Source organism: Dechloromonas denitrificans (assembly GCF_020510685.1).
GTDB classification, from domain to species: Bacteria; Pseudomonadota; Gammaproteobacteria; order Burkholderiales; family Rhodocyclaceae; genus Azonexus; species Azonexus denitrificans_A.
Genome location: NZ_CP075185.1, coordinates 2,673,726 through 2,729,918, shown reverse-complemented (window position 1 = coordinate 2,729,918; position 56,193 = coordinate 2,673,726). Strand labels below are relative to the sequence as shown.

Below are 56,193 nucleotides of genomic sequence, written 5' to 3'. Positions count from 1 at the left end.
AGCATTTCGGCGCTTGTCCTGAGCCTCTCGCTGGCCGCGTGCGCCGTTAGTCCTCCGGCACCGCGTCCGCTCCGTTTCGACGAGCCGGGAGCACTTCCCGTCCTTGCCTATTACCAATTGCTTTCCCGCATGACGCCAGCCGAACTGGCGCGGGAGCGCATGGTGCTGGCGGCGCTGCCGCCGAATCCCAATACCCAGCTCCGGATGGCCATGCTGTTTGGTCACCCCCGGGCCCCGCAGGATCTTGGCAAATCGCTCGGCTTGCTCGATCACTTGCTGAAATCCAGCGATCCGGCGGCCATCGGTCTGCAGCCGCTGGCCCGCATGCTGGCCGACAATTACAGCGAGCGCCAGAAACTGGAAGGGCAGGTCGACCGTCAGACTCAGCAGTTCAAGGAAAGCCAGCGCAAGGCGGTCGAGTTGCAGGAAAAGCTCGATGGTCTGGCCGATATCGAACGCACCTTGCCGGCGCGTTCGCGCTCCGGCCGGTCGGCAGGAGCTGTCCGGTGAAGGCGGAATCGGAAATGGCCGGCGCCCATATTCTGGTCGTCGATGATGACGAGGATATTCTCCGCCTGCTCTCGATGCGTCTGCGGGCCCGTGGCTTTCGGGTGTCGGGGGCGGGTTCGGCCGAGGAGGCCTTGGCTCGCCTGGCGGTCGATCCGCCGCGTATCGTGATCAGCGATGTTCGTTTGCCGGGCCGTGACGGTCTGGCGCTGTACGAGGAAATCCGGGCGACGCGTCCCAGCTTGCCGGTCATCCTGCTGACGGCCCACGGCTCGATTCCGGACGCGGTCGATGCCACTTCGCGAGGGGTATTCGGCTATCTGACCAAGCCTTTCGACAGTCAGATACTGCTCGGAAAAATCGACCAGGCGCTGCAGCTGTCGGCCCCGGCCCTGCCGGTCGACGCGTCCGTCGGCAGCGGGGCCGGTAGTCGTTCCGAAGATTGGCAGGACGGTATCGTTTTTCGTAGCAGCCAGATGGCGGAGCTGATGGCTGAAGCGCGGATGGTTGCTGCTTCCGAAGCCAGTGTGCTGATCCGCGGCGAAAGCGGCACCGGCAAGGAGGTCCTGGCTCGGGCAATCCACCGCGCCAGTCCGCGCGGCAAGGGGCCTTTCATCGCCATCAATTGCGGCGCCATTCCCGAACAATTGCTGGAGTCCGAACTGTTCGGACACGTCAAAGGGGCCTTCACCGGTGCCGGCAACAACCGGGTCGGGCTGATTCAGGCGGCCAATGGCGGGACGCTGTTTCTCGATGAAATCGGTGACATGCCGCTCTCCCTGCAGGTCAAGTTGCTGCGCGTTCTTCAGGAGCGGGTCGTGCGACCGGTCGGGGCGACGCATTCCGAGCCTGTCGATGTCCGTCTGCTTTCAGCGACGCATCGCGATCTTGATGCCGCGATGGCGCAGGGACAGTTCCGGGAAGACCTGTATTACCGGCTCGACGTTGTGTCATTGACGCTGCCACGCCTGGAAGAGCGGCGCGAAGACATCCCGTTGCTGGCCGCCCATTTCGTCCAGCTCATTGCGGCCAAGTATGGCAAGTCGATTACCGGCTTTGCGCCGGATGCGCTCGAGGCACTGGCTACTGCGGCCTGGCCGGGCAACGTTCGGCAGCTCTACAATGTCGTCGAGCAAAGCTGCGCGCTGACATCGACACCGCTCATTCCGCTCTCGCTGGCGCAGCGCGCCCTGCGGGTGCCGGCCATGGAGGCGCTGAGCTATGCCGACGCGAAGCAGCGTTTCGAGCGCAACTATCTGGTTCAACTCCTCAAGCTGACCGATGGCAGTGTCGCCGATGCGGCCCGGATTGCCGACCGCAACCGTACCGAGTTCTACCGGCTGCTGCAAAAACACGATCTGACCCCGGCCATGTTTCGCAGCGATGGCGACGCTGTCGCCGAACGCTGATGGCTGGAAGCCCCATCGAGCCCTTGTGGTTGTCCGGATGGGCGAATCAATGTCGCCAGCCGGCGACGGAATCACCGTTATTGATTTTTGATTTTTCTGTAAGTAATTGATTAATTGTTTATAAGTAATCATGGCATGAACTTCGCGTTACTCCTGTCGTGTTGAATCTTTCTAGGAGTAAGCGATGATCAAACGTAGTCTTGTTCTGGCCGGCCTTGTGCTCGCCATCGTCCTGGGTAGTCTGGGCTTGACTGCCTTTGCCACCGACAATCCGCCAACTATCGCAGCCCTTGGGGCGGCCGGCGATGTGCTCGATTCGACGCTGCACGACAAGGTGGACACCTTGTTGCGCACGGATGTCGGGCTGGCCGGATCGCAGTTTCGCGTGAACGCCCGGACGGGGGTGGTCACCGTCGGCGGCACTGTTCCCGACGAGCATTCGTTGCGCCGGGCGCTCGATCTGGCCAGCGGGGTACGCGGCGTTCGCGAGGTGCGCAATGCGATGGAGATCGAATCCCCAAAATGATGCCGGGGGACGCTTCCCTGCCGTTCTGGATGGCCTTGCTCAGGCTGATTCCAGCGTTACCAGCAGCGCTCCCTCGTCAACTGTATCGCCCGCTGTGACATGCAGTTCAAGAACCCGGCCAGCGTAGGGGCTCGGAATGTCGAGCGCCACCTTGCCGGTTTCCAGAGTCAGGATATTGTCGTCACGTTCGATCAAGTCGCCGACATTGACCAGTGTCTCGAGAATAAATACGTTGCCACTGGCGCATGAGCCGCAGCTTTGCCAGCACTCGGGATACTTGGGCATGCGAATGGAGAGGGCGCTCATCAAATTTTTTCCGGGGAAACTGTTGCATTCTACGCTCGCATCCGTATAATGCGGCGCTCTTGCAGTGCGCCCGTAGCTCAGCTGGATAGAGTACTTGGCTACGAACCAAGGGGTCGGGCGTTCGAATCGCTCCGGGCGCACCAAAAGAAAAGCATTTAGGCCAATCTCTGATTGGCCTTTTTGCTTTTCTGGGGGCGGAATTGGGAAGCGTTTTCCCCCAAACTGTGCTTTCGCTTCTATTAGTCCGCCTCCATTCGTTGAGGCGGGGAGGGCGTTCGAGCGAATGTCTCTCTGCAGGCTGCAGTCGCCGCGCTCGGCGAGTGCGTCGCCTTATTTCACAATGGCCGTAATGATATCGATATCCCGCTCGGCAGGCTTCTTTTCGGCTTTGGCAGTGCGTGTGCCATCGGCAGTTGAGCGCTTTGCCGTGTTTCTTGACGATTTGGCTGAGCTGTTCGTTGTCTTCGGGTGTTGATCGGTAGCGACCGTTTTTTGTTTGCTGACCGGTGCGGGCGTATTTCCGGTTGGCTGTTCTCCCCGTGTTTTTTCCAGTTCCATCTGCATTGCCAGCAAGGCGCTCTGCTCGCTGGCCTTGTTTAATTTTCGCTCGCCTTGGTTTTCGCGGATTTCCGCAGTTCCTGGCGCGGCGGGGGGCGGTGCCAGATTGCTGGGCGCCGATGCGGCTGAGGCTGAGGATTCGGCTGTGCTGACTGCGGTCGCCACGGTGTCATTGGTCGCAGGGAGGTGCTGGCCCGATTGATTGGTCAGAAATAGCCCGATCGCACCGCCTGAGAGCAGGAGCAGGACAAGCATCCAGACAGTTTTATTGCCCTTGCTCGCGACGCGAGCGTTGTGGTGAATCGTTGCGTTCTGGGGGTCGAGGTCGCGCAGGATACTCATCGATTTGCTTTCATTCTGTTCCAGGCCGGAATTGTGCCGTGAGTTGGTCATGAAGATGCATCTGGAATTAAATTTTACTATAATATGCCGTTAGCAATACCATTCGGGTATTCATTTGTACTAAAATTGCTGGCCTTTTGATTTGTTCTGCTGTTTTTTATGTTCGCAAACAGGGTTCCATGTCAATTCTCATAAAGGTTTGCGCGTGATCTTGGCCACCAGTTTTGCCTATTTTTTACTTGTTTCGATTGGCGTCGTGCTGTTCGTTTTTCCAGGCTACCGGTCGCGTGTCGTGACTACGTTGTGGCTCGTCATCAGTAACGGATGGGCCCCCTTAGCCAACCTGGCACAAAGGTTTGGGCGATTCCTTCAGTTGATGTATTCGGGCGGGGAGCACCGCCTCGGCGGGTATGGGAGATTCATCGCGGCGCATCCGCTCCTGGTGGGGAGTGCCTTGCTGATGATCGTGGCCCCTTCATTGCTCGCCGTGCTGCTTCGCGGGCCGGCGGTTTTCGATTTTGCTGACGATGCAGGAATAACTGACCGGCAGATTGCCGTCCTGCTCGAGGGGGAACAACTGGTGCCGCCACCGCCGCTCCCCCCGGACGTCTTTACGACACGCGAGGTGGAGCAGGTGCGTCCGGATGTCGTCCATGCCAGTCGCAACTGGAATTTGATGGATCAGGAGTTCACCCAGCGTCTGCTGGTGGTGTTCAAGCTGATGAAGGAGCGCCACGGCTACGAGATGGTGCTGATCGAGGGCTATCGCAGTCCCGAACGGCAGGCCAAGTTGCTGGAGCAAGGAGGTCATGTGACGCAGGTCGGGGCCAACATGAGCTATCACCAGCACGGTTTGGCTGCCGATTCTGCTTTTTTCAGGGACGGCAAAGTGGTCATTTCCGAGCGCGATCCATGGGCGATGCGTGGCTATGAACTCTATGGCCAGGTTGCCGAGCAGGTCGGGCTGACCTGGGGGGGGCGGTGGAAGATGCAGGATTACGGGCATGTTGAGCTGCGCCGCAAGGGCGTTCTCGGGCGGCCTGCCCAATAGCTGTCCGTTGGCCGGACATTCGCGACCTAGTCGGAGTAATAAATGACCAGACCTTTTATTCTTTTGGGCGACAAGACCGATCACGGCGGTGTTGTTATCTCGGCCTCCGAGTCGAGCGACTGCGATGGCAAGGGGATTGCCCGCATCGGCGATCGGGTTACCTGCCCGAAAAAAGGCCACGGTAGTGTTACGACAATTGTCACGGGTGATGCCACTGCGCTCATCGATGGCCGCCCGGCGGCCCGCCATGGCGACAAAACCGCCTGCGGGGCGACCTTGATCGCCAGCCAGTCGCTGACGACCGACTGACGAATAGCAACTCACCACTATGCGCTCTTCGCTATTCAGAATACTTGGCGGCAGCCTGCTGACTTTTGCCATTGTTTGGGCGCTCGTCCTGGCCTGGTGGCAGTCGAACGACTACGAGCCGAGCAAGGTCGATCTGGCGCTATACCTCGGCGCCTTGCCGCTCGCGCTGGTCGGTGGCTACTTGTTGCTGCGCGGTTTCATCGAGCATATCAAGGCACCTCCGCCGGTTGTTAGTCCTGCAGCCCCATCGTCCGTCAGCGATGATGATCCGTTGGCCGGCACTCGGGCCAAGACTGCAGCGGCCGAGCGCACTTTCTCGCTGTGTCTGGTCGAGACCTGCATGACGTTGCCGGCTGGGGCTTCGGATGATGAAATTCTGTCTGCCATTGAGGCCGGCAAGCGTCCAGGGCCTAGTTCGCGGCTGAGCGACGATGCCGGTTTTCCCGTGTTTCTTGCCGAGGTGCAGGATATCGATGTCGATGCGATGACGGAAAAGTTGTCCGAAGATGCCGGGCCGATTCGTCAGTTGGTTGACCAGCCAAGCATGGTGCGGGCGTTGGCGCTGCTCGATGGCACGATGGTAAGAGCGCGGGAGTCGGTCGAAGCGATTTTTGCGCAAAGTGCGGAAAAGCTCCGCCTCCATCTCCTCTGGCTAGTGCCGGCCGACTGCAATCCAGCGCATTTTCCCGGCATGCGTATTTGGCTGCAGCTGAATTACTGGTCAAAGCTGGATAAAACCGATCTGGATATCACGCTGGTCCCGGCGGCCAACGAGGCCGACGCCATGCGCCAGGTGGATGAGATTATCCTGCGGGCCAACCGCGACCCGTCGCCTAATGAACTGGTCCTGATCGTCGGCGCAGTTTCGGCGGTGGACGAGCTGACCGTCGAATCCTGGGCGGCCGGTAACCGGTTGTTCTCTGCCCAGCACCAGGACCGGCGGATTCCAGGCGAGGGGGCTATTGCCCTGCTATTCGCCACGCGGCATCTGGTCGAGCGTCTTCACCTCGACGGGGCCTCGGTGATCAGCCGGGTCAGTCATGGCGCTCGGGACAAATCGCTGGATGCCGGTGGCCGCATCGGCGGCAAGTTGATCACCCAATTGGTTGCTGGTCTGCTCGATGTCACGACTATCGACAGCACGCAGATCAAGTCGGCGGTATTCGATAGCGACCACCGCGCCAATCATGTGGCCGAAGCGATGGAAGGTTTGGGCGAGGCGTTCGAGCATCTTGATCCGGCCAAGGACTGCCTTGCCATCGGAACAGTCAATGGCGCCCTTTCGCCGATCGGCAGCCTGGTTGCGCTGGCCTGCGCCAGGGCCAAGGTGCTGGCCGATCAGGCGCCGGTGCTCTGTGTCAGCAACCAGCACGAACTCGACCGGGCTGTGCTTCTCGCCATGCCTTTTGTCGCCGCAAATAAAACCGAACCCAGTAGCATTTGAGCAAAGTCCATCCATGATGTCCCGAATCCGTTCCCTCCTGACCGACTCCCGTTTTCTTTCTTTCGTTGGCGTGGCCGCTGTCGCTGCCTTCTTCTTCCTCGGCGCCAAGACGCTGAAGGTGGCGATGATCTGGGCGGCGCTGGCCAGTGCCGTTATCCTGGTCGCCTGGATCGCCGTCTGGCTGATCCGCCGACAACGGGCCCGGAAGGCCGGCGAGGCGATCGGTTCGATGCTCGAACAGCAGGGCGAGGCCGCACAGAAGCGGGCCGGCGCAGCGGCCGGTGCGGAGATCGAAACGCTGAAGCAGCGGATGCAGGAAGCGGTCAAGACGATCAAAACGTCGAAGCTCGGTCAGCTGTCCGGTTCGGAGGCGCTCTACGAGTTGCCCTGGTACATCACCATCGGCAACCCGGCCGCCGGGAAAAGCACCGCCATCGTCAATTCCGGACTGAAGTTTCCCTATGATGACGGTGGCAACGCGATCATCAAGGGCATCGGCGGGACGCGCAATTGCGACTGGTTCTTTACCACCGAAGGCATCTTGCTCGACACGGCGGGGCGCTACTCAGTGCATGAAGAAGACCGCGAAGAGTGGCTGGGTTTTCTCGGCTTGCTGAAAAAGCACCGGCCGCGCGCGCCGATCAACGGAATCATCGTCACCGTCAGCATCGGCGAACTGATGGGCAATTCGCCGACCTTCGCAGTCAATCTGGCCAAGAGCCTGCGCCAGCGCGTCCAGGAGCTGACCGAAAAACTGGAAGTTTTCGCTCCGGTCTATGTCCTGTTCACCAAGGTTGACCTGATCCCCGGCTTCCATGACTTCTTCCTCGATCTCGACTGGAACGAGCGTGACCGGGTGTGGGGGGCGACCATTCCCTACGACAAATCGAACGGCAATGAACTGATCACGCTGTTCGACCGGCATTTCGACGAACTCTACGAGGGGCTGCGGGCGATGAGCGTCGCCCAGTTGTCGCGGGTGCAGGGCGAGAACTCCCTACCCGGGCTGCTCACATTTCCCTCCGAATTCGCGGCCATCAAGCCCGCCCTGCAAGCCTTCCTGGCTACGCTGTTTGAAGACAATCCCTTCCAGTTCAAGCCGGTTTTCCGCGGTTTCTACATTACTTCGGCAATCCAGTCGGCCGACATCAAACCGCTGTCCAACGACCGGATCATGCGGAAGTTCGCGCTGGCCGGGGGTGGAACGCCGCCGGTTCGGGCGGCGCTCAACCACGGTTACTTTCTCAAGGAACTCTTCTCGAGTGTCGTCTTTCCCGACCGCAATCTGGTTCGCCAGCACACCAGCAAAGCCAAGCTTCAGTTGCGCCAGTTCGCCGTGCTCGGCGCCTTGTGTCTGCTCGGACTCGCTATCGGCGGGTGGAGCTGGTCTTATCTCAACAATCGCAGCCTGCTCGAGAATGTCGCGCAGGATGTCGCCAAGGCGGTGCGGGTACAGGAGGGACGGATCGATCTCCAGTCGCGTCTCGAAGCCCTTGAGATTTTGCAGGATCGCCTCGGGCAGCTCGAGCGCTTCAACGAGGATCATCCGATATCGATCGGCTTGGGTCTCTACCAGGGCGAGCAGATGGCCGATCACTTGCGCCGCGAATACATGGCCGGGGTCAGTAATGTGATGCTGGTGCCGGTTCGGGAAAACCTTGAAGCTTTCCTCCATGAAGTGAATGCGCATGGCGACCATCTGAAACCGCAGGCCGAGGCCGTCGGCAACTCGGCCGTTCGGCCATCGGGTCCGAAGCCTTACAAGGATGCCACGCCTTCCGATGTGGAAGATGGCTACAACGCGCTGAAGACCTATCTGATGTTGTCCAGTCGCGAACATATCGATGTCGGTCACCTGTCTGACCAGATCACTCGTTTCTGGCGCGGCTGGCTCGAGGCCAACCGGGGCACGATGAGCCGCGAGCAGATGATCCGTTCGGCCGGCCGGATTCTTTCTTTCCATTTGGAACATGCGAACGATCCGGCCTGGCCGACCATCGAGAACAATCTGGCGCTGGTCGACGAAGTGCGCGACAAGCTGCGCCAGGTGGTGCGCGGCATGCCGGCCGCCGAGCGTGTTTATGCCGAGATCAAGGCGCGGGCGTCGACGCGCTTCGCCCCGGTAACGGTGGCCAATCTCGTGGGGCCCGACAATGCCGCATTGGTCGCCGGTAGCCATGTCGTTTCCGGCGCCTTTACCGTCGAGGCATGGCGGGAGTATGTCCAGCCGGCAATCAAGGACGCGGCGACCAGCGAGCAGAAAAATGCGGACTGGGTGCTGCAGACATCGACCAAGGACGACCTGACGCTAGAAGGCAGCCCCGAGCAGATTCAGAAATCGCTGATCGCCATGTACAAGCGCGACTACGCCGAGGAATGGAAACAATTTGTCCAGGGCATCACGGTGGCTTCCTTCGAAACCTTCCCGGCGGCGGTGGCGGCAATGAACCGCCTGGGCGATGCCCAAACTTCGCCGGTCGGGACGCTGATCAAGGTGATTTTCGATCAAACGGCCTGGGACCATCCGGCGATGGCCAATCTGGGACTGGATAAAGCACAAAAGGGCTTTATCGAATGGTTCAAGCGGTCGGTACTGCAGATGTCGCCGAGCCGTGTCCAGGTCGACCTCAATGTTTCGGCGAAAACCGCAGAGGTGCCGATGGGGCCGATCGGCAAGGAGTTTGCGGGGGTCGGCCGACTGGTCATGCCGCGTGACAAGTCAGACCCCTTGCTCGACACCTATCTGAAGCAGCTTTCCAAGATACGTACCCGATTGAACCAGTTGAAAAACCAGGGCGATGCCGGGACCGGGGCGCTCAAGCTGATGCGCGAGACGATCGACGGCGGCTCCTCGGAGCTTTCGGAAACCCTGCGTTTTGTTGATGAACAGATGCTGACCGGGATGCCGGACAACCAGCGGGCAGTGCTTCGCCCGTTGTTGCTGCGGCCCTTGCTGCAGTCCTACGCAGCGATCATCAAGCCGGCTTCGGAGGAGCTCAACAAGACTTGGGAGGCCCAAGTATACGAGCCATTCAATCGCAAGCTGGCGATCAAGTATCCGTTTGCTGCAGGCTCGAACATCGAGGCCTCGCCGGCCGAAATTGCCCAGGTATTCGGACCGGAAGGCGCTATCGCCAAGTATGTCGAATCGGCCATGGGGTCGCTCGTCGTGCGCCGAGGCAACACTGTCACGCCGCGCACCTGGGGTGATCTTGGCTTGGTCCTGCAGGCCGAGTTCATGAACGACTTCGCCCGCTGGGTCTCGCCGCTCGAAGGGGGCGCCGCCTCCGATGCCGGAGCCGGGGCCGGCGGCGCCAGTCAGGCGCAAACGGTCTTCATGGTGCGTCCGCAACCCTCGCCAGGAACCACCGGCTATGTCATTGAAATCGATGGGCAAAAACTGAATTACCGTAATGGCGTGGCGCAGTGGGCCAATTTTGTCTGGCCGAATGCCAGCGGGACACCCGGTGCGCGCATCACGGCCACAACCTTCGAAGGCAAGATCGTCGAAATCATCAATATTCCGGGGCGTTTCGGCCTGGAGAAAATGCTCAACTCGGCCAAGCGTGCCCGGCAACCGGACGGCACTTTCCGACTGTCCTGGGTGACGGATGGTGTCGAGATCGATGTTGATATGCGTCTGGTCAGCAGTGCCCAGGCTCAGGTCGCATCGGCCAAGAGCGAGGCGGGTGGCGGTATGCGTGGGCTGAGCGGCCTGGTGCTGCCGCGTACCGTAGCGGTTGCCACGGCGCCTTCCAGTGTGGCCAACGCGGCAGAGTCCCCGGTTGCCAATGCCGCCACGCCTCCCGTCGTGCCGCCAGCCGCACCGGCCGGCGTTGCACCACCCGGGCTGGCCGCCGCAAAGTTGCCAGGGAGTGGGCAATGAGCAATGTGATTGCCTCGCCGGCAACCTGTTTCGGCAAGATTCCGTCGCGCGGCGACTTCGTCAAGGGCGCCGGCCAGCACCAGTTGATCACCGTTCTTGATCGCTGGGTCTCGCGGGCCATGGAGCAGCTATCCGAAGACCCGCGCTGGAAGATCGTTTACGACAGTGCCTGCGCGGTCGATTTCGCCTTTATCGGCGCCCATAGCCGACTGTCGGTCGCCGGTCATCTGCGGCCGAGTACCGATTCCTCGGGACGGCACTTCCCGTTCATTACCGCCGCAACCATTGAACGCGACGATTCGCTGATGTTCCGTTGCGCACCGGTTGGTCTGGCCTACTCCTACGCCGCATTGGCCAGAATTTCGGAATCCGGCGTCAAGGGGGGCGAAGTGGCTACCTTGCTGGCGGAGCTCGACACGGTCAATTGTGCGGCTGATTTTGAAACCGCGATCCAGACCGATCCGCTCGGTAATTTCGTGCGCCGGACGTCTCTCGAATCGCTGGCGGCCATGCTGGGCTGGTCGGGTGCCGAGCAACTGCGGCGGATCATTCTGGCCATCGGCTTGCTGATGCGTCCCGTCCTGGGGCAGGGCTCGGTTGCCATCGACAAGGATCTCGTTTTGCCATTGCCGGTCGACGAACGTTATCGGAATCTGGTCGCCGGCCTGTGGCTCTATCTTGTCTCGGCCTTTCTGCGCAAGACGACCGTCGAATTGCAGCTGATCATCGAACGACGCGCCGAATCTCCGCACTTGATCCTGGGCTTCAATGGTGCCGCACCGAGCACACTGCTCGCGGCCATTTCGCCGGAAACCAGCGTCGACAGGATCATCGCGTTGGTCGATCCGGAGTGGATCGACGATCAAGCCGCGCTGAGCAACGACTACGGCGTCGCCAAGCTCTCCACCTATCTCGCGCAACCGGCGATTACGCTGGAACTGGCGATCACTACATTCAGAGAAGTTTTCCTCGGGGAATAGGCATGAAAATCCGCATCTTTTTTAGCTCACTGGCTTTTGCATTCAGTACTGCGATAGTGCAATCGGCCGCAGTGGCAGCCCCCGAAGAGCCCGGCAAAGTCGTCGCTTCCGGTACCGTTCCCGACGAGGCTGCGCGCGCCGCCATTCTCGGAAAATTGCGCGATCTCTACGGCGCGGCAAATATCACTGATCGGCTGGAAGTGGGCGGCGTCGTGCCGCCGCCCAACTGGGCCGAGCACATGACCAAGCTGCTCAGTGCCAATCTTCAGCAGGTACACAAGGGGCAAATGCAGGTCAATGGCACCCAGGTTGCGATTAAGGGGAATGTCGCCAATGAGGCTTTGCGCCAGCAAGTGGTCAGCCAAATGGCGACCTCTCTCAACCCGACCTACACCGTTGATAATGGGCTTGTCGTCGCCGCTGGATCGGCGCAGACCGTGCTCGACAAGACCTTGTCCAACCGCGTTGTCGAGTTCGAGAGCGGCTCGGCGACACTGACGCCGGTCGGTCGCGTGATCCTCGATGAAATGGCTGCGGCGATCAAACAGATCGGCACGCCGAAGGTGCAAGTCATCGGGCATACCGACAGCGTCGGCAATCGCCTCGCCAATGTCGGCCTTAGCCTGGCCAGGGCCAACAGCGTACGGGCCTATCTGATTGAAAAAGGGATTCCGGCCGATTCATTGAGTGCGGTCGGTTCCGGCCCCGATCACCCGGTGATGACGAACGACACGCTGGAGGGCCGGGCCAAGAACCGTCGTATCGAGTTCCGGCTGGCCGGCTGACGACCTGTCAGCCGGGCCGGTAATCATCCATCGGTGAGCGCCGGCTACGCCAAGGCGTCAGCCCTGGCCGTGTTCCAATTGGCCGGCTTCGACGCCGAGCAACTCCTCCATCCGGGACAGCGCGGCATCCTCCTTGAGGACGGTGCGCAGCCATTCGTGCAGTGGCATCGTGCCCCATTTTGCCGCCTTGTCGGCCAGATAGGCGACCGGGCTGTGCGGTTCGGTCCGGCGGAAAAACGCGGCAATGTCCTGCAATTGACGGATGGCCTGCTCGCGGGACTGGATCTGGCCATTGGCCGGAGGGGAATTGCCAAAGGATGGCTCGATGCGCCCCGTTCCATCGAAATGTGGCGGGGTATTGGTCGGAGTTGCAGCTGTTCCGGATACCTCCGGCGTCCTGCTGTCGGAGGCCTCTCCGGCATGGCGCCGGAAAAAGCGGAAAACATCTTCCAGCGCATCGAAGGTTGGGCCAAAGGCCGGTGCCTGTTGGCCCATGCGCTGGTCAAGCACCATTTGCAGAGCCTTCATCGCATCCTTCAGGCGCTCCGCATCCTGCATGCCGTCAACGAAATGACGCGTTGGGGTATCTTTCAGAGCGCTTTCGAACGTGTCGAGGGTGACACGGGCGGTACGCCCCAATTCGTCGGCCATGCCCGGATTGCGTTCGATGTTCTTGGCCATCGCCCGGGCCGATTCCTGATCGATCGCCGAAAAATTTCCCTTGGCGGAATGAGTCAGCGGTGTTTCGCGAATCAGCCGTGCGGTCTGATTGACCAGCCAGTCGAGGACCCCGACCCGCTGCTCGAGATCGCCGTCCTCGGGTTGCGGATGAATGTCATCCCAGAATGCATCGCATAAATATCCGAGCAGCGAATATCCCTCGGCCAGTCCGGCCAGCCCGCCAATTTTGCCGCGGGCTTCGGTGAGCCAGGCAATTACCCGGAGATCCTTGGCTTTGTTGGCCAGTAGCGTTTCGCAGACGCGGATCACGTTTTCCCAGTCCGCCTCCTTGACCTCAGTTACCCATTCTCCCTGGGCGAGCGACGGATCCTCGAAACGCCGGGCCTCCTGAATCGCATCGAATTCAGCAGAAAAAATCAAATCCTCGCCGCATGGACCCGATGCGGATTCCAGTGGGCGGACCAGATGCTCAAAATCCATCGTAGTTGGCCTTTGTCAAAATATGCCCGGTTCAGGGCAGGGTGATGGTCAGCGTCGGGGCACGCGGTGCCAACTGAACGATGCTCTTGAACGGTGACAGGATTTCCTGAACGGTGTGTCTGGCATGCCAGTCCAGGCCGACATAGGCGACCAGGCCGAACAGGGCAAGCACGGAGACGATGACCCAGAAGGGAATGTCACGCTTGAGGGCGTTCGAAATGCTGTCAGGGGCAGCCCAGTGCGGGGCGAAGGGAGCCGCCTTGCCCTTGATGTGGGCGATATGTTCGCCAAGCTGCGAAGTCAAATACTTGAGCTTCTCCGGCCCTTCCAGCAGGTAGCGTCCCTTGAAGCCGACGAGCAGGCACATGTGGAAGACTTCCAGCGCATTGATCCGTCTGGCGCCTCCGTTGCGGGCCACTTCAAGCTTGTCGAAAAAATGTTCGCCGGCCAGTTGGTCGCCAAAGAGAACGAGTTGCAGAGGCCGGCGCGCCCAGACTTCGCGGATATTCATCTGGGAATTCAGGACGGCTTCGTCGGCGGCGGCACAGAAAGCGTATTTCGCATCGAAGATGTCCTCGGCGCTGAAGTCATTCTTCTTGGCGGTTCGCTCGAAGTGATCGAGGAATTTCTGGATGTTGCCGGCAAACTCCTCGGTGTCCTTCGGGGCGCTCCGGTTGTGCAGCAGGATCAACATGTAGAAGCCGTCGTACAACAGGTCGACGAGGCTCTTGGCCGGGCGGTCGGTGGTCGACTCGTCCGGCTGCTGGCCGGGGGCAAGGGAAAACAGGCTGGGTGCGTTGGTCATGGCGTTACGGCGAGCATTTCAATTTTGAGGTCCCGGTAGCTTTCCGGGGCATAGATCATTACGGACTGGGCCTTGAGCATTCGCTCGTACAGCGGGCCGTGGGCATCGAGCGCAAAGTAGCTGGCGCCGGGGCGGACCGGGATCGGCGCCGGGACTTGTGCGGCATGCGTCAGGCGGACACCGGACATCGCCGAGAGCACCAGTTTTTCGACGTCATCCGGTGCGCCGACCTTGATGCGCAGGGGGATGGATTCGATGATTTCCGACTGTGGATGCGACGCCGTGATCGACAGATAGAAGGCGGTTTCGCCGTTGATCTTTTCTGAGTCGAGGTGGCCGGCATAAAAAGCCTGTTTCGGCTGGCTCAGGGCGATGGCGAAATAGCGGGTCGAAATCACCGTATCCAGCAATTCGCGCAGGATCAGATCAAGGCGCGCGAAGCCGGGGCCCGGTTGGGCGTGATCGTAGGCCGGTAGATCGTTCAGCGAATAGCCTTTGGAAAAGGTCATCAGCCCGCCGGCCAGCCGGAGCAGTTCCTGAAACAGGCGTTCGGGCGAGGTTTCCGGATTACGGAACAGATGGGTCAGGGTGGCGCAGGCGCTGCTAGCCGTGTGGAGCAGCCAGAATGAGGCAATGTCGCCGGAGCGGAATTCGATGACGTTCTTCGAAGGCTCGCGATGAAAACCGTACAGTGCATCGACCTTGGCCAGCAGGGCATCGATCTGGCGACGCAATTGCATGTACAGGCTGGGCGCACTGCGCAGGCTGATCGACGGTGGCAGGAAAGTCGGATCGACCTCGAAGCCGTCGCTGGCGGTGCGTCGAATCCGGACGATGGGAAGCGTCAGGAACTGGTCGCGGGGCTCGCTGGCCGATTTGATGTGGGAAATCTTGCTCAGCGTTGCGATGTCGGCCTCGGCGGCATCGGTGAACAGATCGGGATTTTCTCGGGGAACGATCAGATAACGCGCCTGGCCCGAATCAGCGCTGTTTTCAGTGCAATTTCCACCATGCGCATTCAGGTGATGGAGCGCCAGAAAGAAGTCAGTCGTGCCTTCTTCGGTCACCGCGGCATCGAGCGTGATGGGCGGTGGCAACTGATCGACATCGGGGGCAGTGAAGAAATCGCCGTTGGCAAAAATGGCGTCAATCCGGTTGAAACGCAGAATCCCGCTTTTCAGTGAATCGAGATCGATGTCCAGGTCACGAACGCCCCAGGCATAGGGCTGAGCAGAAAGCAGGGTGCGCCGGATCAAGGCCTCGGCATGGGCATCTTGCTGCTGGAAGTGTTGTGGACGGAGAAATAGCCCCTCGCCCCAGAGAATCTTTGGATTGTTCATTGTCGTGGATTTACTATGAATTGCATTGAACGCCGACCAGCGACTGGACTGAATCGGGGCTGATGTCGGTGATCAAGGCGCCTTTGCTGGCGGTCAGCGCACAAGCATGGGCGCCAACGATGATCCCCGTATCGAATGACTGCTTGGTGTCGAACCCTAGTTTCCAGCGCTGGGAATAGGGCGCTCTGAACATGCCGACGATGCCAATCGTCGTTGCATCTCCCGGAACCTTGAGCGTCAGATCGTAGGATTTTCCCGGGATGACGGTGATTTCACGAACCGAAACCAGTTCCTCCCCGAGCGCTTCCTTCTCGCCCTCGGGTGTCGAGATCTGCGGGTAGGTCAGCGTCTTCAGGCGTTCCGGGGAGCGCAGGATATACACCTTCATGACCAGCGACAGCGACTTTCCACTGCTTGTCGTATTGAGCTGTTCGCCCCCAAAAATCTTGACCGACAGGTCTGTCAGCTTCTTGGTCGGGTCGCCCGTATCCTTTTTGATGACACCGGTGGCTTCAAGAACGAGACCAACAGCCGAACTGGCCAACTGGACGCCCGACATCGAACTGCATCCAGATATCAGCACGGCGATGAGCGCGATAAGCAAGCTGAAGAAACGGCTGGTGCGTGCAATGGTCATTGGTGTGTGGGCATTTCGAATGGAATTATTTCAAATAAATGCATGGAGCATTTATGTCATTGAGTTGATAATGACAGATGGGTAATGTACTATGCGGGCCTTCTCAAAGCAAACCCAATAGCATTTTTTGGCATTCGAGTTATGTGTATTGGGTTTTATATGGAGTGCTTATGCTTGCTCTCAGACAGCGTGTTTTTATTCTTTCCCTGGGGATGGTCGCGGTGTTGTCAGGCTGCGCGACGGGCAAGGTGACGATGACCCAGGATCAGTTCCTGGAGGCCATGGGAAAGTCCAATATCAAGATCGAATCCCTGCTGGATAAGGGTAATCAAGAGGAGGCTGTGCGTCTTCTCGATGATTTGGCCAAGAAGAATCCGGATCGCAAGGAACCGTGGGGCCGTCTGGCCAAAGTCTATTTCGATGCCGGTAATTACGCTCAGGCAATCGTTTCGGCAGAAGAGGTTTTGCAGCGTGACACGACCGATCGGGCCGCGAAAAGCATTCGTGCCGTCGCTGGCCTGAGGGTGGCCGCCCAGTCGTTGACCGATCTGCGCAACGACGTTGAACTCAAGGGCAGTGCGCGTTCCGATGCGGCAGGTCTGGCCAAGGTGATGCGCGAAACGCTGGGTGAAGAAGTCCTGGTTCCGCCAGAGGAGTTGGAGGAGCGAAAGAAAAGGGAAGCGGCTGCGGCGGCTCGCGCCAAGGCGCGGCTGGCGGCCCGGAAGAAAGCGAGTGCCGGCGTCGAGAGCGCGCCGCAGGCCACATCGTCCGGTGGTGATCCGTTCAACGTTTTGAAGTAATCCGCTTGGTGCTTGGTGTTGTCCGGGTGGTTGTGGCGACTATTTATTCGGGAGAAAGTTGTGGCGAAAAAAGAGAGTGTTCAGAAGCGGTTGCAGAAGGTTCGTCCGCCCCGCGTTCAATTGACGTACGACGTCGAGATCGGCGATGCCATCGAGGCCAAGGAACTTCCTTTCGTGGTCGGCGTGCTCGGCGATTTCGCCGCCCAGTCGAAAGAGCCGCAGGGCAAGGTTCGCGATCGCAAGTTCGTCAACATCGACATGGATAATTTCGACGATGTCATGGAAGGCATGGCACCGCGCACCGCCTACCGTGTGAAGAATCGTCTGACGCCGGGTGGCGGCGAGATGGGGGTCGATATCGAATTCAGGAAATTTGAGGATTTTCGACCCGAATCCGTGGTTCAGCAGGTGGAACCGCTGCGCAAATTGCAGGAGGCCCGTGCCAAGCTGGCAGACCTGCGCAACAAGCTGGCCGGGAACGAAAAGCTTGAAGACCTGTTGAACGACGTGCTGAACAATACCGAGCAGTTGCATCATCTGGGTGGCAAGACGAACGGCGGGAGCGAACAATGAGCGTCCAGCAAGCTGTTTCCGGTGGTGTTGCCACGGCTCACGAAGCCAGCATCCTTGACCAGATCATTGAAGAGAGCCGGGTGGCCCAATCCGATCAGGAGAAGAATCGGGCGCGCGACATCATCAGCGAATTGGTGAGTCAGGTTCTGGAAGGCGAAGTCATCGTTTCCGAGAATCTGGCGGCGTCGCTGGATGCCCGGGTCGCCGAGCTGGATCGCCTGATTTCGGAGCAACTGAGCGAAGTGATGCATGCGCCGGAATTCCAGGCTCTCGAAAGCGCCTGGACCGGCCTGCACTACCTGTGCAAGCAAACCTCGACCGGCGTGCAGCAGAAAATCAAGCTGTTCAATGCGACGAAACGAGAACTGGTCAAGGACTTCAAGACGGCCATCGATTTCGACCAAAGTGCACTGTTCAAGAAGGTCTATGAAGAAGAGTTCGGGACTTTCGGCGGCGCGCCTTTTGGGACGCTGATCGGTCAGTTCGATCTGACGCGCCAGCCCGAGGATATGTACTTCATCGACCAGATGTCGCATATCGCGGCCGCCGCGCATGCCCCGTTCATTACCGCCGCCGCGCCGCAACTGTTCGGCCTCGAGTCCTATACCGAACTGGGCAAGCCGCGCGATATGGCGAAAGTCTTCGATACCGTCGAATACGCCAAGTGGAAATCTTTCCGTGAGTCGGAAGACTCGCGTTATGTCGGCCTGGCGCTGCCGCGTTTCCTCGGCCGTCTGCCGTACAACCCGATCGACGGCGAGGTTACCGAAGGTTTCAATTTCGTCGAGGAAGTCGATGGTACAAACCACGACAAATACCTCTGGTGCAATGCCGCTTTCGCCTTTGCCGCCCGTCTGACCACCGCCTTTGAAAATTACGGCTGGTGTGCCGCGATTCGTGGTGTCGAGGGCGGTGGTCTGGTCGAGGACCTGCCCACCCACACTTTCCGTACCGACGATGGCGAAGTGGCCCTCAAGTGCCCGACGGAAATCTCGATTACCGACCGGCGCGAAAAGGAACTCAGCGATCTGGGCTTCATTCCACTAGTGCATTGCAAAAATACCGACTATGCCGCGTTCTTTGGCGCCCAGTCGTCGCAGAAACCAAAGAAATACGATACCGATTCGGCCAACGCCAATGCCTCGCTGTCCGCGCAGTTGCAATACATGTTCGCGGTGTCCCGCATTGCGCATTACATGAAGGCCATGATGCGCGACAAGATCGGCAGCTTTGCCTCGGCCGCGAATGTTCAGAACTATCTGCAGCGCTGGATCGATCAATACGTTACCGCGGACGATTCGGCATCGCAGGAAACCAAGGCGCAGTTCCCCTTGCGGGAAGCGTCAGTCGAAGTCAACGAAGTGCCCGGACGGCCCGGTGTCTATCGGGCCGTGTCGTTCATCCGGCCGCACTTCCAGCTTGACGAACTCTCGGTGTCCCTGCGGTTGGTCGCCGAGTTGCCGCAATCCAGCAAGAGCTGATGTTTCTTAACTAGCAAGGAGAAAGCACCAAATGAAGGATATCTACGTTGAGTTCAAGGGTAGTGACATCAAGGGTGATTCCCGTGATGAAAAGCACAAAGACCAGGTTGAGGTGTCGACCTGGAGCCATACGATGCGCCAGCCGAAGTCGGCAACGGCGTCAGGTTCTGGTGGCCATACCGCAGAACGGGTTGAACATGGCGAAATGATCTTCACCAAGGATATCGACGGTTCCAGCCCCAAGCTGTACCAGGCCTGCTCGTCCGGTCTCGTGGTCAACGATGTCATCGTCTACTTCTACCGTGCTTTCGGCGGCAAGAATACGACCGGCAATCCGTCCGGCACGCAGAACCGCCATCAGTACCTGAAGATCGAACTGAAAAACGTCATCATCGCTTCGGTTTCGCCGTCGGTTGATGGTGAAGGCGTCCCGCAGGAAGTCTTCTCGCTGAAATATTCTGCCGTCAAGTGGACTTACGACGAGCTGAATATCGATGGCAGCAAGTCCGGCAAGGTCAATATCCAGGGTGCCTGGAACCTCGCCAAGAACACGCCGAATCTGACCTGATCGTCAATATTCTGAAGAACACGGCGGAAACTCGTTTCCGCCGTTTTTTATGATCAAGGGTTTCGAGCCATCCCTCTTCGACAAACTGTTTGACGACCTGCCCGTCGGGGCGGCGCGTTGGCGGTTGTCGCTTGAACAATTGAAGGATTCGGTCGCCCGCGATCTGGAGGCCTTGCTGAATACGCGCGTGATTCTTGGCGAGGAGCATGACAAGAGTTTTCCCCTTGCCGTCCGTTCGGTAGCCGGGTTTGGCCTGTCCGATTTTGCCGGGCTCAGCCTGGCCAACGTGCATGACCGGCGGCGCATCTGTGCCTCGATTGCTGCGGCAATCGCCGCCCATGAGCCGCGTTTGCGCGACGTGCGCGTCGAGCTCGAATTGCACCGCAAGACAGTGAATGCCCTGTATTTCTCGATCAACGCCGTGCTGTTCGTCAGGCCGGCGCAGGAGCCGGTTGCCTTCGATGCGCTGTTGCAACCGACCAGCCTGCAATATTCAGTCAGCCGGCATCGGCCGCGCCCGGGAGCCTAATTGGAAGATCTTCTTCCTTACTACGAGCGCGAGCTCACCTTTCTCCGCCAGCACTCCCGCGAGTTTGCCGAGCGCTATCCGAAACTGGCCGCCCAACTGCTGCTCTCCGGCGAAGGCTGCGACGACCCGCACGTCGAGCGGATGATCCAGTCCTTCGCGCTGCTGACCTCCCGCGTCTCAAAAAAGCTCGAAGACAGCTATCCGCAGTTCACCGAAGCCCTGCTGAACGTGCTTTACCCGCATTACCTGCGGCCTTTTCCCAGTTGTTCGATCGCCCATTTCGATCACGGCGGCAGCGAGTTGTCCTCGGTGGCCAGCATTCCCCGTGGCACGGAGCTGCAGTCGCGGCCGGTCAAGGGCGCGGTCTGTAAATTCCGTACGGCCTGGGATGTCCAGTTGGTCCCGGTCGCCATTGGGGAACTAAGCTTCGACCCGGTGGCCACGGCGCCCGGCGAAGTGCGCCTGCCGGTCGGCTGCAATGCCATCCTGTCGTTTGCGTTGACTCTACGCGGCGGCAATAGCGAAACCGGTTTTGCCAAGTTGAAGAAGCTGCGGATCTACATCGATGCCGAGCCATCGGTCGCCTCGGCTTTGCGCGATGCCCTTTTTCTGCGCCGGCAGAAAGTCTATGCGGTAGGGAACGATCAACGCTGGCGTATCGCGCGCGACGGTCTGGTCGGGGAAGTGGGCTTTGCCGGTGATGAAGCGCTGATCGACATGCCGGACACGGCGCATGGCGCCTATCGCTACCTGACCGAGTACTTCTGCTTTCCCGAAAAATTCAATTTTTTCGATCTCGATATGGCGGCGTTGCCCTCGGGGCTGCTCGCCGAAGGGAAAATAAAACTGCACATCGCCCTCGGCGATCTGCGCGCCGACAGCGATGCCTCGCGCCTGCTGCAGACCTTGACGGCGCAGAACCTGCGCCTCGGTTGCGTGCCGGTGGTTAATCTGTTTGCCCAACGCGGCGACCCGATCCGGGTCAGCAATCGCCAGGCGGCCTACCCGGTAGTGGCCGATGGCCGGCGGGCCTATGCCTATGACGTCTATTCGATCGATTCGGTGCGGCGGGTCCGGCAGACGCCGCAAGGCGAGGCGATCACCGAGTTCCGCCCGTTCTTTTCGCTGCGCCATGGCGAGACGCCGGACCGCAACGGCTATTACTGGTATGCCCAGCGCGATCATCTGGTGGCCGAGAGCAGCCCCGGTTACGAAACCTCGCTATCCATCGTCGATGCCGATTTCGATCCGGTCCAGCCGAAGACCGATGTCCTCAGCCTGCAACTGACCTGCACCAATCGCGAACTGCCCACGCTGATGTCGGTTGGCCTGCCATCCGGCGACCTGTTCCTCGAAGGCGGTTCCAGCGTGCGGGCCATCAAGTTGCTGCGCAAGCCGACCCAGCCCTGTCGTTTCGACCATCGGCGCGACGGCCAGTGGCGCATCATCTCGCACCTGTCGCTCAATCATCTGTCGCTGACCGGCAGTGGCCTGGGCGCCTTCCAGGAAATGCTCGCGCTCTATGATCTACCGCGTACCGCCGCGTCGCGCCGGCAGATCGAAGGCGTCCTCGCTATCGAACAGCACGACAAAACGGTGTGGATGGCCGGCCAGCCGTTCGCCTGTTTCGTCCGCGGTCTGGAAGTCCGCATCACCATCGACGAATCGAGTTTCGTCGGTAGTGGCCTCGATGTCTTTGCCCGCTGCATCGACCATTTTCTCGGCCTGTATGTCAGCCTGAACAGCTTTATCCAGCTGGTCGTCATTTCGAATCGAACCGGAGAGGAATTGATCCGATGCGCACCCCGCAACGGCGAGTCGATCCTGGCATAGTCGAGCACAGCCTGCAGGAGCCCGAACGCTACGAGTTCTTCCAGCTTGTCCGTCTGTACGAGATGGTTTTCAAGAAGGAGGCGCGGGCCTTTGGCGGCGATGCCGTCAGTGAGCGTATCCGTTTCCGTAATTCGCTGCGCCTCGGTTTCGCGCCCAGCCAGGTCGATGCGATGCAGCCGCGCTACCGGCGCGACGCGGCCGGGCTGGAAACCGCCGAACTGGAGCAGGTCGAGATCACGCCCAGTTTCATGGGCATGCTCGGGGTCAATGGCACGTTGCCGATTCACTACACCGAGCAGGTCATTCATCACGAGCGCTTCAAGCGCGATGCGTCCGGGCGCGCTTTCCTCGACTTGTTTACCAACCGGGCGGTCGGTCATTTCTACCGTGCCTGGAAAAAATACAAGCTGCCCGTCCAGTACGAAACGGACCGCCGCAACCGTTTTCTGCCGCTCGTCCTCTCGCTTGCCGGACTCGGCTTCGATGCGCTACGCGAGCGGATGAGCACCGCGCCGGGGGCGATCAACGATGAATCGGTCGCCTTCTTTGCCGGTCTGCTGCGCCAGCGACCGGTCTCGGCCGAAACCCTGGAAAAGGCGCTCGGCGGCTACTTTCGCGAGAAGGTGGTGGTCGAACAATTCGTTGGTCGCTGGTATGTCGTACCGATCGAGCAGCGTTCAACGCTCGGCGGCAAGAACGCCGTGCTGGGCAGCAACACCCTGGTCGGCGAACGGGTCTGGCAACGCAATCTGCGTATCCGCATCCATATCGGGCCACTGACTCACGAACGCTACATGGCCTTCCTGCCAAAAGGCGAGATGGCCGCCGGGCTGGAAAAAATTCTCACCCTGGCCACCGGCGGCCAGTTCGAATACGAAATCCGGCCCATCCTGCGCGCCGCCGACGTCAAGCCGCTGGCGCTGGGCAAGGGGCAGGGCGGCCGGCTTGGCTACGACACCTTCATGCTGACTCGGCCGGCCAAGAGCGATCGCAGCGATACCTCCTATCTCACCCATTTCATCAACTAATTTCTTTCGGGCAACAGACCAACGCGATGAGCACCTCACTGAAGACCCTGATCAGCAAACTGAACAGCACCTGCCGTCAGGCAACCGAACGCGCCGCCAGCCTGTGCATGGCCCGCGGCAATTACGAGGTCGATCTCGAACACCTGCTGCTGGCCCTGATGGAACAGCCGGGCAGTGACCTGACGAGCATCCTGCGCCGCTGTGCGATCAGCCCGACCGGGGTCGAGCGCGAACTGAACCAGGAAGTCGACCGTTTCAAGAACGGCAATACGCGGACGCCGGTTTTCTCAACGCACATACCCAAACTGTTTGAACAGGCCTGGCTGATCGCCTCGCTCGATGCCCGCCTGCCGCGCATCCGTTCCGGCCATCTGCTGCTGGCGCTGCTGACCGAGCCGGAACTGGCGCAACTGGCGTTTCGTGGTTCGAAATTGCTGGCCAAGGTCAAGCTCGAAGAACTCAAGCATCAGTTCGACAAGATCACCGACGGCTCGGCCGAAGCTGCCGAAGTGGCCGGCCTCGGGGCGGCGCCTGGCGGCGAGGAAGAGGGCAGCGACCCGCTGGCCGGCAAGAGTCCTGCCCTCGATCAGTTCACCACCAACCTGACGCAGCGTGCCCGCGACGGCAAGGTGGACCCGGTGATCGGCCGCGACGGTGAAATTCGCCAGGTTATCGACATCCTGATGCGGCGGCGCCAGAACAACCCGATCCTGACTGGCGAGGCCGGCGTCGGCAAGACGGCGGTGGTCGAAGGCCTGGCCTTGCGCATCGCGGCCGATGATGTGCCGCCGCCGCTGATCGGTGTCGAACTGCATACGCTTGACATGGGCTTGTTGCAGGCTGGCGCGAGCGTCAAGGGCGAGTTCGAGAACCGGCTGAAAAACGTCATCGACGAGGTCAAGAAAAGCCCGAAGCCGATCATCCTGTTCATCGACGAAGCCCACACGATGATCGGCGCCGGCGGCCAGTCCGGCCAGAACGATGCGGCGAATTTGCTGAAGCCGGCGTTGGCGCGCGGCGAGCTGCGTACCGTGGCGGCCACCACCTGGGCCGAGTACAAAAAATATTTCGAGAAGGATGCGGCGCTCGCCCGCCGCTTCCAGGTGGTCAAGGTCGAAGAGCCGACCGAGCCGCTCGCTGCCGCGATGCTGCGCGGCATGGTGCCGCTGATGGAAAAGCATTTCGGCATCCGTATTCTCGACGAAGCCGTCACCGAAGCCGTCCGCCTGTCGCACCGCTACATCAGCGGCCGGCAACTGCCGGACAAGGCGATCAGCGTGCTCGACACGGCCTGCGCCAAGGTCGCCCTCGGCCAGAGCGCGACGCCGGCGCTGATCGACGAAGCCGACAAGCGTCTCGTCCGCGAGCGCGCCGAACTCGCCGCGCTGGAGCGCGAAGCGGCCAGCGGTGCCTGGCACGATACGCGAATCGGCGAGCTCAAGGCGCAGATTGCCGCCGTCGAAGCCGATCTCGCCATTTACCGGACGCGTTTCGATGAAGAAAAGGCACAGGTCAGTCGCATCCTCGAACTGCGCGGCGTGCTGGAAAACCCCGAAGGCACTGGTGAAGAGGGCGTGCCGAAGGCCAAGCCGAAAGCGCGCAAGAAGACGGATGCCGCGACCAGCGGCGATGGCGAGCTCGACAAGGCATTGGCCGCCCTGCGCGAACTGCAGGGCGACAACCCGATGGTGCCGCTACAGGTCGACGGCCACGTCGTGGCCGAAATCATCGCCGCGTGGACCGGCATCCCGCTCGGCAAGATGGTCAAGGACGAGATCAAGACTGTCCTCAATCTGAAACCGCTGCTGCAGGAACGGGTGATCGGCCAGGACCATGCGCTGGAGGCGGTCGCCCAGCGCGTTCGTACGGCGCGCGCCAATCTCGAAGATCCGAACAAGCCGAAAGGCGTCTTCATGTTCGTCGGCCCCTCCGGCGTCGGCAAGACCGAAACGGCGCTGGCGCTGGCCGACATCCTGTATGGCGGCGAGCGCAAGCTGGTGACCATCAACATGAGCGAATACCAGGAAGCGCACACCGTCTCCGGCCTCAAGGGCTCGCCGCCGGGCTACGTCGGCTACGGCGAGGGCGGCGTACTGACCGAAGCGGTGCGGCGCAATCCGTATAGCGTCGTGCTCCTCGACGAGGTCGAGAAGGCGCACCCGGACGTCCTCGAACTGTTCTTCCAGGTTTTCGACAAGGGCGTGCTCGACGACGCCGAAGGTCGCGAGATCGATTTTCGCAACACGCTGATCATCCTGACCAGTAATGTCGGCTCGACCCAGATCATGCAGTCCTGCCTGAACAAGCCGGCTGCCGAATTGCCGGCCGCCGATGCCCTGGCCGACGCCCTCCGCCCGGTGCTCTTCAAGTCTTTCAAGCCGGCTTTTCTCGGGCGGATGAAGGTGGTGCCTTATTACCCGATCTCCGATGACGTGCTGGTTAGCATCATCCAGCTCAAACTCGGCCGCATCCGCGACCGCATCGCCGCCAACCACAAGGCCGAATTCATCTGGGACGACAAGCTGGTCGACGCTGTGCTCGCCCGCTGTACCGAAGTCGATTCCGGCGCCCGCAATGTCGATCACATCCTCAACGGCACGCTGTTGCCGGAGATCGCCGAAGTCGTGCTCGGGCGCATGGCGGAAGGTGCGGCGGTCGAACGGATCAAGGTCGGGGCCGGCAAGAACGGTGAATTCAAGTACGCCATCAAGTAACAGGCTGTACCTTTTCTGGAGGTAATCGCATGCTCAATCTGAACTACGCCACTCTGGCCGGCGCCTATCGCCGCTATGCCGCGCTGAACCCGGCGGAACTGTTCGCCACGCTCGGCTGGTCGGACAAGGCCGGCATCCCCGGCTACACGCGTAACGGCGCCGTATTGACCAGCCTTGCGCTGCTCTCGGCCAGTGTTCCGTTGAGCGGCCCGCTGAAGATCGAGGCCGGGCCGCTTGCCGGCCGTAAGGTGCAGAACGGCGCCAACCGCCTGGCCGCCTGGTTAGCCGAACGCCATACCAAGCCGGAGATACTGTCGCTCGCCAAGGGCATGGCCGATGTTGCCTATCAGCTTTTTGGCCGCCGCGGCATTGTCGCCTTCATCCAGGGTAGCGGCCCGGCCGGCGGTTCGATGGCGCTGCTCGATGGCCGCAATGCCGCTGCCGTGTGTATCGCTGCCGAAGGCCTGCATCCGCTCGAAGCTCATTTCTGGGAAGTCTCCTGATCTGAAAGCGACGATCGCCTTCGCTAATTCCGATATCATTATGCGTTCGGCGTAAATCTGGGCAGCCAGGCGGCCAAATGCCGCCGACCCGTGCCTCTTGATTGAATCGGCTCTTTCGCCAAACTTACTCGTTGATTGCCTGACCATGAACAACATCCTTGACCTGATTTCCGGCGCCGGCTGGGGCCAGAATGCCCGTCTGCTGACCCTGACGACGCCGGCCGGGCCGGATGCCTTGCTCGCCGAAACGGCTCGCATTGACGAGGCGCTTGGCCCGGTTGCCGAACACGCCGGTTTTCGCATCGAACTCACCGTCCTTGCCGCCAATGCCGAGCAATCGCTGACCGCCTTGCTCGGCCAGCCGGCGCGGCTCGACCTGCAAACGAGCCAGTCGCGCACGACGCTTCGCCCCTTCCATGGTCACATCACCGATGTCGCCAGGCTCGGGGCCAACGGCGGCTTTGCCCGCTACCGGCTGATCATCGAACCCTGGCTCAGCTTCCTCGGGCATAACCGCGACCACTATCTTTTCCAGGACAAAAGCCTCATCGAAATCGTCGACGAACTGCTCGGCGACTGGAAATCCCAAGGCAAGCTGTCCCCCGACTGGCGCTGGGACCTGGCCGACGTCGCGGCCTACCCGAAGCGCGGCATGACCGTGCAATACCAGGAAACCGACCTTGCCTTCCTGAAACGCCTGCTCGCCGAAGAAGGCCTGTTCTGCTGGTTCGAACACGAAAGCGGCAGCGGCGAAAGCCTCGGCCAGCATCGCCTGGTCATCGCCGATCACAATGGTGCCTTCAAGGACAACGCGCAGCCGCGCATCCGCTACACCCAGGCCGGTGCCACGCTCAGCGAAGACAGCCTCGACCGCTGGCACGGCCTGCGCCAGATCGACACTGCGGAAATCAACGCCAGCAGCTGGGACTACCGCAGCCTGTCGCCCCGTCCGCAAAGTGCCGGCAGCGCGATCGCCAACGGTACCGTCCCACGCACCGTCGCTTGGCACGACCCCGGCCAGTATGCCTGGCAGAACAGCGCCCATGGCGAACGCATGCAAGGCAACCAGCGTCAAGCCATCGACGCCCGCCTCAAGCAATACCAGGGCGAAGGCACCGTCCGTACCGGCGCCCCGGGCACCACCTTCAGTCTGGCCGAACACCCCGAACACGATCTCGACGCCCCGGAGCAGCGCCAATTCCTGATCACCGCGATCAGCCACCGGGCCCGAAATAATCTTGGTGAAAGCATTCCCGAACTGATCGACAGCCTCGGCCCGGTAGCCGACGACAACGAAATTCCTTTCGCCCAGCCCACCGACTTCTACCGCAACCGGCTCAGCGCCATCCGCACAAGCATCGCCTGGCGGCCTGAAGGACGACACATCAGCGGCCGCCCCACCGGCAACGGCACGCTCACCGCCATCGTCGTCGGCGCCGGTCAGCCTACCCACACCGACCGCGACGGGCGGGTCCGCGTCCAGTTCCCCTGGCAACGCGGCGGCCAATCCGCCGCCCGCCAGGCACACCCGACCGGCGCCGACAACGCCCCGGCCAGCGATACCCTCGGCGTCTGGCTACGCGTCATGGCCCCGGTCGCCGGCAGCAACTGGGGCGGCCACCTGACGCCGCGCCCCGGACAAGAAGTCGTTGTCGCCTTCCAGAACGGCAACATCGACCGCCCGGTCATCGTCGGCAGCGTCTACAACGGTCAAGGCAGCGCCGACGCCCAAGGCAATCAGATCGGCAGCGGCACCATGCAAGCCAGCGCCAACGCCCCGGCCTTCTTCGCCGGTCAGGACGCCGCACCACACACCCACAACGCCAGTCTCTCCGGCCTCAAAAGCCAACAACTGACCAGCAGCCAAAGCGGGCAGGGCGGCTACAACCAACTCGTCTTCGACGACACCCCCGGCGAATCGCGCATCGAACTGGGCACCACCGAACACCTCAGCCATCTCCAACTCGGCCACCTCAAACAACAAAGTGACAACGCCCGGCAAGCCGACCGCGGCCATGGCGGCGAACTCGCCACCCAAGCCGCCACCGCCATCCGTGCCGGCAACGGCCTGCTGCTCAGCACCGACGCCCGACCCGGCGCCTGCAGCACGCAGCTCGACAGCCGCGAACCGATCAGCCAGAGCGAAACCGCCCAAAGCCTCAGCCACAGCCTGGCCGATGTCGCCGCCAAGCAGAACGCCGCCCTCAAAGGCGACCCGGCCGCCGACCAACTGCCGGCGGTAGACGCCCTGAAACACGCCGGCGAAGTCATGCGCGCCACCACCACCCACGGCGCCCAAGCGGCCAGCGGCAGCGACATCAAAGCTACGCAAGGCGGCACCGGCAGCGTTCCCGCCTGGAGCGAACCGCGCATCCAATACGCCGCCCCCGGCGGCATCGCCCAGCTCACTCCGAAAAACCACCTGCTGGTCGCCGGCAAGAGCCTCAGCATCGCCAGCAACCAGGACACCAACCTGATCGCCCAAGGCAACCACAGCCTGGCAACCAAAGACGGCATCGCGCTATTCACCGTCGGCAAAGCCAACAGCAGCAAACCGAACAGCGAAACCGGCATCCACCTGCACGCCGCCAGCGGCCAGGTCAGCCTGCAAAGCCAGAGTGGCAAGACCACGGCAGCCGCCGACAAGAAAGTGACCATCGCCAGCACGACCGCCAGCCTGACCGCCAGCGCCAAACAGAAAATCATCGCCACGGCGCAGGGCGCTTACCTGAAGATCGAGGGTGGCGATATCAGCGTGCATGCGCCGGGCAAGGTGGAGTTCAAGGGGAGTCAGAAGAATTTGACCGGGCCTGCATCGAGTACCGTTACGACGCCAAGTTTTCCAAAAAGTGAGCTTCAGATAACGCCAAATCAAACAAGTTATTACAGCCAGCAGATTGATCTGTCACATCTCGTTGGCAATGAAATTACTGGATTTTCTTCAGAAGAAATCGCTTATCAAGTGTTCGACAAGAATGGGACGTTTGTTACCAGCGGGACAACGAACAGCAATGGTATGACATCCAGAATATTTACCGATGGTGCTAAGGATTTGGTGGTGTTTCTTGGGCAGGGTGATTGGGTAATAGAGGAAAGAATCGAAGAGCACGAACTTGGTAACAGGGAGGGAGAATCATGAGTAGTTATTACACTGTTGCCAATGGGGATACCCTAAGCAAAATAGCAAAATCCCACGGAACAACCGTTCAGGAGCTTATGAAACTTAACGAAATTGCAAATCCGAACAAATTGTCTATTGGGCAGCATCTGGCTTTAAAAAAAGAGGTTGTTCTGGGTGTTCAGCCCTTGTTTCTCGATCGAAATCGCGACCCGATAGAAGGCCTTGAGTACATGTTGGAGTATGCAGGCAAAGTAATTCGTGGCGTGACGGGGGTAAATGGGCTGGGCACTAAAACATTTACAGAAACAGCCCAAGACGAAGTAAAAGTGTTAGTGAAACGTCTAGATGGAACGGTAAAGGAAGTTGGAGAGGTTGTTTCCGGTTACGGAAATAAGCTCGTTACCCTAATTAGCCAGCGGATAATGGTTGAGGCTTCAACTGAAAAACATCCGGAGGTTAAACCTGGAGAGCGACCCAATGCAAAGGAGAAGGTCGAGCCTGCACACGATCCAGCCAAAAAACAACCGCCGACGACTGGCAAAGAGGATCTCGGAAATAAAACAAAAACCACGAAAACACCAGATGGAAAACCAGTCACCGTTGTTGAGGGGGATATTCCTGATTTAAGTTTTCTGGGGGAATATGTTGGTGGTGAAATAACAAAAGTTGATATTGAGGATGCCGCAAAATATTTGGGTTGCAAACCAGGACTGATCTATGCAATTGCCAAACAGGAGTCAGCCCATTCTTCGTTCGGTAAGATTGGAAAGAAGATAGTTCCAACAATTCTCTATGAGCGACACTGGTTTAGACGTCTTACAAAGCCTAACAAAAAATCACCAAGCCCATATGAGGAAAAATATTACGACATATGCGGCCCTGGCTACCATAGAATTATAAAAGAGAAAAAAATTGTTAATGACTCGGATGGGAAACCTGTTAAAGACAAGAAAGGTAAGGTGGTTACTGCTATCGAGGTTCTTGATAGAGAGACGAAAAAGGCTCCTGTTTGGGATGATATATATGGGCGCTCTACTTATGAAAACTATAAGCGTCTCACCAAGGCCTATCAGCTTGATAAGGCTGCAGCCCTGCAGTCTTGTTCATGGGGGAAATTTCAGATTCTCGGAGTGAATTATAAAGCAGCAGGATATGCTGACGTTTTTCAATTCGTTAAAGCCATGTCATCTGGGGACCCTGCGCATATCAAAGCATTTCTGAAATTTGCAAAGTCTAATGATGTTCTGCTAACGGGGCTAAAAGAAGAAAATTTCGAAAAGATTGCCGAGGGTCATAATGGAACAGGGTGGCGAAAATTAAATCCGGAATATGCTAACAACTTAAAAAAATACTTTAAAGAATATGGTGAATAGAAAATGCCATGGAAATCAATTGCGGCTTCGATAATTTTTGGTCTTAGCACGCTCGGATATGCGGCTGGATTTGATTGTTCGAAAGCCCGCACAAAAACGGAAGTGATGATTTGCTCTGATAATTTGTTATCGGAGCTTGATTCGAGTCTTAGTAAAGCGTTTGCGGAATTGCGTCGTTCAATTCCGGATGTTCGTATTGAGCAAAACGAATGGCTAACCAATGTTAGAAACAAATGCCCTACTGTGCAATGTTTGCAAGAGGTGTACGAAAAGCGTATAGATCAACTGCAAAATCGTAGCTCTTGTGCCGGGTATGCGGATAATATCGTTGGGCATTGGATGGGGTTGAAAAATAGTTTCTTTGAGGAGTTTCTGCTAAAAAATATTAATGGATCTAATAGCTTTGGTTCATGGCGGCATAATCGGCCAGAGGTTTTTGGTGACTGGAAAATTCAAGGGTGTTCGTTGAATATTTCGGGGGCAGATGGCACTGTCAATATTGAATATACAATTAAGGATATTGGGAAATCGCGGCTGCGCCTTATAAACGAAGACGGGGAAGAAGAAGTTTATACTCGCGGGAGGGAAAAATAGAGGTGATTTTGCCAGCTACTGCTTGGTCATCGAACCCTGGCTCGATGCGCGCCTCTAGCAATACCGTGCCGAAGGCACCCTGCGTACGGCCGCGCCCGGCACCACCTTCTCGCTCGCCGAACATCCCGAGCACGAACTCGATGCGCCGGAAGAGCGCAAGTTCCTGATCACTTCGGTCGTCCACCGCGCACGCAACAACCTGGCCGAAATACTGGCCGATGCCGCGCCGCAAAACCCGGCCTCGCCAGCGGTCGGCCGTCCGGAAAACAGCAACCCCCCGATCTCTACCGCTGCGAACTCACCGCCATCCGCGCCCGGATCGCCTGGCGGCCGGCTGCCAGCGCCTGGCTCGCCCAGTGCCCGACCGGTGCCGACAACGCCCCGGCCAGCGATACTCTCGGCGTCTGGCTACGCGTCATGGCCCCGGTCGCCGGCAGCAACTGGGGCAGCCACCTGACGCCGCGCCCCGGACAAGAAGTCGTCGTTGCCTTCCAGAACGGCAACATCGACCGCCCGGTCATCGTCGGCAGCGTCTACAACGGGCAAGGCAGCGCCGACGCCCCGGCCTTCTTCGCCGGTCAGGACGCCGCCCCGCATACCCACGGCGCCAGCCTCTTCGGCCTCAAAAGTCGCATGCTAAAGGGGCTAGGCGCTATTTCAATGCATAACGTTAGAGGATTATTCCTTCGCTTGGAATTTCCAAGTTTTGACGATCCGATTGCTAGATAAAGCACTAAACGCTGGTCTTTTCCAAGATTATCCGTATAATGCGGCGCTCTTGCAGTGCGCCCGTAGCTCAGCTGGATAGAGTACTTGGCTACGAACCAAGGGGTCGGGCGTTCGAATCGCTCCGGGCGCACCAAAAGAAAAGCATTTAGGCCAATCTCTGATTGGCCTTTTTGCTTTTCTGGGGGCGGAATTGGGAAGCGTTTTCAGCCAGCCGCTCTCCTCGGTCCTATCCCCTTGCTTTTCACCGGCCTCTCAGGGCAGATGCCGATTTCTCGATGGCGTCATCGAGATAGCCTTGATAGAAATCCGGTAGGCGGGTGCCGATGATGGGGTCTGTCAGTTGCTTGCCATTGCGGCCGTAAAAGGCGACGACGGGCACCAGTTTGATTTTTTCGCTGCTGGCGAAGCGTGCGTGGGTCGTCGTTTCGCCACGAAAATCGATGAGCACGGCGTCGCTGTCCTGGTTGATTTGCCGCACGACGACACGATTCCGATAGCCTGCGGAGGCGGTTAGCGGCTGCAGGTAGTCGCGCCTGACCGTTTCGCAGTATTTGCAGTCCCGACGGCTGAACAGGATGATCAGCGGGCCATTTTGGCGCCCGGCTTGTTCGCTTTCGGCGCGCAGGTCGATGGCCGCCGGCAGGCTGGTATCCAGTGCACCGGCTGTCAGGGAGAGTGCCAGTCCGCTCAGCAACAGTAGGCGGGCGAGGGTGTTGCGCACCGTACTTCGGCTTACGGCCATCTCAGTTTTCGAAGTGGTAGTACTGCTGGTTCAGCCAGGCTGCCACATTGTTTTCCTCTTCGGGAAACCATCCGGCACTGACCGTCGCGTTGCATGAGGCGACGCGCTGCTGCAGCTCCAGCTTGTTGGAGAGCATCCGACCGTCGCGCGTGTACATCTTGCTGCCATCGCCGCCATACATTCGCGTGTGGCAACTTGTGCAGGCTTTGTCGTGCAGCGATTTGGCCGCTTGCAGGTCAACCTTGCCCCAGGGTTCTTCAGCCTGGGCGACAAATGGGGTCAGGGCGAGGAAAGTGGCGGTGAGCAGGCGCATGGCGTCTCCTTGAATCGAATGATGGGTGGGGGGGCGGCTCTTAGAAACCGGCCGCCTCGGCTTCCAGATAGGCGAGACTGACATACTTGCCGATGTTGGTCTCGAAACCTTTGGTGTCGCGTGCCTGGCTGGACACGCGTGGGTCCTTGAGAACCAGTGCCTTGGTTTCCTCAAGTGCCAGGCCGTCCTTGATGGCTTGCTCGCAGGGTTGGTAGATCCCTTCGAACAATCGACGGTTCCATTTAAGCACCCCGGCGCCCGGTTCGCCGTGTCCCGGCAACCAGATCCGGCTGCCCATTTTTTCCAGGCTATCGTAGGCTTTGAAGGTGCCGAGATAGGAGCCGTCGTCCATGTTGGCAATGCGGTGGTCCATGGCGACATCGCCAATCAGCGTTACGCCGTCTTCCAGCACCTCGACGCACAGGTCGTAGGGCGTATGCACGACGCCGAAATGGTGCATCCGCAAGGTGACGTCGCCGAATTTCAGTTCGTCACCATTTTTCAGCGGTAACCGGGGCGGTACCACACGTGTGCCGATGGTTGCCTGATTGGTCCATTGCTCCATCAACGTTCGCCACATGTTGCCCTGGACGCCCTGAATCGCCTGGATCGTGCCGGGGTGTGCGTAAAGCGGCAGGCCGTCGCCGTACGCGTCGACATAGGCATGGTTACCCAGCCAGTGGTCGCCGTGGTAATGCGTGTTGATGATGGCGATGACCGGCTTGTTGAAAGCCTTCCTGATCTGCCGGATAGCCATTTCGCCAATTTGCACCGAAGCGCCGGAGTCAACGACGACCAGCCCCTTGGCGGTATCGATGAAGGTAATGTTGCACATCATTCCTTGGTTTTCGGGGGTCGGGAAACCGTCCGGCGAAAAGATCATCCAGACATGTTTGGACACTTGGCGCAGCGGGTGATCCTTGACTGCCGGCCCGCGCACAAAATCATCCAGCTCTCTGGCAAAGGCGCTTATTGCTTGCCAGGGCGCGAAGTCAGCGGCAGTCAGCAGCGACAAGGCCGCGGAACTCTGAAGAAAGCGGCGTCGGTTCATCGGCATCTCCTGAATTTGTGTGGCAATGTTTACGCCACGCATGAATTGGGTCTACGTTTATTCGCTCGCTCACTAGCCGCCGCGGCGATTCTTTGCCGGATTGAAAGCTCAGCGTAAGCGAATTAACATTTAATAATGTACCAATATTTTATGGCTGGAAGGGGAGCACACGTGGGGACAAAACAAGGGTTTTTTTGGGGCGTAGGGGCGCTGGCCGCATTTTTGGCCTGGCCGGTGCTGGCCGATCAGCGCGCCGATCTGGCCAGGGCCGAAGAGATCGTTGGCGGTCGCTGCTTCCTCTGTCACGGCTTGGAAGGCGAATCGGCGAGTCCCGTTTTCCCGCGGCTGGCTGGCCAGCACTCCGAATACATTGCCAAACAACTTGGCGAATTCAAGTCCGGCAAGCGCAAGAGCGACACCATGAAGCCGCAGGCTGAAGATTTGACGCCGGCCGAAATGAAGGCGCTCGGCGCGTTCTTCGAGGCCAAGAAGGCCAGTGCGCGTCCGGCCAAGGATGCTGAGCTGCTGGCCGTCGGCAAATATGTCTTCAATCGCGGTAACCAGTTCTCCGGTTTGCCGGCCTGTGCCAGCTGTCACGGGGCGAAAGGTCTGGGGACGCCCCAGTTGCCGCGACTGGCCGGGCAGCATCCGCGGTATACCGAAGACCAGCTCAAGCAATTCAACAGCCGCGAGCGGACCAACGACAATGCGGTCATGCACACCGTCGCTTCCAAGCTTTCCGAGCTGGAGCGGCATGCGGTGGCCGAGTACATCGCAACGCTCGATTGATTGCTGGATCGACATAAAGAAAGGCCGCATTGCGCGGCCTTTGTTGTTGGGGCAGGGAAAACTCAGGCCAGCATGTCGGCCCAGATGTTCTTCGCCCAGCCGAGGGCAACTTTGCCTTCCAGTTCGTTCCGTGCCGCCGACACGCCGCCGGCGCCTTTCACCGGTTGCACCAGCTTGGTCGCCGCATCGTACTGATGGACGGACGAAACGTGGATGACGTTCTTGGCATCGACGAAGCTGTAGCAGGTGTTCATCACCACCGGTGCCGGGTTCGGTTCCTGGCCGGCGAGCAGGTTGAGGATTGCCGCGGCGGCGAGCTTGCCGTGCTGGTTCGCCATGTGACCCGATTTCGGCATGGTCGGGGCCGGGAAAACGGCATCGCCGAGAACGTGAACGCCCGGCGTGTTGGTCGACTCCATGCTCAGCCAGTTGATATCGACCCAACGGTTGTTGATCAATTTCAAGCCAGACTTGGCGGCGATGTCACCGGCGCGGTGCGGCGGAATGATGTTCAGCACGTCGGCCTTGAACTTGTCGAACTCCAGCACGGCGGTATTGCTGCCGACCTCGACATCCTTGACCTCGCTGTTGTTGCGGTACTCGATGATGCCCTTGTAGAGGTCGCTCCAGGCCTTGGTGAACAAGCCTTTCTTGGAGGTCACGTCTTCGTTGGCGTCGAGAATGACGACCTTCGATTTCGGCTTGTTCTGCTTGAAGTAGTCGGCGACCAGGCAGGCCCGTTCGTAAGGTCCGGGCGGGCAGCGGTACGGGGCCTTGGGTATGGAGATGGCGTAGGTGCCGCCGTCCTTCATGCTCTCCAGTTGCTGGCGCAGGGCGACGGTCTGCGCGCCGGCTTTCCAGGCATGCAGGATTTTGCCCTGGGCATCGGCATTGTTCAGGCCGGGAATCTGGTCGAACATGAAATCGACGCCGGGCGAGAGGACCAATCGGTCGTAGCTCATGCTGCCGCCAGCCTTCAGGGTAACGGTGCGTTTTGTGCTATCGATTGCAAGCACATCGTCCTGGATGACGCGGATGCCCCATTTGCTCTTCAAATTGTCATAGCTGACGGTAATGTCGGCCATGGTCTTGGTGCCGCCAATGACCAGATTGGAAATCGGGCAGGAAATGAACGTCGGGTTGCGTTCGATCAGCGTTACCTGGACGCCGCCTTCACTCCACATCCGCAGGTATTTGGCCACCGTCGCGCCACCGTAGCCGCCGCCCACAACCACCACATGGCCGCTGGCCTTGTTGCCGCCGGCGCAGCCGTAGAGCGAAGCCAGCGCACCGGCAGTGGCACCGGCCTTCAGGAAATCACGTCGTTTCATCAGCATCATGTTGGGGTCCCCTTACTTTTGCGCGGCGAAATAGGTGGCGATCAGATCGAGCTGTTCGTCGGTATAGCCCTTGGATATCTGGTGCATGATCGAGGCGGGTTTGTCGCCGCTCTTGAACTCCGCCAGCTTTTGCAGGGTCTTGGCTTTTTCCATGCCGGCCAGCGGGTCGAGGCCGGCGCCCTTGAGCGCATGGCCGTTGGTGCCATGACAATTGGCGCAGGTGGCAGCCAGATTGCGACCCAGATTGGGGTCAGCAGCCTGCGAGGCGCTGACAGCGGCGAGCAGGCCCAAAGCTGCAACAGTGTGTATCAGTTTCATCGAGACATCTCCTCTGGTTTGTTTTTTATACGTCATATAGCCAAGTGGCGTAACAGCGCAGGCTGAAGGTTATAGGCCTTTTTGGAAAAATGCATGCTGCGCCGCAACAATATAAGTAGTTGACTATATAGACGTTGGCTTATAAATTGTTTCCTGATCCAAATCAAGAAACAGCATGGACGAGACCATTCACGTATTCGAGCAGGTTGCCCAGTATTTCAGCTTGCTGGCCGATCCGACGCGCCTGCGCATCCTTTCCTGCCTTTGCGCCGAGGAGCGTCCGGTGCATGAGGTCGTGGAGCGCATCGGTTTGACGCAGGCCAACATTTCCCGGCACCTGAACATTCTCTATCGGGCGGGTGTGGTCGAGCGCCGTCGTGAGGGGACGTCGGTCTTGTACCGCGTGGTTGATCCAAATTTTGTCGATATCTGCCGGACCGTGAGCGTCACGGTGGCAAGCCGTGATCTTGGCGATGAGCTGGGCGTGGCAGCAACAAATTGAAATCGTCTAGATATATGAACGGAGGGGTTGATCTCTATGAGTGATAGCGTCAAAAAACCGGGTCGGCTACGGCCCGCGCCAGAAAATTTTCTCTCGGAAGAGCAGGTCAAGGCGGTTGCCACTGGCCGGCGGGATTTTCTGCGCAAGAGCTTCATGGTCGCCGGTGCAGCCATGGCGGCTCCGATGGTGGCACGGGCCAGCGAAGGCGATGCAAATATCCTCGAGTTGCCGACCTGGTCGACGACGCTTGGGCAACCGGTGGCAACGCGGCCCTATGGCACGCCTTCGCAATACGAAAGCCAGTTGCTGCGCCGTGAATCGCCGGGTCTGGCCCGGGTCGGTGGCGCTTCGGTATCGTTTTGTCCGCTGCAGGGCCTGTTCGGCATCATCACGCCGTCCGGCCTGCATTTCGAGCGCCATCACCAGGGCTGGCACGACATCGATCCGTCGAAGCATCGCCTGATGATCAATGGCTCCGACGACTCGCTGCTCAAGAAGCCTAAGGTCTATACGCTCGACGAACTGATGCGCCTGCCGTCCGCTTCGCGCATTCACTTCATCGAATGCGGTGCCAACACCGGCCTGGAATGGGGCAATGTCGCCGTGCCGACCGTGCAATACACGCACGGCATGCTGTCTTGTTCCGAATTTACCGGCGTGCCGCTCAAGTATCTGCTGGAAGACTGCGGCGTCGATTACAAGAAAGCCCGTTACGTGCTGGCCGAAGGGGCTGACGGTTCGTCGATGACGCGCACCATTCCGATGGAAATGGTCGAGTCCGGCGAAGTGCTGGTTGCCTATGGCCAGAACGGCGAAATGCTGCGGCCGGAAAACGGCTACCCGCTGCGCCTCGTCGTGCCGGGTGTACAAGGGGTTTCCTGGGTCAAGTGGCTGCGTCGCATCGAAGTCGGCGACATGCCGTACGCCACCAAGGACGAAGCGGTGCATTACATCGACCTGTTGCCGAGCGGCCTGCATCGCCAGTACAGCTCGGTTCAGGAAGCCAAGTCGGTGATTACCAGCCCGTCCGGTGGCCAGACGCTGCTCGACCGGGGCTTCTATAACGTCTCCGGCCTGGCCTGGTCGGGACGCGGCCGGATCAAGCAGGTCGATGTTTCCTTCGACGGCGGCATCAACTGGCAGACGGCGCGCCTCGAAGGACCGGTGCAGAACAAGGCGCTGACCCGCTTCAACACCAACTGGGTGTGGGACGGCAAGCCGGCCATCCTGCAGTCGCGGGCGATGGACGAAACCGGCTACGTGCAGCCGAGCTACGGCCAACTGCGCGCCGTCCGAGGCACCAAGTCGATCTATCACAACAACGCGATTCAATCGTGGAAAGTCATCGAAAGCGGGGAGGTCAGCAATGTTCAGGTTCTCTAGTGCCAGCCTTGGCCTTGGTGGTACTAAGACCATCCTTGTTCTGGCTCTGGCTGCGGCATCGACCGCCGGCTTGGCCTTCGACAACTACAGCGGCGTCGGCCGTCCGGCAACGCCGGCCGAAGTGAAGGCTTGGGACATCGACGTGCGGCCCGATTTCAAGGGGCTGCCCAAGGGCTCGGGTTCGGTCGATCGCGGCCAGGAGCTGTTCGAGGAGAAATGTGCTTCCTGCCACGGCTCGTTCGGCGAATCGAACGAAGTGTTCACGCCGCTGGTCGGCGGTACCAGCAAGGACGACATGAAGACCGGCCGGGTCAAGGGCCTGTCTTCCGGCGAACTGCCGCAGCGGACTACCTTTACCAAGGTGGCGACCATTTCGACGGTGTTCGACTACATCCAGCGCGCCATGCCCTGGACTTCGCCGAAGTCGCTGAAGCCGGACGAGGTCTACGCCATTCTCGCCTACCTGCTGAATCTCTCCGAGATGGTGCCGGCCGACTTCGTGCTGTCCGATAAGAATATTGCCGATGTCCAGAAGCTGTTGCCCAACCGCAATGGCATGACCACCGACCACGGCCTGTGGCCCGGCGCCGCGGCCAAGAAGGGCGGCATCGGCAACGGCGGCAAGCCGGATACCAAGAACGTCGCCTGCATGAAGAACTGCAAGAGCGAAGTGCTGATCGGCTCGACGCTGCCCGAGTACGCCCGTACCGCGCATGGTGAACTGGCCGACCAGAACCGCAACTTCGGCCCGGTGCGCGGCACCCGGACGCTTGGCCCGGAAGCCGCCAAGAAGGCGGCCGATGCCGGCACGCTGGAGCTGGCGACGAAGAGCGGATGCATGGCCTGCCACGGTCTGAAGAACAAGATCGTCGGTCCCGGCTACAGCGAGGTGGTGGCCCGTTACAAGGATCAGGCCGATGCCGAAGAGCGGCTGGTTGCCAAGGTCAAGGCTGGCGGGCAGGGCGTCTGGGGTTCGATTCCGATGCCGCCGAACGGTCATTTGCCGGATGAGGATTTGAAGACACTGGTCAAGTGGATTCTGTCCGGCGCGAAGTAATCGAATCAGATCATTTTCACAGAGGAGAAGTCATGAACAATCAACGTCGTAACGTACTGAAATCCGGCTCCGGTGCCGCACTGCTTACCGTGCTCGCGGCTGCCGGCCTGATCAAGCCGGGCATGGCTCTGGCCGACTGGAACAAGGCGGCTTTTGACGCCAAGAGCATGGCCGATACGCTGAAGGCTCTGGGCGCGAACCCGGTCGACAGCAAGGATGTCCAGGTCACCGGTCCGGATATCGCCGAAAACGGCGCCGTCGTGCCGGTCGGTGTCGGCTCGACGCTGCCCAACGTCAGCATGGTCGCCATCCTGATCGAAAAGAACCCGAATGCGCTGGCCGCCAGCTTCACGCTGCCCGAAGGCACTCAGGCCAACGTCCAGACCCGCGTCAAGATGGGCCAGACGTCCAACGTCTATGCGCTGGTCAAGTCGGATGGCAAGTTCTTCATGGCCACCAAGGAAATCAAGGTCACCCTCGGCGGTTGCGGCGGCTGAGAAGCAGTCGCTAGTCATTAGCAACTAACAACTGTTTTTAGGAGATATACATGGCAAATCCGATGAAAATCCGCGCCGCCAACAAGGACGGCGTAACCGAAGTAAAAATCCTGATGAGTCACGAAATGGAAACCGGCCAGCGCAAGGATTCGGCTGGCGCCATCGTGCCGGCCTGGTTCATTACCGAATTGACCGCCAAGCACAACGACAAGGTCGTGCTGAGCAGCGAGTTTGGCCCTTCGGTGTCGAAGAACCCCTACCTGGCATTCAAGTTCGCCGGCGGTGCCAAGGGCGACAAGATTGTCGTCTCCTGGAAGGACAACAAGGGCGATAGCCGCAGCGACGAAGCGGTCGTAGCCTGAGACATGATATTCGGTGGTAAGGCGGCGCAGTCCGCCGCCGCCTGAACGTGGTCCCCTGGAGATATGAAAATGATCCAACGATTTGTCAGAACGCTGCTCGGTGCCGCGGTCGCTACCGCCCTTATCGGCAGCGCCGCAGCGCAGGACAGCAAGGTCGCCGATGAACTGGCCAAGTACCGTGAGGCACTGGCTGACGGCAATCCGGCCGACCTCTTCGAAGTCAAGGGCGAAGGCCTGTGGACCGAGAAACGCGGCCCGAAGAACGCCTCACTGGAACAGTGCGACATGGGCCTCGGCCCGGGCAAGCTGGACGGCGCCTATGCCCAGTTGCCGAAGTACTTCAAGGACACCAATAAGGTGATGGATGCCGAATCCCGCCTGGTGCATTGCATGGTGACCCTGCAAGGCTTCAAGCCGGAAGAAGTCACCAAACAGTGGTATTCGAAGCCGGGCAAGGAGTCCGACATCGAGGCCCTGATCACCTTCATCGGCGCCAAGTCGAACGGCAAGCCGATCAATGTGCCGGCGACGCATCCGGAAGAGGCCAAGATGGCCAAGATGGGCGAGTACATCTTCTACCGTCGTTCCGGGCCGCAGGATTTTTCCTGCTCGATCTGCCATGGTCAGGAAGGCAAGCGCATCCGCCTGCAGGATCTCGGCAATCTGACGACCAAGGAAGGCGCCGGGTTCGCGATGAAAACCTGGCCGTCGTATCGCGTTTCGCAAGGCGCGGTGTGGACCATGCAGCGTCGCCTGATCGACTGTATGCGCCAGGCTCGCTGGCCTGAACCGAACTATCTGGCCGATTCGGTGATCGCGCTGGAAACCTTCCTGCAAAAAACTGCAACCGGCACCGTCATGGAAACGCCGGGAATCAAGCGCTAAAAGGGGATGACCATGAAACTTAAAATTGCCCTTTTTGGCCTGTTGGCCGCCGCCGTTACTGGTTCGGCCCTGGCCGAAGCGCCGGGCGGCAAGTTCGCCAGGGACGCCGAGCAGATGTTCCGTGCCTCCTTCAAGGCCGAGAATCCGAAGTACTGGATGAGCCGTCTCGACCAGGACGAAACGATGAAGACCTGCGGCGAGTACCGCGACAATCCGCCGCGCAAGGTCGGTGAGAAGCTGGAAAAGCTGAATGCCGCAACCATCCGCTACCCGGTGGACGGCAAGCTGATCGGCGATTGGAAGGAAGGCGAGAAGCTGGCCGCCGTCGGTACTGGCGGACATATCGGCTTCATCCAGCCCGATCCGGCCGGCCGGGTGCGTGGCGGCAACTGCTATGCCTGTCATGAACTGGCCAAGAAAGAACTGGCCTACGGCACCATCGGCCCCAGCCTGAAGCAGTTCGGCAAGGTGCGCGGCGGTTCGGAAGAGAACATCAAGTACGTCTACGACAAGATCTACAACTCGAATGCCTTCACGGCCTGTACCAACATGCCGCGTTTCGGCTTGCACAACTGGCTGACGCCGGAGCAGATCACCCACATCGTGGCTTTCCTGATCGATCCGGAATCGCCGGTCAATAAAGACTAGTTGTTAGTTATTAGTCGCTAGTCGTTAGCGGTTAGTCGCTAGTTTTTAGCTAGTGGCTAGCAACCAGGGACTAGCGACTGGGAATATTTTTCAAGGAACACATATGAGCATGAATCGTCGGGAGTTTCTTCAGGTCATGGCGGTTGCCGCGGCGGGCGGCATGGCGTTGCACAGTGATCTCGCTCTGGCCGAAAAGGGCGCAGCCAAGCTCTATGATCTGCCCAAGTTCGGCAATGTCAGCCTGCTGCATATCACCGACTGCCATGCCCAGCTGTTGCCGATCTATTTCCGCGAGCCGAACGTCAATCTCGGCTTCGGCGACCAGTTCGGCAAGGTGCCGCATCTGGTCGGCGACAATCTGCTGAAGCACTTCGGCTTCAAGCCGAACAGCATCGAGGCGCACGCCTACACCTATCTGAATTTCGAAAAAGCCGCCGAGACCTACGGCAAGGTCGGCGGCTTCGCTCACCTGGCAACGCTGGTCAAGCGCATGAAGGCCAATCGTCCCGGCGCGCTGCTGCTCGACGGCGGCGATACCTGGCAGGGCTCCGGCACGGCGCTGTGGAGCAACGCCCAGGACATGGTCGACGCCTGTAAGGCGCTCGGCGTGAACGTGATGACCCTGCACTGGGAGTCGACCTACGGCGAGGCGCGGGTCAAGGAAATCGAGGAAAAAGACTTTGCCGGGCAGATCGATATCGTCGCCCAGAACGTCAAGACCACCGATTTCGGCGACGCCGTGTTCAAGCCCTTCGTGATGAAGAAAATGAACGGCGTGCCGGTCGCCATCATCGGCCAGGCCTTCCCCTACACGCCGATCGCCAACCCGCGCTGGCAGACCCCGAACTGGAGCTTCGGTATCCAGGAAGAGAACATGCAGAAGACCGTCGACGAAGCCCGCGCCGCCGGTGCGCAGGTCGTCGTCGTGCTGTCGCACAATGGCATGGACGTCGACCTGAAGATGGCTTCGCGGGTCAAGGGCATCGACGCCATCCTCGGCGGCCACACCCACGACGGCATGCCGGCCCCGGTGTCGGTCAAGAATGCTGGCGGCCAGACGCTGGTGACCAACGCCGGCTCGAACGGCAAGTACCTCGGCGTGCTCGATTTCGACGTCAGGAACGGCAAGATCGCCGATTTCCGCTACAAGCTGCTACCCGTCTTCGCCAATCTGCTGCCGGCCGACCGTGACATGCAGGCACTGATCGACAAGGCGCGCGCCCCGTACCTGGCCAAGCTCAACGAAAAACTGGCGGTGACCGAAGGCCTGCTCTATCGTCGCGGCAACTTCAACGGTACCTTCGACCAAGTGATCCTCGACGCGCTGCTCAAGGTCAAGGATGCTGAAATCGCCTTCTCGCCGGGCTTCCGCTGGGGCACCTCGCTGCTGCCCGGGCAGCCGATCCTGATGGAACACGTGCTCGACCAGACGGCGATCACCTATCCCTGGACGACGGTCACCAACATGAGCGGCGAGATGATCAAGACGATACTCGAAGACGTCTGCGACAACCTGTTCAACCCGGATCCGTACTACCAGCAGGGCGGCGACATGGTGCGCGTCGGCGGTCTGCAATACACCTGCGACCCAACCGGCAAGATGGGCGGCCGCATTCAGAACATGATGCTGAAAGGCCAGCCGATCGACCCGGCCAAAATCTACAAGGTAGCGGGCTGGGCGCCGGTTTCGGAAGAAGCGAAGAACGCCGGCGAGCCAATCTGGGATGTCGTCGCCACCTATCTGCGCGACATCAAGACGGTCAAGCCGGTCAATCTCAACCTGCCGACTTTGAAGGGCGCCGCCAATAATCCGGGGATGGCCTGACCGGAAGGGCGCTGCTCAAGCTTGCGCCAACCGGGCGTTAGCCGGCAATCAGGGCTGCAGGGCCGGTAGCCGATCCGGCTCCGGCTTGTCGAGGGCGGCGTTGGCCAGACCGGCGCCGGCCCACATGCCGATCAGCGCTAGCCAGGCGGTCAGCGCAAAAACGGAAGCACCGGAAACCCCGGCACCGACCGCGCAACCGCCGGCCAGCATGCCGCCGAAGCCCATGCAGACGGCGCCGGCGATATAGCGGCGCATGCTGTGCCCATCCTTGAAGCCTTCGAGCTTCAGTTCGCGGCCCCACAGGGCGGCGAGAAAAGACCCGAGGACAACGCCGGGGACCAGCCCGATGTTGAAATTCCAGGGCTGGCCGGGCGGCGACAGGACCAGCATCAGCACGTCGGCCGACGGGCCGGTGAAGCTCAGGCTTTGTACCGGAACGATCTCGAAGGACTGCGTCCCGATCTGGTAGGTCGCTAGCCAGGCGAGGGCGATGGTCAGGCCGACGCCGCTGCCGCCCAGGCGTTCGCGCCAGCCCAGCTGGGCGCGGCGGGCAAAATGAATGGCGGCGGCCAGCCAGATCAGGCCGAAAATGACGCCGCCGGGGTGGCCGAGATGAAACGTCGCGAGCAGGTCGCGGGCGCCGCCGCCTTCGATTGTCCACAAGCTGGATAGCCAGCTGCGCAGCGGCGAGAGCAGACCGCTCAGTGAGGCCTGGGCGACCACGGCAAAGATCAGGCCGGTGAGCAGGGCGCGCAGATTGCCGTTGGCGGCGAGCACCAGCATGCGACTGGAACAGCCACGGGCGAGGATCATCCCGATTCCGAACAACAAGCCGCCGACCAGCGCGCCGGACAGACTGCCGGTGGCGGCCAACTGGCGGGCCTGGCTGACATCGAGCCAGCCGACGCTGATGAACAACTGGGTGGCGATCACCGCGCTGGAGAACGCGAAAAGCCAGACGGACAGCCGGATGGTGCCCTGGCGGTTCCAGAACTCGACGACCGCCGAGCGCAGGCAGAAGCGGGAGCGTTGGGCAAAAATGCCGAAAAATACGCCGATGCTCAGGCCAGTCAGCGTGATGATCGTTTTTTCGCCGAGGAGTTCGGTCAGGCTGTCCAGGTCCATCGCTTCAGGTTTGATTGATTGGGAGGTCTGCCGCAGCAGTACAAAGCATATTAGTGCAAACTGATGAAACTTGCCGTGCCGGCGGGTGGCTTTTTTGATTTCCGGGGGTTATAAAGCGGGGATTCCGAAACCCGGCCAACCGGCCAGAATGCTGCTGATCCCGACGTGACTACCTATTCCTCATCGACCGAAGCGGCGCTCGACGCCGTTGCCGAGCACCTCCGTCAGGCGCGCAGCGCCTTGTTCATCACTGGCGCCGGCATTTCCGCCGATTCCGGGCTGCCCACCTATCGCGGCGTCGGCGGCCTGTACGACAGCGAGGCGACCGAGGAGGGTTTGCGCATCGAAGAGGCCCTGTCTGGCGAAGTCTTCGCGGTCCGCCCCGACATTACCTGGAAGTACCTGATCCAGATCGAGGAAAACTGCCGCGGTGCGCAGCCGAATGCTGCGCACCGCGCGATCGCCACGCTCGACGACTATCTCGACCGGGTGATGGTGTTTACCCAGAACGTCGATGGTCTGCACCGGCTGGCCGGCAGCCATGACATCATCGAGATCCACGGCAATCTGCATGAATTGGTCTGTACCGCCTGCCGTTTCAGCGAAGCAGCCCCGGACTACAGCGGGCGGGCCGTGCCGCCGTGCTGCCCGCAATGTGGCGCGGTCCTGCGGCCGAAAATCGTGCTGTTCGGCGAGGCCTTGCCCGAGGCCAAGCTGGACCGCTTCATCGATGCCTTGCAGGACGGCTTCGACATCGTATTCAGCATCGGCACCTCCAGCATTTTTCCCTATATCAACCAGCCGGTCGTCTTCGCCGCGGGGAGCGGTATTCCGACGGTGGAAATCAACCCGTCGCGGACGCAGCTCAGCGATGTCGTCGACTACTACTTGCCGCTCGGTGCGGCCGAGGCGATGACGGCGATTCTGGCCCGGCTGGGACTCGATACGGAATGAGCTAAATCGTTTCCGTTGGCCGGAAAACGGCATGAATACAGGCTTCGACGGGTGTTGCCAGAAATTGGTGCGGTGCACCAAAAATCTCTTGACATTGAGATTGGGTTGGCTAGAATGAACTCCATGTTGCAGTGCAGCAATGCGATCACTGCCCAGATTACCAACCCTCAGGAGATTCACATCATGTTCACCAAGCCGCAAGATTTCACCAAGTCCGGTTTCGACTTCGCCCTGTTCTTCGCCAACACGACCTTCGAAGGTTTCGAGCGTCTGGCCCTGTTGAACCTGGCCGCCACCCGTTCGCTGTTCGAAGCTTCGATCGCCAACATCACCACGCTGCTCGGCGCCAAGGACGTTCAATCCTTCGTCACCATCCAGAAAGCCATCTCCGCTCCGTCCATCGAGCAAGGCCTGGAATACTCGCGCAACGTGATCTCGATCGCTGCCGAAACCAAGGACAAGCTGGCCAAGGAAGTTGAAACCAAGGTTGCCGAAGGCAACGCCAAGGTTTCCGGTCTGGTTGAAAAGGCCCTGGCTGCCGCTCCGGCTGGTTCCGAAGTCGCTGTCGCTGCCGTCAAGTCCGCCATCAAGTCGGCCAACGCCGCTTACGAAGGTCTGAACAAGGCCGCCAAGCAAGCTGCCGACGTCGCCGAAGCCAGCGTCAGCGCCGCCACCCAAGCTACCCTGAAGGCCGCCAACGTGGCTGCCCCGAAGGCTGCCGGCAAGAAGGCTGCCTAAACGCAGACTGTTCTGCTGCAGTAAAAAAGCCGGAGTTTCCTCCGGCTTTTTTTACGCCTGTCGCCAGCGTTGTGGCGACAGTGCCGAACTTCCGGCGGATTGGCCGATCAGCGTCCGGCTCTGACCCGCTTGCCCTTGCCGCCGCGCGGGCTGCGACAGACGGCGAGCTTTTCGCCCTTGAGCTTGCCGGCCGCGCCGTCAATTACCGGCACGATATCTTCCAGCGCTTCCTTGCCCGGTGCGGCATCGATCAGCTTCAGGCCACGACCCTTGGCGAGCAGCCGGACTTCCTCGACATTGAACACCAGCGCTCGGCCATCCTTGGTCAAACAGGCGATTTCGCCGGCCGGCGCGGGGGCGAAAACGACCGGCGTATCGCCTTCGGGCAGACTCATGAAGGCTTTGCCGGCCTTGCCGCGCGACAGCAGGTCTTCGCCCTTGCAGCGAAAACCGTAGCCGCCGCTCGCCGCCACAAGATAGAACGTTTCGCTGCGGATGGCCTGGGCCAGGCAGGGCTTGCCGCCATCCTGGAAATCGGCCAGCGAGGTGGCCGGAATGCCATCGCCCTTGCCGCCGGGAATGTCGGCGGCGGGAATCGAATAGGCGCGCCCGAGGTGGTCGAGCAGGATCAGGTTGTCCACCGTCCGGCAGGGCAGGCAGGCGAGCAGGCTGTCGCCGGAGCGGAACGTCAGTTGGGTCGGATCGATGTGATGGCCTTGGCGCGAACGCAGCCAGCCGTGTTTGGAGACGATCAGCGTGGTCGGTTCGTCGACGATGGACACCGTCTTGGCATCCGACATCGTCACTTTGTCGGCCGCTTCGATGAAGGTGCGGCGGTCGTCGCCGTATTTCTTCGCGTCGGCTTCGATTTCGCTGGCGACGCAGGCGCGCAGTTCGCTTTCCGAATCGAGCAGCTTGTTCAGGCCAGCCGCTTCGGTGCGCAGCTTGGCCAGTTCCTCGCCGATCTTGATCCCTTCCAGCCGTGCCAACTGGCGCAGGCGGATTTCGAGAATGTCTTCGGCCTGGATTTCGGACAGCTTGAAATGCGCCATCAGATCGACTTTTGGGTCGTCCGATTCGCGGATCACCTTGATCACCCGGTCGATGTCGAGCAGCACGGCCAACCGGCCTTCGAGGATATGGATGCGCTTTTCGGCGGCGGTCAGCCGATGCCGCGTGCGGCGCTGCACGGTGCTCAGTCGGAAGCGGCACCACTCGGCGATCATGCTGTACAGCGAGGCTTGGCGGGGCGAGCCGCTGACGCCAAGGACGGTCAGGTTGATCGAGGCGTTGGTTTCCAGGCTGGTGTGGGCGAGCAGCATGCGCACCAAATCGTCCTGCCCCTGACGCGAGCTGGCCGGTTCGATGACCAGGCGCACGGCGTGCTCCTTGCCCGATTCGTCGCGCACGCCGTTTTCCGAAATGGACGACAGGAAGGCCGCCTTGAGGTTGAGCTGTTCCGGCGTGAATACTTTCTTGCCGGCCTTTTCCTTGGCGACCGGGTTGGAGCAGGCTTCGATTTCCGACAGCACCGTGGCGGTCGACACGCCCGGCGGCAATTCGGTAATCACCAGCTTCCACTGGCCGCGCGCCAGGTTTTCGATCTTCCACTTGGCACGGACGCGCAGGCTGCCGCGACCGCTCTTGTAGGTGGCGGCGATTTCCTCGGGCGTCGAGATGATCTGCGCGCCGCCCGGGTAGTCCGGGCCGGGAATCAGCGCCAGCACTTCGTCTTCGGAGAAATCCGGGTTGCGGATAATTTCGACGGCAGCCCTGGCCACTTCGCGCAGGTTGTGGGCCGGAATTTCGGTAGCCATGCCGACCGCAATGCCGGATGCACCGTTCAGCAGGCAGAAGGGCAGGCGGGCCGGGAGAAGGGCCGGTTCGTCGTTGGCGCCGTCGTAGTTCGGCTTCCAGTCGACCGTGCCTTCGTCCAGTTCGGCCAGCAGCAGTTCGGCGATTGGCGTCAGGCGGGCTTCGGTGTAGCGCATGGCGGCGGCGTTGTCGCCGTCGCGCGAGCCGAAATTGCCCTGGCCATCGACGATCGGGTAACGCAGGCTCCAGTTCTGCGCCATGCGGACCATCGCGTCATACACCGAGGAATCGCCGTGCGGGTGGTACTTACCGATCACGTCACCGACGACGCGCGCCGACTTCACATGGCGCGGGCTCTTGTACAGGCCCATCCGGTGCATGGCGTAGAGGATGCGGCGCTGCACCGGCTTCTGGCCGTCGGCGGCCGAGGGCAGGGCGCGGCCGGTGACGACGCTCATCGCGTATTCGAGGTAGCGGCGGGCGGCGTAATCGGCCGGCGAGGGAATGTCGCCGGCCGGGCCGCTCGCCGCGGGCGGCAATTCCGGCGGCTGTCCAGCCGCAGCTTCCGGAGGCAGTTCGGCGGGCAGGGCGGGCGACGGTTCGTTGGCTGTTTCGGGCGGCCGAGCCGGCATCTCGGGTTCGCTGGTTTCCGGTTTGGCGTTGGGGTCGAAGAGGTTGAGCTGGTCGGTCATGGCAGTGCTGCTGAATCCTGAATCAAGTCGGTGGCGAATTTATCATGCGGCCAGGCGATTTCGGCGATGCGGCCGGTCGAACGCGGCGATTTCTTGATGCTGTCGGGCTGGCTAAATTCGCCGGTCGCAAATGAGCGATAAGAAAATGTCATGAAAGCCCGCCCGAAATTGTTGTTGCTCATGGTCAGACCGAAGCAGCCGGCGTCTCGCGCAGGCGTTCGGCCAGGAAGTCGATGAAAACGCGGGTCTTCGGCGGCAGATGGGGTTGCGGTAGCCATAGCGCGTAAGCCGTCTGGCCGAACGGGCCGACCGGCGACCAGTCTGGCAATAGCGGTAGCAGGCGGCCGTCGGCGATTTCGCGGTCCACCGCGTAGTTCCAGACCAGGCCGATGCCCAGGCCGGCGAGCAGCAGGTCGCGCACGACCTCGCTGTTATTGACCACGACATTGCTCTTGACCCGTACCCGCGCCTCTTCGCCGGCCCGCTGGAAGCGCCATTCGCTGCCCAGTTCGCGCAGGCCGTAATGCAGGCAGTTGTGGCCGGCGAGGTCGGCCGGTGTGTCGATTATGCGGCCCTTCAGGTAGTCGACCGCCGCGCACAACCGGTAGCGCACCGGCATCAGCGCCTTGGCGACGACCTGCTCGGGCGGCGTGCGGGTCAGGCGCAGGGCGACGTCGTAGCCTTCTTCGACGAGATCGACGAAGCGGTCGAGCAGGGTCAGTTGCAGTTCGATCTCCGGGTAGCGGGCGAGGAATTCGGGAATCAGCGGCGCCAGGCAGAGCTTGCCGAAAGTCACCGAAGCGGTGACGCGCAGGATGCCGCGCGGTGCCTCGACCAGGCCGGCGGCCAGGCGGGCGCTCTCGTCGAGCAGCGCAACGCCCTGCGCGGCGCGCTCGTAAAGCACGCGGCCGGCCTCGGTCAGCGACATGGCGCGCGTCGTGCGCTGCAAGAGGCGCAGGCCGAGCTGTTTTTCCAGGCGATTGATGCGCTTGCTGACCGCCGACTTGGTCAGCCCCATGGCCCGCGCTGCCGCCGAAAAGCCCTGCGTATCGACGACGCGCACGAAAACGGCGAGGTCGGAGAGATGGTCTAGCGGGTTGATTGTTTCCATAGGGCAACAAACTGTTATTTGGTTGATGGATTGTAGCCAAAAAGCTTGCCTGCAATGATGACGGCGTGCATTCAACAGGAGAAACCCATGCCCTTGATCCAGATCGTCCTCAGTGGCCCGGCCGCCGCGCCGGCCACCATCCAGGCCCTGCAACAGGAAACCACCGAACTGATGCAGCGCATCCTGCGCAAGGAAGCGGCGCTGACCGTGGTCAGCGTGACGCAGGTCCCGGCCGGCAGCCATGCCGTCGGCGGCGCCGCGCTCGCCGCATCGGCCAGCCTGCAGGCGCTGATTACCGCCGGCAGCAACAGCGAGGCGGAAAAGGCGGATTTCATTTTTGCCGCGCAAGCGATGTTGACCGCCGGGCGCGCCGCCTGCCCGTGGGCTGCGGCCTTCGCCGCATCGCCGGCACCGCTCTATGTCGCCTTGCACGAACTGCCGGCGACGAGCTGGGGTTACGACGGCCGGACGCAGGCGGCACGCAAGGTCGAGCGCGAAGCAGCCCGGCCAGCCGGCGGTGCGGCATGAGCGCCCGGACCTTGCGCCAGATCGTCGGCCTCGTGCCCAGCTTGACGGCCGGCGCCACGCTGCCGGCCGCGAAAACCGCCCTCGTGCTCATCGACTACCAGCACGAATACCGCAGCGGCCCGCTCGCCTTGCCCGACGAGGCAAGCGTCACGCCCATCGCCTGCCGCCTGCGCGCCTGGGCCGAGGCATCGGGCATTGCGGTGATCCACGTCCTGCACCGCGCCCCGGCCGGAGCCCTGTTGTTCGGTGCAGGCTCGCCCGGCGCCGAGCCGCTCGCCGGGCTGGTGCCGGCGGCCGGCGAGACGGTGATCTACAAGCAGCTGCCCTCGGCCTTCACCGGCACCGAACTGGCTGAGGTCTTGCAGGCAAAGGGCAGCGAAAACCTGCTCGTCGCCGGCTACATGACCCACAACTGCGTCGATTCGACGGCGCGCGAGGCTTTCCATCGTGGCTACAAGGTCGCCGTCGTCGCCGATGCCAGCGCAACGCGCGACCTGCCGGGGCCGGGCGGCGCGACGATCGCGGCGGCGCAGCTACACGCCGGCGTGCTCGCCGGCCTGGGCGACCGCATCGCCGAGATCGTCGATCTGGCAACCCTGCAGGCGCTGCGGGTGGTTTAGGGCGCGGCGAGACGGGCTTCAAGGCGGTCGGCGAAGGCGAACTCCGTCGGTTTTTGTCCTCTGTCGGAAAGCGACACCTGGAAAACCAATGGCCGGCGATGAGAAATCCTGCAGGATAAAATTGGTGACGCCCGCTTTCGAGGGGGCTACCATGGACAAGCGTTCAGCATGGTTTTGGACAGCGCTGGGTTTTCAATAAATCTCTGAAATAAAAGGAACTTATATGGGAATTTTTAGCAATATCCTGGCCAAACTCGGCTTTGGCGACAAGAAGGAAGAGCCCGTCGCAGCGGCCCCTGGCGCGGTAGAAAGCCCGGCGGTACCGGCTGCGGCCCCGGTGGCGATCAGCAGCGTGGACGTCGTGGCCAAGCTGGAGGCATTGGCGAGCGCCCATGGCGAAAAACTCAACTGGAAGGTGTAGATCGTCGATCTGTTGAAACTGCTCGGTCTGGACAGCAGCCTTGCCGCGCGCAAGGAGCTGGCATCCGAACTGGCTTGCCCGGCCGAGAAGATGGGCGATTCGGCGCAGATGAATATGTGGCTGCACAAGACCGTGCTGCAGAAATTGGCTGAGAACGGCGGTAATATCCCGGCCGAACTGCTTTAACGCCACGCCAGTCGGTTTTTTTATAAGGAAGGCCCGCCCAGTGCGGGCCTTCTTACTTGATGTGAACGCCCTTGAATACTCTTGAACAACTGCGCACCGGCGAACTGACCGGGAGCCGGCGGGTTAAATTGGCCTGCGGCCTGAGCGAATTCCCGCGCGAGATCTTTGCGCTTGCCGAGACGCTGGAAATCCTCGATCTGTCGGGCAATGCGCTGTCGTCGTTGCCGGATGATCTGCCGCGCCTGCACCGGTTGCGCATCCTGTTCTGTTCCGACAACCAGTTCACCGAACTGCCCGCAGTGCTTGGCCTGTGCCCCCGGCTGACCATGATCGGTTTCAAGGCCAACCGGATTCGCACGGTGCCGGCCGCCGCGCTGCCCTCCGGCCTGCGCTGGCTGATACTGACTGACAATCAAATCGCCGAACTGCCGGCCGCAATCGGGCGCTGCCGGCAGTTGCAGAAGCTGATGCTGGCCGGCAACCGGTTGACCGCTCTGCCGCCCGAGATGGCCGCCTGCAGCCGCCTGGAATTGCTGCGCATCGCGGCCAACCGGCTGACGGCATTGCCGGCCTGGCTGCTTTCGCTGCCGCGCCTGTGCTGGCTGGCCTATGCCGGCAATCCATTTTGCGCCGACGCCGAACAGCGTTCGCTGGCGCGCGCGCCGATTGTGCCGATTGCGTGGGACGACCTGCAACTCGGGCAGCAACTGGGCGAGGGCGCTTCCGGGGTGATTCATCAAGCGGACTGGTTAGGCGAAGAAAGTCCACAGGCGGTCGCGGTAAAAATTTTCAAAGGTGAACTGACCAGCGATGGCTTGCCGCTCAAGGAAATGACCGCCTGCCTTGGCGCCGGCCGGCATGCCAATCTGATTCCGGTACTCGGCAAGGTCGATCGCCATCCAGCGGCGGCGCATGGGCTGGTGATGGCACTGATCGACGCCAGCTTCGCCAATCTGGCCGGGCCGCCCAGCCTCGAATCCTGCACGCGCGACGTCTATCCGGCCGATCGGCGCTTTGCCTTCGCCACCGCTCTTCGTCTCGCCCACGGTATCGCCTCGGCCGCCGAGCATCTGCACGCCAGGGGCATCATGCATGGCGACCTGTACGCCCACAATATTCTGCATGGCGCTGACGGAACCGCGCTGCTCGGCGATTTTGGCGCCGCTTCGTTCTTCGCGCCGGATGATCGCCCGGTCGCCGAGGCCTTGCAGCGCATCGAAGTACGCGCCTTTGCTTGCCTGCTCGAGGAGTTGCTGGCGCGCTGCGATCCGTCGCTGGCTGGGCATCAAGCGCTGGCCGAACTGCAGGCTGCCTGCGCCGAGGAAACGATCGCCGCCCGTCCGCTGTTTGCCGAGATCGTCGCGACGTTGGCGGCCCTGCGGCGCCGCTGAAATAGCCGTGGCGATTGGCGTCCGGGCCGGCCGGCCCCGGTGCGGCGATGTGCTATAAAGAATATAGGAATCGCTGACCACCAGCATTCGCGAGGCGGTTCGAAGTCATGTCCAGGAGGACAAAATGAACGTCTCCTCGATTTATGGGTACAACCCCACGCTGAGTTTGATCAACGCCCTCTATCCGACATCGTCGGTCAGTTCGTTGTTCGGGGTTTCCGGCACCTCCGGGGTGAGCAGCCTGCTTTCCATGGGCGGCGTGCAGACCAGCATTTCCAGCGTGGGGAATTTGCTGAACGGCGTCGAAACGCTAGAGTCGGCGGCGCAATCCTTGGCTGGCTTGGGCAAATTCGATGCCCGGACGGTGACTTCGGCGAACGCCAAGATCGCCACCGCTTCGGTCGGTGCTGGAACGGCGAGTGGCACCTACGCCGTCGAGGTCAGACAGTTGGCCCAGGCGCAGACCTTGAGCAGCGCGCCGCAGACGAGTTCCCTGACGCCTATCGGCAGCGGGGCGGCAAGCTTGACCTTCCAGTTCGCCAGCGGCGAGACCCGTCAGGTCGCGCTCGGCAGCGCCAGTAACACGCTGGCCGGGATTGCTTCGGCGATCAATTCCGCCGATATCGGGCTGCGGGCGCAAGTCGTCTCATCGTCGGCCGGCTACCAGTTGAGTGTCACCGGCCAGTCCGGGGCGGCCAATGCCTTCACCGTCGGCGTTAGCGGCAACGCCGGCATGGCCGACCTGCTGACCTATCCGGCGCAGGGCAGTAGCGGGGTGACGCTGACCAGCCAGGCACAAAATGCTGAGGGATTGCTCAACGGGACGGCCTTCACCGCCAGTACCAATACGGTCGGAACGGCCACCCCGGGCCTGACGCTGAATCTCGTGGCGACCGGGAAAACCGCGCTGAGCGTGGCTCCCGATAGCGCCATGACGAAGACCGTGAGTTCCTTTGTCGACGCATATAACGCGGTCCAGACGACGCTGACCGGGCTTGGCTCGGAAAACACCAGCCTGGGCCTGAGCGTCTCCTATCTGCGGTCCCAGTTGTCGAACGCGCTCGGGGACAGCACGAGCCTCGCCCGGATCGGCATCACCGGCAATGCCAACGGCACGCTGTCCCTCAATGCCCCGGCCTTCAACGCCGCCGTGAGTGCCTCGCCGGCCAGCGTGGCGGGCGTGCTCAGCAGCTCCAGCACGGGGTTGGCCGGGCGCGTCGCCGCGCTGACCGACGGGGCGTTGTCGGCGTCGCGTCTGCTCCAGGTTGCCGTGCCAAGCTTCAATTCATCGAGCTTGCTCGGTACGAGCGGGCAAAGCTGGGAATACTCCTACCTCGGTCAGCTTGGCGTTCTCGACACCGCCAACACGTCGTCGGGTCTGTCCTCGCTTTTCCTCAATGAAATGCTCGGTTCAAGCGCCTCGAGCACAGCGAATGGCTCGGCGAGCAACCAGTTTCTTCAATCGCTGCTCGCCCAACAGGCCTACAACGCCAATCTGCTGAGCGCGACCGTCGGCTGAACCGCCTAAGCGGAGGTCCGGAGTGCCTTGGCGATGAAGTTTCGGGGGACGCGGGTTTTCTGCACCCGGGTCGAAAACCAGCTGCGCACGTCCTCGTCCAGCCCGATGCCGTACATGTAGTTGTAGAGCGCCTTGTTTAGCGCGACGCCCAGGCTGCGGTGGTCGACGCCGGTCGGGTCGATGAATTCGACGTCGTTGGTAGCGAAACTGATCGGCGGCAGCGGTTTGAGCTTGATGCCGTACTCGGCCGGGTTCTGGCCGACCGGCGAATGCACGGTGCAGGCGAAGCGGTGGAAGAAGCCGGACTGGATGCAGCCTTCGGCGAACAACTGGCGGACGTATTCCAGCGCGTCGACGGTGTCCTGCACCGTCTGAGTCGGGAAGCCGTACATCAGGTAGGCGTGGACGAGAATACCGGCATTGGAGAAAGCCTTGGTGACACGGGCCACCTGGTCGACCGAGACGCCTTTTTTCATCAGCGTCAGCAGCCGGTCGGAGGCAACTTCGAGACCGCCGGAGACGGCGATGCAGCCGCTGTCGGCGAGCTGGTTGCAGAGGTCAGGGGTGAATGACTTCTCGAAGCGGATATTGCCCCACCAGGAAATCGCCCGGTTGCGCTTTTCCAGTTCGTCGGCCAGCGCCTTGAGCGCCTTGGGCGGGGCGGCTTCGTCGACGAAGTGAAAGCCGGTCTGGCCGGTTTCGCCGATGATCTCTTCGATGCGGTCGACCAGCAGCGCGGCCGGGGCGCCGTCGTAGCGGCCGATATAGTCGAGACTGACGTCGCAGAAGCTGCATTTCTTCCAGTAGCAGCCGTGCGCCACGGTCAGCTTGTTCCAGCGCCCGTCTGACCACAGCCGGTGCATCGGGTTGAGCATGTCGAGCAGCGACAGGTAGCGGTCGAGCGGCAGGCCGTCCCAGGTCGGCGTGCCGACTTCGGCGAACGGGATGTCCGGCTCGCTGCTGTTGAAGTAACGGACCTGGCCATCGACACGGGCGAAAGTGCGCACCAGGTTGAGGCGTGGCCGCCGGCCGTCGAGGTGTTCGAGCAGGGCGAGCAGCGGCCGTTCGCCGTCGTCGAGCGTGACGTAGTCGAAATAGTCGAAAACCCGCGCTTCCTTCAGTTCGCGCAACTCGGTATTGACGTAGCCGCCACCCAGCACGATGACGATGGCCGGAGCATGCGCCTTGATCGCCCGGGCCATGCGGAAGGCGGCATAGACCGAGCCGGGGAAGGGGACCGAAATCAGCACCAGGCCCGGATTGCTCCGGTCGACGGCGGCCAGGGTCAGTTTTTCCAGGGTTTGATCGACCAGCGTCGGCGCCGCAGCCAGGGCGCGGGCCAGCGGCTCGAAAGTCGGCTGGCTCTGGGCCAGCGACTCGGCATAGCGGACGAATTCGAAACGCTCATCGACCGCCTCGCGCAGCACGTCGGCCAGGTCGTTCAGGTACAGCGTCGCCAGATGGCGCGCCCGGTCCTGCACGCCCAGCG

At 60.8% G+C, this 56,193-nt stretch carries 54 protein-coding genes, 2 tRNA genes and 1 pseudogene (2 of these 57 running past the window's edge); 40 read left to right on the top strand and 17 right to left on the bottom strand.

All coding sequences use genetic code 11. The features are described from left to right. The 3 genes from KI611_RS13025 to KI611_RS13015 form a co-directional block, all read left to right on the top strand. A protein-coding gene (locus KI611_RS13025; protein ID WP_226416086.1) for a permease crosses the window boundary here: on the top strand, positions 1-510 show its 3' portion. The gene continues 42 nt to the left of window position 1, outside the view; only the last 510 of its 552 coding nucleotides appear in the window; its start codon lies off the left edge, out of view; it ends in the stop codon at positions 508-510. Positions 511-524: 14 nt separating this feature from the next. Beyond that, positions 525-1,916: a sigma 54-interacting transcriptional regulator gene (locus tag KI611_RS13020; RefSeq protein ID WP_226419909.1), complete on the top strand. Its 1,392-nt coding sequence runs from the start codon at positions 525-527 to the stop codon at positions 1,914-1,916. A 184-nt stretch (positions 1,917-2,100) separates the two neighbouring features. Continuing rightward, positions 2,101-2,442, top strand: a complete 342-nt coding sequence (locus tag KI611_RS13015) for a BON domain-containing protein (RefSeq protein WP_226416085.1) — start codon at positions 2,101-2,103, stop codon at positions 2,440-2,442. Positions 2,443-2,481: 39 nt separating this feature from the next. Here the strand turns inward: KI611_RS13015 and KI611_RS13010 are convergent, their stop codons facing one another. Beyond that, the gene (locus tag KI611_RS13010; protein ID WP_226416084.1) at positions 2,482-2,748 is read right to left on the bottom strand and encodes a biotin/lipoyl-containing protein; all 267 of its coding nucleotides are present in this window, start codon (positions 2,746-2,748) and stop codon (positions 2,482-2,484) included. A 66-nt stretch (positions 2,749-2,814) separates the two neighbouring features. On the opposite strand from KI611_RS13010, the gene KI611_RS13005 reads away from it, so the two are divergent. Beyond that, positions 2,815-2,891: transfer RNA gene (locus KI611_RS13005), tRNA-Arg, on the top strand. Between the two features lie 187 nt (positions 2,892-3,078). Here KI611_RS13005 and KI611_RS13000 read toward each other — a convergent pair. Next, positions 3,079-3,699 carry a hypothetical protein gene (locus KI611_RS13000; protein WP_226416083.1) on the bottom strand — a complete coding sequence of 207 codons (621 nt, stop codon included), beginning with the start codon at positions 3,697-3,699 and terminating at the stop codon, positions 3,079-3,081. 154 nt (positions 3,700-3,853) lie between these two features. On the opposite strand from KI611_RS13000, the gene KI611_RS12995 reads away from it, so the two are divergent. The 6 genes from KI611_RS12995 (at position 3,854) to KI611_RS12970 (ending at position 12,103) form a co-directional block, all read left to right on the top strand. Continuing rightward, positions 3,854-4,699 carry a M15 family metallopeptidase gene (locus KI611_RS12995; RefSeq protein WP_226416082.1) on the top strand — a complete coding sequence of 282 codons (846 nt, stop codon included), beginning with the start codon at positions 3,854-3,856 and terminating at the stop codon, positions 4,697-4,699. Positions 4,700-4,741: 42 nt separating this feature from the next. Beyond that, entirely contained in the window at positions 4,742-5,008 is a 267-nt protein-coding gene (locus tag KI611_RS12990; RefSeq protein WP_226416081.1) for a PAAR domain-containing protein, read from the top strand. Between the two features lie 19 nt (positions 5,009-5,027). Next, positions 5,028-6,452 (top strand): hypothetical protein, encoded by a 1,425-nt coding sequence (locus KI611_RS12985; protein WP_226416080.1) that lies wholly within the window; start codon positions 5,028-5,030, stop codon positions 6,450-6,452. Positions 6,453-6,465: 13 nt separating this feature from the next. Next, complete coding sequence (tssM, locus tag KI611_RS12980) at positions 6,466-10,338, top strand: type VI secretion system membrane subunit TssM (protein WP_226416079.1); 3,873 nt, start codon at positions 6,466-6,468, stop codon at positions 10,336-10,338. Continuing rightward, on the top strand, positions 10,335-11,318 hold the full coding sequence (gene tagF, locus KI611_RS12975) for a type VI secretion system-associated protein TagF (protein ID WP_226416078.1): 984 nt from the start codon (positions 10,335-10,337) through the stop codon (positions 11,316-11,318). The genes tssM and tagF overlap by 4 nt, the downstream gene beginning before the upstream one ends. Before the next feature lie 71 nt (positions 11,319-11,389). Continuing rightward, positions 11,390-12,103, top strand: coding sequence for an OmpA family protein (locus KI611_RS12970; protein ID WP_226416077.1), 714 nt, complete (start codon positions 11,390-11,392; stop codon positions 12,101-12,103). 57 nt (positions 12,104-12,160) lie between these two features. Here the strand turns inward: KI611_RS12970 and tssA are convergent, their stop codons facing one another. From tssA to tssJ, 4 genes are read right to left on the bottom strand one after another with little or no spacing between them, the layout of a single operon-like run. Beyond that, the gene (gene tssA / locus KI611_RS12965; RefSeq protein WP_226416076.1) at positions 12,161-13,264 is read right to left on the bottom strand and encodes a type VI secretion system protein TssA; all 1,104 of its coding nucleotides are present in this window, start codon (positions 13,262-13,264) and stop codon (positions 12,161-12,163) included. Between the two features lie 31 nt (positions 13,265-13,295). Next, positions 13,296-14,069: a type IVB secretion system protein IcmH/DotU gene (gene icmH / locus KI611_RS12960; RefSeq protein ID WP_226416075.1), complete on the bottom strand. Its 774-nt coding sequence runs from the start codon at positions 14,067-14,069 to the stop codon at positions 13,296-13,298. After that, positions 14,066-15,409, bottom strand: a complete 1,344-nt coding sequence (gene tssK, locus KI611_RS12955) for a type VI secretion system baseplate subunit TssK (protein WP_226416073.1) — start codon at positions 15,407-15,409, stop codon at positions 14,066-14,068. The genes icmH and tssK overlap by 4 nt, the downstream gene beginning before the upstream one ends. 13 nt (positions 15,410-15,422) lie before the next feature. Beyond that, positions 15,423-16,046: a type VI secretion system lipoprotein TssJ gene (tssJ, locus tag KI611_RS12950; protein WP_226416070.1), complete on the bottom strand. Its 624-nt coding sequence runs from the start codon at positions 16,044-16,046 to the stop codon at positions 15,423-15,425. 170 nt (positions 16,047-16,216) lie between these two features. Here tssJ and KI611_RS12945 point away from each other — a divergent pair, with 170 nt between their 5' ends. The 12 genes from KI611_RS12945 (at position 16,217) to KI611_RS12890 (ending at position 31,163) form a co-directional block, all read left to right on the top strand. Beyond that, complete coding sequence (locus KI611_RS12945; protein ID WP_226416068.1) at positions 16,217-16,846, top strand: tetratricopeptide repeat protein; 630 nt, start codon at positions 16,217-16,219, stop codon at positions 16,844-16,846. A gap of 60 nt (positions 16,847-16,906) precedes the next feature. Then, entirely contained in the window at positions 16,907-17,419 is a 513-nt protein-coding gene (gene tssB, locus KI611_RS12940; protein WP_226416066.1) for a type VI secretion system contractile sheath small subunit, read from the top strand. Beyond that, positions 17,416-18,900: a type VI secretion system contractile sheath large subunit gene (tssC, locus tag KI611_RS12935; RefSeq protein WP_226416063.1), complete on the top strand. Its 1,485-nt coding sequence runs from the start codon at positions 17,416-17,418 to the stop codon at positions 18,898-18,900. Before tssB ends, tssC begins: the two co-directional genes overlap by 4 nt. A 31-nt stretch (positions 18,901-18,931) precedes the next feature. Then, complete coding sequence (locus KI611_RS12930) at positions 18,932-19,468, top strand: Hcp family type VI secretion system effector (protein ID WP_226416061.1); 537 nt, start codon at positions 18,932-18,934, stop codon at positions 19,466-19,468. 49 nt (positions 19,469-19,517) lie between these two features. Further along, complete coding sequence (gene tssE, locus KI611_RS12925; RefSeq protein WP_226416059.1) at positions 19,518-19,997, top strand: type VI secretion system baseplate subunit TssE; 480 nt, start codon at positions 19,518-19,520, stop codon at positions 19,995-19,997. Next, positions 19,998-21,830, top strand: a complete 1,833-nt coding sequence (tssF, locus tag KI611_RS12920) for a type VI secretion system baseplate subunit TssF (RefSeq protein WP_226416056.1) — start codon at positions 19,998-20,000, stop codon at positions 21,828-21,830. Further along, positions 21,794-22,858 carry a type VI secretion system baseplate subunit TssG gene (tssG, locus tag KI611_RS12915; RefSeq protein WP_226416054.1) on the top strand — a complete coding sequence of 355 codons (1,065 nt, stop codon included), beginning with the start codon at positions 21,794-21,796 and terminating at the stop codon, positions 22,856-22,858. Before tssF ends, tssG begins: the two co-directional genes overlap by 37 nt. A gap of 26 nt (positions 22,859-22,884) precedes the next feature. Continuing rightward, positions 22,885-25,572: a type VI secretion system ATPase TssH gene (tssH, locus tag KI611_RS12910; RefSeq protein ID WP_226416052.1), complete on the top strand. Its 2,688-nt coding sequence runs from the start codon at positions 22,885-22,887 to the stop codon at positions 25,570-25,572. Between the two features lie 29 nt (positions 25,573-25,601). Beyond that, on the top strand, positions 25,602-26,075 hold the full coding sequence (locus tag KI611_RS12905) for a type VI secretion system amidase effector protein Tae4 (protein ID WP_226416050.1): 474 nt from the start codon (positions 25,602-25,604) through the stop codon (positions 26,073-26,075). Positions 26,076-26,220: 145 nt separating this feature from the next. Then, positions 26,221-29,214, top strand: a complete 2,994-nt coding sequence (locus KI611_RS12900; RefSeq protein ID WP_226416048.1) for a type VI secretion system Vgr family protein — start codon at positions 26,221-26,223, stop codon at positions 29,212-29,214. Then, positions 29,211-30,569: an N-acetylmuramidase domain-containing protein gene (locus KI611_RS12895; protein ID WP_226416045.1), complete on the top strand. Its 1,359-nt coding sequence runs from the start codon at positions 29,211-29,213 to the stop codon at positions 30,567-30,569. The genes KI611_RS12900 and KI611_RS12895 overlap by 4 nt, the downstream gene beginning before the upstream one ends. Positions 30,570-30,572: 3 nt before the next feature. After that, entirely contained in the window at positions 30,573-31,163 is a 591-nt protein-coding gene (locus KI611_RS12890; RefSeq protein WP_226416043.1) for a lysozyme inhibitor LprI family protein, read from the top strand. Positions 31,164-31,447: 284 nt separating this feature from the next. On the opposite strand, the gene KI611_RS22105 is transcribed toward KI611_RS12890, so the two are convergent. Continuing rightward, positions 31,448-31,582, bottom strand: coding sequence for a hypothetical protein (locus tag KI611_RS22105; RefSeq protein WP_264179959.1), 135 nt, complete (start codon positions 31,580-31,582; stop codon positions 31,448-31,450). Here KI611_RS22105 and KI611_RS12885 point away from each other — a divergent pair. Continuing rightward, positions 31,581-31,892: a phage baseplate assembly protein V gene (locus KI611_RS12885; protein WP_226416041.1), complete on the top strand. Its 312-nt coding sequence runs from the start codon at positions 31,581-31,583 to the stop codon at positions 31,890-31,892. The two genes, KI611_RS22105 and KI611_RS12885, sit on opposite strands and share 2 nt — an antisense overlap. Positions 31,893-31,948: 56 nt before the next feature. After that, a tRNA-Arg gene (locus KI611_RS12880) sits at positions 31,949-32,025 on the top strand. 108 nt (positions 32,026-32,133) lie between these two features. On the opposite strand, the gene KI611_RS12875 is transcribed toward KI611_RS12880, so the two are convergent. Genes KI611_RS12875 through KI611_RS12865 form a run of 3 tightly spaced genes read right to left on the bottom strand, consistent with a single transcriptional unit; the run spans position 32,134 to position 33,998 of the window. Then, entirely contained in the window at positions 32,134-32,634 is a 501-nt protein-coding gene (locus KI611_RS12875; RefSeq protein WP_226416038.1) for a SoxW family protein, read from the bottom strand. 1 nt (position 32,635) lies between these two features. Next, positions 32,636-32,947, bottom strand: a complete 312-nt coding sequence (locus KI611_RS12870) for a cytochrome c (RefSeq protein ID WP_226416036.1) — start codon at positions 32,945-32,947, stop codon at positions 32,636-32,638. 40 nt (positions 32,948-32,987) lie between these two features. Next, positions 32,988-33,998, bottom strand: a complete 1,011-nt coding sequence (locus KI611_RS12865; protein WP_226416034.1) for an MBL fold metallo-hydrolase — start codon at positions 33,996-33,998, stop codon at positions 32,988-32,990. 171 nt (positions 33,999-34,169) lie between these two features. Between KI611_RS12865 and KI611_RS12860 the strand changes: the two genes are divergently transcribed. After that, positions 34,170-34,787 (top strand): c-type cytochrome, encoded by a 618-nt coding sequence (locus KI611_RS12860; protein WP_319002289.1) that lies wholly within the window; start codon positions 34,170-34,172, stop codon positions 34,785-34,787. A 62-nt stretch (positions 34,788-34,849) separates the two neighbouring features. Here the strand turns inward: KI611_RS12860 and KI611_RS12855 are convergent, their stop codons facing one another. Together KI611_RS12855 and KI611_RS12850 are read right to left on the bottom strand one after the other, a co-directional pair. After that, positions 34,850-36,127 carry an FCSD flavin-binding domain-containing protein gene (locus tag KI611_RS12855; RefSeq protein WP_226416032.1) on the bottom strand — a complete coding sequence of 426 codons (1,278 nt, stop codon included), beginning with the start codon at positions 36,125-36,127 and terminating at the stop codon, positions 34,850-34,852. A gap of 12 nt (positions 36,128-36,139) precedes the next feature. Further along, positions 36,140-36,445 carry a c-type cytochrome gene (locus KI611_RS12850; protein ID WP_226416030.1) on the bottom strand — a complete coding sequence of 102 codons (306 nt, stop codon included), beginning with the start codon at positions 36,443-36,445 and terminating at the stop codon, positions 36,140-36,142. Positions 36,446-36,620: 175 nt separating this feature from the next. Here KI611_RS12850 and KI611_RS12845 point away from each other — a divergent pair, with 175 nt between their 5' ends. The 8 genes from KI611_RS12845 (at position 36,621) to soxB (ending at position 43,604) form a co-directional block, all read left to right on the top strand. Continuing rightward, a complete protein-coding gene (locus tag KI611_RS12845; RefSeq protein ID WP_226416028.1) occupies positions 36,621-36,947 on the top strand; it encodes an ArsR/SmtB family transcription factor in 327 nt (108 codons plus the stop codon). 36 nt (positions 36,948-36,983) lie between these two features. Next, positions 36,984-38,330: a sulfite dehydrogenase gene (soxC, locus tag KI611_RS12840; RefSeq protein WP_226416025.1), complete on the top strand. Its 1,347-nt coding sequence runs from the start codon at positions 36,984-36,986 to the stop codon at positions 38,328-38,330. After that, positions 38,314-39,387, top strand: a complete 1,074-nt coding sequence (locus tag KI611_RS12835; protein ID WP_226416023.1) for a c-type cytochrome — start codon at positions 38,314-38,316, stop codon at positions 39,385-39,387. Before soxC ends, KI611_RS12835 begins: the two co-directional genes overlap by 17 nt. A gap of 32 nt (positions 39,388-39,419) precedes the next feature. Next, the gene (gene soxY, locus KI611_RS12830; protein ID WP_226416021.1) at positions 39,420-39,884 is read left to right on the top strand and encodes a thiosulfate oxidation carrier protein SoxY; all 465 of its coding nucleotides are present in this window, start codon (positions 39,420-39,422) and stop codon (positions 39,882-39,884) included. Positions 39,885-39,934: 50 nt separating this feature from the next. After that, entirely contained in the window at positions 39,935-40,246 is a 312-nt protein-coding gene (gene soxZ, locus KI611_RS12825; RefSeq protein WP_226416018.1) for a thiosulfate oxidation carrier complex protein SoxZ, read from the top strand. Between the two features lie 69 nt (positions 40,247-40,315). Beyond that, on the top strand, positions 40,316-41,131 hold the full coding sequence (gene soxA / locus KI611_RS12820; RefSeq protein ID WP_226416016.1) for a sulfur oxidation c-type cytochrome SoxA: 816 nt from the start codon (positions 40,316-40,318) through the stop codon (positions 41,129-41,131). 12 nt (positions 41,132-41,143) lie between these two features. After that, positions 41,144-41,779: a sulfur oxidation c-type cytochrome SoxX gene (gene soxX, locus KI611_RS12815; RefSeq protein ID WP_226416014.1), complete on the top strand. Its 636-nt coding sequence runs from the start codon at positions 41,144-41,146 to the stop codon at positions 41,777-41,779. A 103-nt stretch (positions 41,780-41,882) separates the two neighbouring features. Then, on the top strand, positions 41,883-43,604 hold the full coding sequence (gene soxB, locus KI611_RS12810; RefSeq protein ID WP_226416001.1) for a thiosulfohydrolase SoxB: 1,722 nt from the start codon (positions 41,883-41,885) through the stop codon (positions 43,602-43,604). 48 nt (positions 43,605-43,652) lie between these two features. Here the strand turns inward: soxB and KI611_RS12805 are convergent, their stop codons facing one another. Beyond that, complete coding sequence (locus KI611_RS12805) at positions 43,653-44,729, bottom strand: YeeE/YedE family protein (protein WP_226415998.1); 1,077 nt, start codon at positions 44,727-44,729, stop codon at positions 43,653-43,655. A gap of 165 nt (positions 44,730-44,894) precedes the next feature. Between KI611_RS12805 and KI611_RS12800 the strand changes: the two genes are divergently transcribed. Together KI611_RS12800 and phaP are read left to right on the top strand one after the other, a co-directional pair. Further along, the gene (locus KI611_RS12800) at positions 44,895-45,683 is read left to right on the top strand and encodes an NAD-dependent deacylase (protein ID WP_226415996.1); all 789 of its coding nucleotides are present in this window, start codon (positions 44,895-44,897) and stop codon (positions 45,681-45,683) included. A gap of 114 nt (positions 45,684-45,797) precedes the next feature. Next, positions 45,798-46,421 carry a TIGR01841 family phasin gene (gene phaP, locus KI611_RS12795; RefSeq protein ID WP_226415994.1) on the top strand — a complete coding sequence of 208 codons (624 nt, stop codon included), beginning with the start codon at positions 45,798-45,800 and terminating at the stop codon, positions 46,419-46,421. Between the two features lie 107 nt (positions 46,422-46,528). Here the strand turns inward: phaP and parC are convergent, their stop codons facing one another. The 3 genes from parC to KI611_RS12780 are packed head-to-tail and all read right to left on the bottom strand — an operon-like array spanning position 46,529 to position 50,039. Continuing rightward, entirely contained in the window at positions 46,529-48,928 is a 2,400-nt protein-coding gene (parC, locus tag KI611_RS12790; protein ID WP_226415992.1) for a DNA topoisomerase IV subunit A, read from the bottom strand. Continuing rightward, positions 48,925-49,110, bottom strand: a complete 186-nt coding sequence (locus KI611_RS12785; protein WP_226415990.1) for a hypothetical protein — start codon at positions 49,108-49,110, stop codon at positions 48,925-48,927. The genes parC and KI611_RS12785 overlap by 4 nt, the downstream gene beginning before the upstream one ends. A 2-nt stretch (positions 49,111-49,112) precedes the next feature. Beyond that, entirely contained in the window at positions 49,113-50,039 is a 927-nt protein-coding gene (locus KI611_RS12780) for a LysR family transcriptional regulator (protein ID WP_226415987.1), read from the bottom strand. Between the two features lie 87 nt (positions 50,040-50,126). Here KI611_RS12780 and KI611_RS12775 point away from each other — a divergent pair, with 87 nt between their 5' ends. The 5 genes and pseudogenes from KI611_RS12775 (at position 50,127) to fliD (ending at position 54,704) form a co-directional block, all read left to right on the top strand. Continuing rightward, positions 50,127-50,567: a tautomerase family protein gene (locus tag KI611_RS12775; RefSeq protein WP_226415985.1), complete on the top strand. Its 441-nt coding sequence runs from the start codon at positions 50,127-50,129 to the stop codon at positions 50,565-50,567. Further along, on the top strand, positions 50,564-51,187 hold the full coding sequence (locus tag KI611_RS12770; RefSeq protein WP_226415971.1) for a cysteine hydrolase family protein: 624 nt from the start codon (positions 50,564-50,566) through the stop codon (positions 51,185-51,187). The genes KI611_RS12775 and KI611_RS12770 overlap by 4 nt, the downstream gene beginning before the upstream one ends. 223 nt (positions 51,188-51,410) lie before the next feature. Next, a pseudogene (locus KI611_RS12765) lies at positions 51,411-51,794 on the top strand (DUF3597 domain-containing protein). Between the two features lie 71 nt (positions 51,795-51,865). Beyond that, a complete protein-coding gene (locus KI611_RS12760) occupies positions 51,866-53,185 on the top strand; it encodes a leucine-rich repeat-containing protein kinase family protein (RefSeq protein WP_226415969.1) in 1,320 nt (439 codons plus the stop codon). 124 nt (positions 53,186-53,309) lie between these two features. Continuing rightward, a complete protein-coding gene (gene fliD, locus KI611_RS12755; RefSeq protein WP_226415967.1) occupies positions 53,310-54,704 on the top strand; it encodes a flagellar filament capping protein FliD in 1,395 nt (464 codons plus the stop codon). A gap of 5 nt (positions 54,705-54,709) precedes the next feature. On the opposite strand, the gene KI611_RS12750 is transcribed toward fliD, so the two are convergent. Then, a protein-coding gene (locus KI611_RS12750; RefSeq protein ID WP_226415965.1) for a B12-binding domain-containing radical SAM protein crosses the window boundary here: on the bottom strand, positions 54,710-56,193 show its 3' portion. Its footprint extends 427 nt past the window's final position; the window shows 1,484 of its 1,911 coding nt (coding positions 428-1,911); its start codon lies off the right edge, out of view — the gene reads right to left on this strand; its stop codon occupies positions 54,710-54,712.

Coding starts and splice junctions, on each gene's coding strand:
- KI611_RS12780 (WP_226415987.1), bottom strand. CDS start 50,039: ATGGAAACAATCAACCCGCTAGACCATCTCTCCGACCTCGCCGTTTTC.
- KI611_RS12930 (WP_226416061.1), top strand. CDS start 18,932: ATGAAGGATATCTACGTTGAGTTCAAGGGTAGTGACATCAAGGGTGAT.
- soxC (WP_226416025.1), top strand. CDS start 36,984: ATGAGTGATAGCGTCAAAAAACCGGGTCGGCTACGGCCCGCGCCAGAA.
- KI611_RS12985 (WP_226416080.1), top strand. CDS start 5,028: ATGCGCTCTTCGCTATTCAGAATACTTGGCGGCAGCCTGCTGACTTTT.
- tssC (WP_226416063.1), top strand. CDS start 17,416: ATGAGCGTCCAGCAAGCTGTTTCCGGTGGTGTTGCCACGGCTCACGAA.
- KI611_RS12990 (WP_226416081.1), top strand. CDS start 4,742: ATGACCAGACCTTTTATTCTTTTGGGCGACAAGACCGATCACGGCGGT.
- soxB (WP_226416001.1), top strand. CDS start 41,883: ATGAGCATGAATCGTCGGGAGTTTCTTCAGGTCATGGCGGTTGCCGCG.
- KI611_RS12805 (WP_226415998.1), bottom strand. CDS start 44,729: ATGGACCTGGACAGCCTGACCGAACTCCTCGGCGAAAAAACGATCATC.
- KI611_RS12875 (WP_226416038.1), bottom strand. CDS start 32,634: ATGGCCGTAAGCCGAAGTACGGTGCGCAACACCCTCGCCCGCCTACTG.
- KI611_RS12870 (WP_226416036.1), bottom strand. CDS start 32,947: ATGCGCCTGCTCACCGCCACTTTCCTCGCCCTGACCCCATTTGTCGCC.
- KI611_RS13010 (WP_226416084.1), bottom strand. CDS start 2,748: ATGAGCGCCCTCTCCATTCGCATGCCCAAGTATCCCGAGTGCTGGCAA.
- KI611_RS13000 (WP_226416083.1), bottom strand. CDS start 3,699: ATGACCAACTCACGGCACAATTCCGGCCTGGAACAGAATGAAAGCAAA.
- tagF (WP_226416078.1), top strand. CDS start 10,335: ATGAGCAATGTGATTGCCTCGCCGGCAACCTGTTTCGGCAAGATTCCG.
- fliD (WP_226415967.1), top strand. CDS start 53,310: ATGAACGTCTCCTCGATTTATGGGTACAACCCCACGCTGAGTTTGATC.
- tssG (WP_226416054.1), top strand. CDS start 21,794: ATGCGCACCCCGCAACGGCGAGTCGATCCTGGCATAGTCGAGCACAGC.
- tssA (WP_226416076.1), bottom strand. CDS start 13,264: ATGGATTTTGAGCATCTGGTCCGCCCACTGGAATCCGCATCGGGTCCA.
- KI611_RS12845 (WP_226416028.1), top strand. CDS start 36,621: ATGGACGAGACCATTCACGTATTCGAGCAGGTTGCCCAGTATTTCAGC.
- tssJ (WP_226416070.1), bottom strand. CDS start 16,046: ATGACCATTGCACGCACCAGCCGTTTCTTCAGCTTGCTTATCGCGCTC.
- tssM (WP_226416079.1), top strand. CDS start 6,466: ATGATGTCCCGAATCCGTTCCCTCCTGACCGACTCCCGTTTTCTTTCT.
- KI611_RS12835 (WP_226416023.1), top strand. CDS start 38,314: ATGTTCAGGTTCTCTAGTGCCAGCCTTGGCCTTGGTGGTACTAAGACC.
- KI611_RS13015 (WP_226416085.1), top strand. CDS start 2,101: ATGATCAAACGTAGTCTTGTTCTGGCCGGCCTTGTGCTCGCCATCGTC.
- soxZ (WP_226416018.1), top strand. CDS start 39,935: ATGGCAAATCCGATGAAAATCCGCGCCGCCAACAAGGACGGCGTAACC.
- icmH (WP_226416075.1), bottom strand. CDS start 14,069: ATGACCAACGCACCCAGCCTGTTTTCCCTTGCCCCCGGCCAGCAGCCG.
- KI611_RS12890 (WP_226416043.1), top strand. CDS start 30,573: ATGCCATGGAAATCAATTGCGGCTTCGATAATTTTTGGTCTTAGCACG.
- soxY (WP_226416021.1), top strand. CDS start 39,420: ATGAACAATCAACGTCGTAACGTACTGAAATCCGGCTCCGGTGCCGCA.
- soxA (WP_226416016.1), top strand. CDS start 40,316: ATGATCCAACGATTTGTCAGAACGCTGCTCGGTGCCGCGGTCGCTACC.
- phaP (WP_226415994.1), top strand. CDS start 45,798: ATGAACTCCATGTTGCAGTGCAGCAATGCGATCACTGCCCAGATTACC.
- KI611_RS12770 (WP_226415971.1), top strand. CDS start 50,564: ATGAGCGCCCGGACCTTGCGCCAGATCGTCGGCCTCGTGCCCAGCTTG.
- KI611_RS12855 (WP_226416032.1), bottom strand. CDS start 36,127: ATGATGCTGATGAAACGACGTGATTTCCTGAAGGCCGGTGCCACTGCC.
- parC (WP_226415992.1), bottom strand. CDS start 48,928: ATGACCGACCAGCTCAACCTCTTCGACCCCAACGCCAAACCGGAAACC.
- KI611_RS22105 (WP_264179959.1), bottom strand. CDS start 31,582: ATGACGCGTAGCCAGACGCCGAGAGTATCGCTGGCCGGGGCGTTGTCG.
- KI611_RS12885 (WP_226416041.1), top strand. CDS start 31,581: ATGGCCCCGGTCGCCGGCAGCAACTGGGGCAGCCACCTGACGCCGCGC.
- KI611_RS12865 (WP_226416034.1), bottom strand. CDS start 33,998: ATGAACCGACGCCGCTTTCTTCAGAGTTCCGCGGCCTTGTCGCTGCTG.
- KI611_RS12895 (WP_226416045.1), top strand. CDS start 29,211: ATGAGTAGTTATTACACTGTTGCCAATGGGGATACCCTAAGCAAAATA.
- KI611_RS12900 (WP_226416048.1), top strand. CDS start 26,221: ATGAACAACATCCTTGACCTGATTTCCGGCGCCGGCTGGGGCCAGAAT.
- KI611_RS12850 (WP_226416030.1), bottom strand. CDS start 36,445: ATGAAACTGATACACACTGTTGCAGCTTTGGGCCTGCTCGCCGCTGTC.
- soxX (WP_226416014.1), top strand. CDS start 41,144: ATGAAACTTAAAATTGCCCTTTTTGGCCTGTTGGCCGCCGCCGTTACT.
- KI611_RS12905 (WP_226416050.1), top strand. CDS start 25,602: ATGCTCAATCTGAACTACGCCACTCTGGCCGGCGCCTATCGCCGCTAT.
- KI611_RS12945 (WP_226416068.1), top strand. CDS start 16,217: ATGCTTGCTCTCAGACAGCGTGTTTTTATTCTTTCCCTGGGGATGGTC.
- tssE (WP_226416059.1), top strand. CDS start 19,518: ATGATCAAGGGTTTCGAGCCATCCCTCTTCGACAAACTGTTTGACGAC.
- tssK (WP_226416073.1), bottom strand. CDS start 15,409: ATGAACAATCCAAAGATTCTCTGGGGCGAGGGGCTATTTCTCCGTCCA.
- KI611_RS12775 (WP_226415985.1), top strand. CDS start 50,127: ATGCCCTTGATCCAGATCGTCCTCAGTGGCCCGGCCGCCGCGCCGGCC.
- KI611_RS12785 (WP_226415990.1), bottom strand. CDS start 49,110: ATGAGCAACAACAATTTCGGGCGGGCTTTCATGACATTTTCTTATCGC.
- tssH (WP_226416052.1), top strand. CDS start 22,885: ATGAGCACCTCACTGAAGACCCTGATCAGCAAACTGAACAGCACCTGC.
- KI611_RS13020 (WP_226419909.1), top strand. CDS start 525: ATGGCCGGCGCCCATATTCTGGTCGTCGATGATGACGAGGATATTCTC.